The sequence below is a fragment of the Brevundimonas sp. Root1423 genome (assembly GCF_001426805.1).
In genome coordinates, this window is record NZ_LMFL01000067.1 from 57,672 (window position 1) to 115,342 (window position 57,671).

A 57,671-nucleotide genomic window follows, 5' to 3' on the forward strand; every position below is an offset into this window, starting at 1 on the left:
CGAACAGGCCGGACCGCGCAAGGCGACGAAACTCAATGCCAAGACCCTGGCCCTGACCACCCGCCAGCTCTCCACCCTCGTCTCCGTCGCCCCGATCGAGGAGGCCCTGCGCACCATCGCGCTGCAGGCCGACCGTCCGGCCGTCCGCCGCGTGCTGGACGGCGTCCATGCGGGCGTGATGGAGGGCCGCCGCCTGTCGGACGCCATGGCCCTGCAGGGTCAGGCCTTCCCGCCGCTGTATCGGGCTATGGTCTCGGCCGGCGAGACCTCGGGCGCGCTCGAGCCGATCCTCGAACGCCTCGCCGATGGGCTGGAGCGCGATCAGGTGGTGCGCGGCAAGGTGATCACCGCCCTGGTCTATCCGATCGTGCTGGCGGTCGTGGCCCTGGGCGTCATCACCGCCATGATGACCTTCGTCGTGCCCAGGGTGGTCGACCAGTTCGACAGCATGAACCAGACCCTGCCGCTGCTGACGCGGTTGGTCATCGGCGTCTCCCAACTGATGCGCGACTGGGGCTGGTTGCTGGCGCTGGTCCTCGTCGCCGGCGGCCTGATCGGCGCGGTCCTGCTGCGCAATCCGGCGATCCGCCTGAGGGCCGATACGTCCGTGCTGCGGCTACCCCTGATCGGCCGTCTGACGCGTGACCTGCACGGGGCGAAGATGGCCCGCACCCTGTCCACCATGATCGCGGCCGGCCTGCCGGTGCTGGAGGGTCTGACCATCACCGCCCGCACCGTCTCCAACCGCCGCCTGCGCCTCGCCACCGAGACCATGGCCGAGGCGGTGCGCGAGGGCGGGGGGCTGTCCGCCGCCATGCGCCGCGCCGACGTCTTCCCGCCGATCCTCGTCTACATGACCGCCTCGGGCGAGAGCAGCGGCCGGCTGGAGCCCATGCTGGAGCGCGCCGCCGACTATCTGGAGCGCGAATTCTCCACCTTCACCGCCGTGATGCTCAGCCTGCTGGAGCCGGCGATCATCGTCGTCATGGGCGGCGTGGTCGCCCTGATCGTGCTGTCGATCCTTCTTCCCATTCTGCAGATCAACACCCTGGCGATGGGGTGAGGAGCGTGGCCATGACGACTGAAATCGAACGTAAAATCTCAAAGCGTCGCCGGCGAGCCGGCTTTACGCTCGTCGAGCTGATGGTGGTCATCGTCATCATCGGCCTTCTGGCCACGGTGGTGGCGATCAACGTCCTGCCCAGCCAGGACCGGGCCATGGTCGGCAAGGCCAGGGCCGACATTTCCACCCTGGAGCAGGCCATCGAGACCTACCGCCTCGACAACCTCGACTTCCCGGCGGACCTGCAGGCGCTGGTCGCGGCCCCGGCCGGTCTGGTCAATCCGGACCGCTACCGTCCCGGCGGCTATGTGCGCCGCCTGCCCGAGGATCCGTGGGGCAATCCGTACGGCTACCGCCGCCCCAGCGCGCACGGCGGCCAGTTCGACGTCTTCTCCCTGGGCGCGGACGGCAAGGAGGGGGGTGAGGGCAATGACGCCGATCTGGGCAACTGGCAGGGTTAAATCCCGTGCTGGCCGAGCGGGCTTTACATTGGTCGAGCTGCTGATGGTCGTGGCCATCCTCGGCCTTGCCGCCGGCGCGGTCGTGTTGGCGGTTCCCGATCCGCGCCCGGCCGTCGGCGCCGAGGCCGTGCGGTTCGCGGCCCGGCTGTCGAGGGCGCGCGACGAGGCCGTGCTGTCCAACCGCCCGGTCGCTGTCGAGGTCACCCCGGCGGGCTACGCCTTCACCGTCTTCGACGGCCGGGAATGGTCGGCGCTGTCCGATGGTCCGTTCGGGCCCGAGACCTGGCGGGCGGGGACGGCCGTCAGCCCCGCCGAAAGCGCGCGCTTCGTCTTCGATCCCACCGGCGTCGCCGAGCCGGCGACCCTGACGCTGGCCCGCGACGGCAAGGGCAAGACCGTGACGGTGGACGGGGCGGGGGAGGTCACCCTCCGATGATTTTCCCGACTTTCCGATCATCCCGGCGAAAGCCGGGACCCGGTCCTTTCGTGGGGCGGACTTTTCGGGATCGCTTTCGGTGCGCACCCTGTGCGGCCGATCGCTCAAGGAACCGGGTCCCGGCTTTCGGGGGCGGGGGAGGTCCCCCTCCGATGATTTTCCCGACTTTCCGATCATCCCGGCGAAAGCCGGGACCCGGTCCTTTCGTGGGGCGGACTTTTCGGGATCGCTTTCGGTGCGCACCCTGTGCGGCCGATCGCTCAAGGAACCGGGTCCCGGCTTTCGCCGGGATGATCGGGAATTCTGAGACCAGACAGGGTTTCACCCTGATCGAAATGCTGGTCGCCCTGTCCGTGTTCAGCCTCGCCGCCATGGCCTTGCTCAACCTCTCGGGCGAGAACACCCGCTCCGCGGCGCGCGTCGAGACCCGCACCCTCGGCGGCGTCGTGGCCGAGAACCTGGCGGTCGAGGCGGCGACGATGCCGGTTATCGGAGAGGGGACGTCCGCGGGTCAGGTCGAACTGGCGGGCCGTCGCTGGAACTGGACCCGGGTCGTCGCCGCCACTGACGTCGCCGGCATGCTGCGCATCGACGTCCGCGTCAGCGACGCCGAGGGTCAGGCCGCCGAACGCACCCTGTTCCGGTCGCGCGCGTCATGACCCGGCGGGCGGGCTTCACCCTGGTCGAGGTTCTGGTCTCGCTGATGATCTTCGCCATGATCGCGGCGGCGGGCGCGGCCGTGCTGGGCGTGACCATCGACAACCGGTTCGCGGTCAAGGCCGCCAGCGACCGCGTCGGCGACCTGCAGCGCATGCGCGGCCTGCTGCGCACCGACCTCGGCCAGGCCACCGGCCGGCGCTCGCGCGGCCCCACCGGCCGGCCCGTGCCCCAGCCCATGGTCGGGGCGACGGCGCCCGGCGACCCCATCCTCGTCCTCACCCGCGCGGGCTGGAGCAACCCCGGAGAACAGGCGCGGCCGTCGCTGCAGCGGGTCGAATACCGGCTGGTCGGGGACCGGCTGGAACGCCGCGTCTCCAGCCATCTCGACGGCGCCCGCCCCGGGCCGCCGCAGGTGCTGTACCGCGGCGTGCGCGACGTCACAGTCGGCTTCGTCCGCGACGGCGAGGCGGCGCCGGCCTTCATCTCCAGTATCGACCGTCCGCTGCCCGACGCGGTGCGCATTGGAATGACGGTCCAGGGCTATGGCCGCATCGACCAGTTGTTCCTCGTCGGGAGCGGCCGATGAGCCGGTCGCGGCGCGAGCGCGAGGGCATGGCCCTGCTGACGGTCCTGCTGCTGGTCGCCGTCATGTCGGTGGTGGCGGTGGCCATCCTCGACGACGTCCGCTTCTCGGTGCGCCGCGCGACCAATGTCGAGACGCAGAGCCAGGCCCAGTGGTACGCCGCCGGCGCCGAAACCCTCGCCCGCGGCCAGATCACGCGCCTGCTCGCCGCCGGTCCGTCGCGCACGCCGCTAGATCCGCAATGGAACGGCCGGACCCTCAGCTTCCCCATCGACGGCGGAACCATCGCCGCGACCGTCACCGACGGTCAGGCCTGCTTCAACCTGAACAGCCTCGTGCTCGGCGTCGGCGAGGACCTGACCGCCCGTCCGCTCGGCGCGGCCCAGTTCCGCGCGCTCGGCCGCGCCGTCGGGGCCCCCGACAGCCGCCTCAAGGCCATCGCCGACGCCCTGACCGACTGGCTCGACGCCGACACCACGCCCCTGCCGCTGGGCGCGGAAGACGGCGCCTACGCCGGCCTCGCCAGGCCTTATCGCACCGGCGGCGTCCTGCTCGCCGAGGTCAGCGAGTTGCGCGCGGTCAAGGGCGTCGATGCCGATACGTACCGCCGTCTGCGCCCTTACGTCTGCGCCCTGCCGACCTCGCGCCTGTCGCCGCTGAACGTGAACACCCTGACGCCGGAGCAGGCGCCGCTGCTGACCATGCTGACCGGCGGCGCCCTTCCGCCGCAGCGGGCTCGGGCGGTGATCGCGGCCCGGCCCCGCGACGGCTGGCCCGATTCCGCCGCCTTCTGGGCCCAGCCGGCCCTGGCGACGCTGCCGCTCGACGCCGAGGCGCGCGACCAGATCACCGTCCTGACCCGCTTCTTCGACCTGCGTGTCGATGTCGAACTGGGCGGCTCCCACGCCGTCCGCACCGCCCTGCTGGAGGCCGGCTCCGACGGCCGCGTCCGCACCGTGATCCAACGCTGGACCCCCGAAGAATGAAACCGACCCGTCTGATCCTGATTCCGAGCCTAGGCAGCGAACCCGCGCCCTATCTGTTCATCGCCGATGGCATGGTGCGCGAGCGCGGCCTGCTGGAGCTCGACGCCGTCGAGCGCCCCGAGCCCATGCGCACCGTGGCCGTCGCGCCCGGCGCCGACGTCATCCTCCGCTGGCTCGACCTGCCCGCTGGCGGCCCGGTCCAGCAACGCGCCGCCGCCCTGTGGATGCTGAAGGATTCGCTGGCGGCGCCCGCCGACCGGCTGGCCGTGGCGCTGGGACCCGTGCCCGCGGCGGGCCGGCCCCGTCTCGTCGCCGTCGTCGGCCTGTCCCTGCTTCAGGCCTGGACCGACTATCTCGAGGCTCTCGGCGTACGCGCCGACGCCATCGTCCCCGACGCACTGACCGTGCCCGAGCCCGACGAGGACGGCCGCCTCAACGCCGTCGCCTTCGGACCGTCCACGGCGTTGCGGGGGCGGGGTTTCGCCGCGAGCGTCCAGCCCGATCTGGTCGAGCTGGTCGCCGGCGCGCGTCGGGTCGAGCCGATCGCGGACGCCGGCGCGGTCGAGCGCGCCCTGATCGACGCCGCCCTGTCGCCGCTCGTCAACCTCCTGTCCTCGCAGGACCGGGCCCGCGGAACGGCCCGGCGCGGTTGGGCCCTGGCTTCGGCTCTCGCCGGCCTGCTGGCCGTCTCCCCCCTCGTGCTGGTCGGCGCCGCGGCCGCCCGGGATGACATCGACGCTCGCAAGGCCGCTGAGCAGGCCCGCGCCGGGATCGCCAGCGTCGCCCCCGATCTCGCAGCCCGTCCCGATCCGGTCGAGGCCCTGCGCCAGCGGGTCCGCGCCGCCCCTCCGCCCGGCGGGGTCGTCGGCGCGGCCGCGGCCCTGTTCGCGGCCGTCGAGGGCGTCGAGGGCGCCGAATTGGACCTTCTGATCGTCGATCCCGCCGCCGGCATGAAGGCCAGCGTCACCCATGCCGACTATCAGGACATGCAGGCCATCGGCCGGGCCATGCGCGCCCATGGCCTGGAGATCACCGAAACCGGCACCCTCGATGACCGCGGCCGCATCGTCAGCGACATCACGATCGGAAGCGCCCGATGACCCGGTTCACAGGGCCCCTCGCGTTCTGGTTCAGCGGCCGCACCCTGCGCGAGCGCCGAATGCTGATGGTCATGGCCGGGTTGCTGACCGCCACGATCATCTGGCTCGGGGTGGTGCAGCCGGTCCTGGCCTGGAGACGCGCCGCCGCCGACCGCGCCGCCGCCTCGTCCGAAACGCTCGCCGAGGTGCGCGCCGCGGTCGCGGCCCTTGGTCCGCTCCGCGCCCCGGCCCGGCCCCCGGTCGAGGGTCTGGATCCCCTGATCCGTCGCACCGCCGCAGCCGCGGGGCTGGAGGTGGTCACCGTCATGAGCCCGTCCGGCCAGTTGGGCTTCCAACTGGCCCGCGTCCGCTCCGGACCTCTGTTCGCATGGCTGGCGGCGCTCGAAACCGACCACCGCCTGACCGTGTGCAGCCTCGGCGTGGTCAAGAACGCCGACGCCACCCTGAACGTCGAGGGCGCCTTGTCCGCGGGAGCCTGCATGGCCTGACAGGCGGCGCTGTAACGTCCGCAGGCGGGGAAACTGTCAAACTTCATACTTCTAACCGTCGCATAATCTTTACAATGCGAAGAAAGAGCGCATTATTCCTCCGGGTCCTGACTGTTTCAGGCCATCGGGAGAGACTGGAATGCGCGCTTTCGCCCCCCTTGTCGGCCTTGCCGCCTTCGCCGCGGCGGCGATTCTTCCCGCCGGACTGGTCAGCGCGTCCGACCTCGATCAGCCGGCCGCCAGGGCCCCGGCGCGCGCCGTTGTGATCTGCGGCACGGACGCCGCGACCCGCCGCGCCTTCACCCGCGAACACGGCGCTCCTCCGGTTTTCGTCACGGCCCGTGAGGCGCTGTCGGTCCGGGGCTCCGATCCGGCGTGGAGCACGCCGCGCTGCATGACGGCCCGGGAGCACGCCCGCTATCGCGACGCCGCCACCAGCTACGCCGCCGTTCGCTAGTCCGGTCGCCGCGGCGTCCCGTCTACTCGCCGGCCAGCAGGGCCAGCAGGGCGAAGCTGGCCAGCCAGTGCTCGCCCATATAGTCGCCGGTCACATGGGGCAGGGCGGCGCCCAGATGCATGCGTGCGGCTTCAGTCGCCAGGGCGCGCCGGGGATCGCCGGCGTCCAGCGCGGAGGCGATCTCGCGCCAGCACCAGGCCCGGCTCAGATTGAGGCCGTCCAGATGGGCGATCTTGCCGTCGGACCGGTCGCTGACGCCGGCGGGCTGGAACAGGGTCGCGGGCTCGCGCCGCTCAAGCCGGGGCAGGAAGGCGTCGAACCACGCGGCGAAGGCGTCCCCCGTCATCACCCGTCGCATCAGCACGGCTTCCATCAGGGCCGGCGACAGGAACTCGTCCTGCGACGGCTCCCACGCCTGACAGTCGCGGTCGCCGGAATGCCAGCGCACGGCCCGCTCGCGGCACAGCGCGGCCAGGACGGCGTCGCCGACGGCCTCGGCGTAGTCGAGCGTCAGTCTCAGGGCGAAGGCGGTGTTGTAATGGGTTCCGACCCGGACCGGATAGTCGGCCAGCGGCAGGAACTCGGTGAACCGCCCGGCGAGGGCCAGCGTCAGCGGGCGCAGGGCATCGGCCCGCCTGTCCCCGTGCCGCTCCAGCTCCGCCGCCAGCATCAGCAGCCACGCCCAGCCATAGGGCCGCTCGAACCCGCGGCTTTCCGGGCGCTGCAGGTAGGCGGTTTCGGCCGCCACGTTTTCCGGCGTGAACAGCTCGTCGGCCAGCGCCCGGATCCGCGCCGCTTCCGGCATGTCGGGGTGCAGCCGCAGCAGCGTGAACAACGTCCACCAGCCGTGGACGCAGGAATGCCAGTCGAAGCTGCCGAAGAAGATCGGGTGCAGCGCCCTCGGTCCCTCGACGTCGCCGGGTCCGGCGAGGACGTGGTCCATCTTGTTCGGATATTCGCGGGCGACATGACCCAGCGCCGCCGAGGCGAAGCGGGAGGCGGTGGCGGCGTCGAGGCTGTGGGTCATGTTCAGAACCTGAAGGCGAAGGCGTACATCAGCGCCATGTTGATCCCCAGCAGGATCAGGGCGGTGGGGATCTGCGCCCGGATCACCCCGTTCAGGGCCGAGTCGCGGTCGGGCAGCTCCAGCAGGTTGGCCGGCACGACGTTGAAATTGGCCGCCATGGGCGTCATCAGCGTGCCGCAGAAGCCGGCCAGCATGCCGATGGCGCAGACGATGGCGGGATTGCCGCCGAACTGGACGACCACGAACGGCAGGCCGATGGCGGCGGTCATCACCGGGAAGGCGGCGAAGGCGTTGCCCATGATGACGGTGAACAGCGCCATGCCGAGGCAGTAGACGACGACCGCCAGCAGCGGCGAGGTCAGGGGCACGGCCTGGCTGACCATCTGGCCCACCACGCCGCCCACGTCGGAGGCGAGGAACACGGCCCCCAGCGAGGCCAGCATCTGCGGCAGCAGGGCGGCCCAGCCGATGGAGTCCATCAGTCGCCGCCCTTCCTGCACCGGCGCCATCACCGGCGGCCGCAGCCAGGCCATGGCGGCGAACAGGGCGATGATGCAGCCCAGGCCCAGCGCGATCAGCGTCGTCTGGGTCGACGAAAGCAGCCACGCGCCCGCGCCCGTATGCTTGGCCGCCAGGGTGCCTCCGACCGCGACCAGCGGCACGATCAGGGCGGGAATAAACAGGGCGTTGCCGCGAAGCAGGGCGCCCTCGCGCCGCTCTTCCAGCGTGGTGGTCGGCGGATGTCCGACGCCCAGCTTCTTCAGCCCCCCGACGGCCACGAGGGCCAGCACCAGCACGCCGTTCCCCAGCCCGCCCAGCCACGAACCGAACAGCATCGACCCCGCGACCAGACCCCAGAAGACGGCGCTGCGGATGCGCGTGGGATGCGCCCGGTCGCCGAGCGTCAGCACGGCGAAGGCGCCGAACATCAACCCCACCAGCACATAGGCGTGGTCCAGGGTGATCATTGCGCCGCTCCGGTCTCGGCGGCCGTCGCGATGTCACGCTTCACCGAGCGGTCGAACAGCAGCAGCCGGGCGCCGTGGACGGCGAAGGCGGCGATGGCCGTCGGGATGGCCCAGACCGACATCTGCAGGGGCTCGACGATGATCCCGGCCTGTTCGAGGAAGCCGACCATCAGGACGATGGAGCCGATGGCGATGAAGATGTCCTCGCCGAAGAACAGGCCGATGTTGTCGGTCGCGGCGGACATGGCGCGGATGCGGAAGCGCAGCGCGTCCGGCAGCGTTCCGCCCGCCTGGACCTCGGCCGCGCCCTCGGCCATCGGCGCCACCAGAGGCCGGACCATCTGCGGGTGGCCGCCCAGCGAGGTCAGGCCGAGGGCCGACGTCGCCTGGCGCACCACGAGATAGCTGATCAGCAGCCGCCCCGCCGTCGCGGCCCTGACTTGCGCGATCAGCAGCCGGGCCCGCTCCTGCAGCCCGGCGCGCTCCAGCAGGCCGATGACGGGCAGGACCAGCCAGGTGATGTGGAAATAGCGGTTGTCGTTGAAGGCGTCGCCGAACGCCGCGAGCGTGTCGATCGCCGCCCGCCCCAGCGCGCGGGCGTCGACGCCCGGCGCGACCGCCGCCGCCACCCCCGTAACGATGGCGGCGAGCAATATGACCAGCAGCGGATTGATGCGGGCGATGAAGCCCAGCACGACGACCGCGATCCCCAGAAGCACAAGCATTCGGATTCTCCCCCTCCGTGGATGGTTGCGCCGATTGCGCCGTTCAGGAAGCTTTTTTCGGCCCGTACCCGCCGCCGCCCGGGGTCTCGATGACGAAGACGTCCCCGACACCCATGCGAACCTCGGCGGTCGAGCCCAGGGCCTCGCGCCCGCCGTCGGCCCGTTCGATGCGGTTGACGCCCATCGCCCCGTTCTCGCCCCCGGCCGCGCCGAAGGGCGCCGTGCGGCGATGGTTGGACAGGATCGCCGCCGTCAGGGGCTCGAGGAACCGCACCCGTCGCACCGCCCCGTCGCCGCCCCGGTTCGCGCCGTCTCCGCCCGAGCCGCGGCGGATCGAGAACTCTTCGAGCAGGACCGGGAAGCGGGTCTCCAGCACCTCCGGATCGGTCAGGCGGCTGTTGGTCATATGCGTCTGCACCGCCGAGGCGCCGTCGAAGCCGGGGCCGGCGCCGGAGCCCCCGGCGATGGTCTCGTAATACTGCCGGGCGTCGTCGCCGAAGGTGAAATTGTTCATCGTCCCCTGGCTGGCGGCCAGTACGCCCAGCGCGCCGTACAGGCAGTCGACCACGGCCTGGCTGGTCTCGACGTTTCCGGCGACGACGGCGGCGGGATAGCGGGGGTTCAGCATCGACCCTTCCGGCACGATCAGCCGGATCGGCTTCAGACAGCCCTCGTTCAGCGGGATGGCGTCGTCCACCAGGGTGCGGAACACATAGAGGGTGGCGGCCCGGGTGATCGACAGGGGCGCGTTGAAATTGTTCGGCCGCTGGTCGCTGGTCCCGGTGAAGTCGACGACGGCGCTGCGGGCCGCCGGGTCCACATCGATGCGCACCCGGATGACCGCCCCGTCGTCCATTTCCAGTTCGAAGACGCCCGGCTTCAGGGCGGCGATGGCGCGTCGGACCGCTTCCTCGGCGTTATCCTGGATGTGGCCCATATAGGCGGCGACCACCTCGCGCCCGAACTCGGCGACCATGCGCGTCAGCTCGTCGGCGCCCCGCGCGCAGGATGCGACCTGGGCCTTCAGGTCGGCCATGTTCTGCCCGACGTTGCGCGACGGATGGCGGCCCGAGGCGAACAGGGCCCGCGTTTCGGCGTCCCTCAACCGGCCGGCGTCGATCAGCAGGAAGTCGTCGATCAGCACGCCCTCGTCCTCGACCGTCCTCGACGAGGGCGGCATCGATCCGGGGGTGGTTCCTCCCACGTCGGCGTGATGGCCCCGGGCGGCGACGAAGAAGGCGGGTGCGTCGTCGGCCCCCAGGAAGACCGGCATGATGACGGTGATGTCGGGCAGGTGGGTGCCGCCGTTGTAGGGGGCGTTCAGCATGTAGACGTCGCCGCGCAGCAGGCCCCGGCCGTCGGCCGCATCGCCTCGCGAACGGATCACGGTGCGGATGCTCTCGCCCATCGAGCCCAGATGGACCGGGATGTGCGGCGCATTGGCGATCAGGGCGCCGGTCGCGTCGAACACGGCGCAGGAGAAGTCGAGCCGTTCCTTGATGTTGACCGAATAGGCCGTGGCCCGCAGCGCCTCGCCCATCTGTTCGGCCGCCGCCATGAAGCGGCTGTTGAACACCTCGAGCATGATCGGATCGGCGTCCGTGCCCAGCGCCGTGCGGGCGGGCAGGGCGGTCACGCGGGCGAGGATCAGGTTCAGCGCCTCGTCCGCCGTGGCGCGCCAGCCGGGCTCCAGCACCGTCGTGCCGGTGTCCTCGAGGATGACGGCCGGACCATCGACCGAGGCCCCCGGTCCGAAGGCGTCGCGGCGGTAGACGGGCGTGTCGCGGTCGACTCCCGCCATCCGCACGGGCACGCGGGCGACGGCGGATGGCGCCCCGTCCGATCCTCCTGCGAAGGGCGTCGACGCGGCCTGATCCGATGCCGCGACGGCCTCGGCTTCCAGCGTCTCGACCACCAGCGCCTTGTCCTCGGCGAAGAAGCCGAAGCGCTGGCGATGCAGGGCCTCGAACGCCGCCCACATCCCGTCGGCAGGCCCGAACGGCACGGACAGCGGCGTGTCCGACCCGGCGAATTTGATCTCGGCGCGCACGACGGTGGTGGTCAAGCCGTCGGCGAAGCCCTGCGCGGTCAGCAGGCCGCGCGCGTCGGCGCTCAGGGCCTCGGCCCGCTCGCTCAGGGCCGCATCGCCGGCCGGCTCCAGCGGGGCCGCCACGGTGGCCTGGCGTATAGCCCGCACGTCGGCCAGGCCCATGCCGTAGGCCGACAGCACCCCGGCGAAGGGATGCAGCATGACCCGCGTCATCCCCAGCGCGTCCGCCACGAGGCAGGCGTGCTGGCCCCCGGCGCCGCCGAAACAGTTCAGCACATAGCGGGTCACGTCATAGCCGCGCTGGATCGAAACCGACTTGATCGCCTCGGCCATGTTCTGCACGGCGATGGTGACGAACCCCTCTGCCAGGGTTTCCGGCGTCGTATCGCGGCCCGTGGCGCGCGCGACCTCGGCGGCCAGCGTCTCGAATTTTTCCCGCACCGCATCGGCGTCCAGTGGCTGGTCCCCGTCCGGTCCGAACACGGCGGGGAACTGATCGGGCCGCAGCTTTCCCAGCATGACGTTGCAGTCGGTCACCGTCAGCGGGCCGCCGCGGCGGTAGGCAGCCGGACCGGGCACGGCGCCGGCAGACTCGGGACCGACCCGCAAGCGCGACCCGTCGAAGCGGCAGATCGACCCGCCGCCCGCGGCCACGGTATGGATGCTCAGCATGGGCGCGCGCAGCCGGACCCCGGCCACGACGGCGTCCGAGGTCCGCTCATAGTCGCCGGCGAAATGCGACACGTCGGTCGAGGTGCCGCCCATGTCGAAGCCGATGACCCGGTCGAAGCCCGCGGCGGCGGCCGTCTCGGCCATGCCGACCACGCCGCCCGCGGGTCCGGACAGGATGGCGTCCTTGCCCCGGAAGGCGCCGGCGGCCGTCAGCCCGCCGCTGGACTGCATGAACAACAACGGCGTCGCCTCGCCCAGATTGGCGCCGACGCGGTCGACATAGGCGCGCAGGATCGGCGACAGATAGGCGTCCGCCACGGTGGTGTCGCCGCGCCCGATCAGCTTGATCAGGGCCCCGACCTCATGGCTGACCGAGACCTGTTCGAACCCGACCTCGCGCGCGATCTCCGCCAGCCGGGTCTCGTGATCGGTGAAGCGCCAGCCGTGCATCAGCACAATGGCGACGGCCCGCAGGCCGGCCGCATGAGCCGCCGTCAGGTCGGCGCGGGCCCGGTCCTCGTCCAGCGCCTGTTCGACCGTTCCGTCGGCGCGGACGCGTTCGCCGATCTCGACGACCCGGTCGTAGAGCTGTTCGTTGAGCACGATATGGCGGGCGAAGATGTCGGGCCGGCTCTGCCAGCCGATGCGCAGGGCGTCGCCGAAGCCTTGCGTGATGGCCAGCAGCGTCGGCTCGCCCTTGCGTTCCAGCAGGGCGTTGGTCGCCACCGTTGTGCCCATGCGGATGGCGTCGACGCGGCCCTCGGGCAGCGGCCCCGGCGCGGCGTCCAGGATGCGGCGCACGCCCTCGACCGCGGCGTCGGCATACTGCTCCGGATTGTCGGACAGCAGTTTGCGGGTCTCGAGTCGTCCGCCCGGCGCGCGGGCGACGATGTCGGTGAAGGTTCCGCCGCGATCGATCCAGAAGCGCCAGCCGTCGCGAGCGGAGATCGAGGACGCGCTCATGAGGTCGCTCCGGCGGTTGGCCCGGCATGGGTTGATGCATGCAGATAGCCGGTGTGGCCGCCGTCCGTCCAACGGCAACTTCCGATCGACCGACGGCTGGCCGGACCGGGCGGCTCCCGGCCTATTTCATCATGGCCGGAAGCCAGAGCGACAGGGCCGGGACGAAGGTGACGAGCATCAACACAGTCGCGCAGGCCAGCCAGAACGGCCAGATCGTTTTCAGCGCCCGGGTCATCGGTATGCCCCCGATGGCGCTGCCGACGAACAGCACGGACCCCACGGGCGGGGTGATCAGGCCGATGCCGCAGTTCAGCAGCAGGCGTTCCACACGGTGGACATCCCCCTGGCGTTCGACAACGTCGCCGCGGCCGGATCGCGGGTCGCGGGCGTCGACGCGCAGACGGTCGCCGACCGCCTCAGCGACGCCTTCATCGCCTTCGCCCGCTCTGGCGATCCGAACCATCCCGGACTCCCCGCCTGGCGCCCCTACGGGCTTACGGATCGCGAAACCATGGTGCTCGATGTCGAGGCCCGTCTCGAGAACGATCCCCGCGGAGCCGAACGCCGCTTCTTCGCCCTGACCCCCTACGTCCAGCCGGGGACCTGAGACTCCGCCATGGAAACCCGCCCCGTCATGCGGCGTTGAGCGCCCATGGCGGAGACAACCGGACTGACCCAAGGAGCCATACCGAGTTCGGCGGTTCACCTGTGCGTGGACATGCAGCGCCTGTTTGCCGAGGAGACAGCATGGCGGACTCCGTGGATCCGCCGTGTCCTGCCCGAGGTCGTGCGGTTGTGCGAGCATGGACCGGAACGGACCTGCTTCACCCGCTTCATCCCGGCGGCGCGGCCGGGGGAGGGCGTCGGAACCTGGCGCGGGTATTACGAGCGCTGGTCGTCGATGACGCTGGAGGCCCTGGAGCCGGGCCTGGTCGATCTGGTCCCCGAGCTGGCGCTTTTCACGCCGCCCGCCCTCGTCTTCGACAAGCGTGTGTATTCGCCATGGCTCAGCGGCGACCTGCAAGGACTGCTGCGCGAGCGCGGCGCGGACACCCTGGTCGTCAGCGGGGGTGAAACGGATGTTTGCGTGCTGGCGACGGTCCTGGGCGCGGTGGACCTGGGCTATCGGGTCGTCATCGCCGTGGACGCCCTGTGCAGTTCCTCGAACGAAACCCACGACGCGACGGTCAGCCTCTATCACGACCGGTATGGCCAGCAGATCGAAACGGCCACCTGCGATGAGATCCTTGACGGGTGGTGAAATCCGTCGTGACCGAAAGCGGGTCGCGGCGCGAAGTCAGCGTCGGGAACGGCGTCAGAAGGCGCCGGCGGAGGTCAATATGCGCGCCGACCGCCTCCCGCCGGCGGCGGCCAACGGGGTCCGCTATCTGATGATCCTGTTGAAGGACCGTCGGACCGTCTGAGGGCGGCCCCGCTGCGTTATCGCTCCCGTCGCCGGGACGGGTCGATCAGAACGAACGCCCGCGAACGCCGGGGGCCGCCGACAGTTCAGCGGCCACGCTCTTGGGATCGGGCTCGACGCCCGCCCTGGAAAGCAGGCGCGAGACGGCTTCACTGAAGGCCTCGCTGCGCAGGGGCTTGGCCATGGTTTCGTCGGCCCCGAACACCAGCGCCATGCGCAACAGTTGGCTCGCGTCCATGCGTCCGCCTGACGAGATCGCCAGGATTCGTATCTGCGGCCGGGCGCGCCGCAGCTCGACGATCGTTTCCAGCCCGTCCTTGTTGGGCATGAGCATGTCCAGAACGACGAGGTCAAAGGCGTTCGCGGCGACCAGCGTGAGGGCTTCGTCGCCGTCTGCCGCCTCGATTACCTGGTGCCCCGCAGTCGTCAGAATTTCGGCCGCGATCATGCGGACGGTCGGGTCGTCGTCAACGACGAGGATCATGGACATTGCGAGACTCCTTTACTGACAGGTCGGGGGGCGGGAACGCACATCAGGCGGCAGCCCTGACTTCGGAAACGGGAAGGTCCTGGAAGTCGCAGGGACGGCGGTAGTAGTAGCCCTGAATATAGTGGACGCCGGCGGTCCGCAGGAACCGGAACTGCTCTTCGGTCTCCACGCCCTCGCAGACGATTTTCATGCCCAGGGCCCGACCAACGCCGATCACGGCATGGATGATGGCGGCCGACGCGGTGTCCTCGCAACACCGTGTGATAAAGCTTCTGTCGATCTTCAGCGTGGCGAACTGGAGACGTCTCAGCGCGTGAAGGCTGGTGTACCCGGAACCGAAGTCATCCAGCGCGACCCCCACCCCCATGGTTTCGAGCCGCTCGAGGGTCGGTCGCGCCCGTTCAATGTCGAGGATCGCGGTTTCGGTGACCTCGATCTCGATTTGCTCGAGCGGGTAGTCTGTCCGCGCGGCGGCCCTGGCGACCCGGTCCGCAAAATCATCGCACTGAAACTCGTCCGCGGACGCGTTGACCGAAATTCGGAGGTCCCGTCGCGCCACGCCCTCCTGCATCGCCCTTTCCATGACGAAATCCGTCAGCCGCCTGATCGCGCCGGCGGCTTCAAGGGCGGGTATGAACTCATCCGGACTCCGCACGCCTCGCTCGGGGCAGGTCCAGCGGACGAGGGCCTCGACCTTGCCGGCGAAGGCCCCGTCCCGATCCATCATGGGTTGATAAACGAGCCTCAGATGCCCGCCCTCCAGGGCGGCCGCCAGATCCTCCTCCACGGTCGCGGACTTCGAATCCGACGCCGGGGGCTCCGAGGAGCGCGCGGCGATACTGGACAATGTTTGATCCAGCACCAGGGCAAGGGCGTCGACGTCCAGGCGGGCGCCGTTCCCCCCACGCGCCGCATTCTCCACCGAGGCCGCCGCCTTTGCCACCGCTGCCGCGCCCAGGCTCAGGCTCATCGATTTGAGGGCGTGCGCGGCGCGCGCGGCTTCGTCGGTGTTCCCGGTCTCGACCGCTTGCCGGAGGTCGGACAGACGCAGGGGTGCATTGGTCGCATAGAGGCCCTCGACCTTGGCGACGAAATCGGGCCGGCCGTTGAGGGCCATGGCCTGCAGCTCAGCCTGAACGACGGGGTCGAAAAGGCCTGTGTCCACAGCCGCTATGGTCTCCACCGCCGGGGCGGTTTCCCCGCGTTGCGCGAATTCGGGGCAATGAGCGCCAAGAGCGTCGGCGAGGTCGCCCATGGTGAACGGCTTGTAGATCACCCCGTCCATGCCCGCGGCCTCCCAGGCGCCGGCCGCGGTTCCGACCACGTGAGCGGTCAGGGCCAGGATCGTCGATCTCGGACGGTTCCGGGCCGCCTCTTCGGCCCGAATGATCATCGTCGCCTCGAACCCGTCGAGATTGGGCATCGAGCCATCCATCAGGACCAGATCGTAGCTTTCGGTCCTGAGGCGCTCCACCGCCTGAAGCCCGTCTTCAGCGAGCGTTACGGAGGCTCCCAGCCGGTCCAGCGCCTCGCCGGCGACCTCACGGTTCACCTCGGAATCGTCGACCACCAGAACCCGGACGCCGGGGAACTGGACCGACTGGAAATCGCCGCCTCTGCCTTGCGGCACGGCCAGCGGCTGACCTGCGCGCAGCTGGCGCGCGATCGCCTCGATTTCGCTCCGGCGGATCGGGGTCTGCAGGACACACGTTCCCGGGGGAGCCTGAACGTCGCCCCCGGCGACCACGACGGTCGGGACGCCCAGGACCGGTTGATCCGGTCCGTGGAACGCCGCCTCTGTCGCCTGTCCGGCCGGAGCCGCGCCGATGCCGAAATCCGCCAGGTAGCGGCGCAAGGCGCGTTCGGACATGGGCCCTACGCCCTCGACGGAGGCCGACATGGCGGTCGGTTCCGCCGCGAGACCGACGCTGCCCGGGGCCGTCCGCAGCGACACGGCGAAGGCGAACAGCGAGCCCTCGCCAAGGCGGCTGCGCAGACGCCATTCGCCGTCCATGGCCTGAACAAGGCGGTCGCAAATCGTCAGCCCGAGGCCGGTACCGCCGTGCTTTCGGGTCGTGCTCTGGTCGGCCTGCGAAAAGGCCTGGAAAAGGTCCGGCAGCTTGTCCTCCGGTATCCCGGGACCGGTGTCGAGGACCCCCAGGACGTACCCCTCCGGCCGTTCGCTGTCCGCCTCGATCGTGATCAGAACGCCTCCGCTCTCGGTGAACTTGATCGCATTGTTGGTGAGGTTGCCGAGGATCTGCCGGAGCCGGGTCGGATCGCCGCAGACACGGGGCAGGGCGGGATCGACATAGACAGCCAGATCGAGCCGCTTTTCACGGGCGCGCTCGGTGAACAGGCCGGCCACGTCCTCCGCGGCCTCCGTGAGATCAAACTCGACATCTTCAAGATCGAGTTTGCCCGCCTCCACCTTGGAGAAGTCGAGGATGTCATTGATGATCGCCAGCAGCGACTTGCCCGACTTGGCGATGACGTCCGCGTACCTGCGCTGGCGAGGCGCGAGGTCTGAGCCGGAGAGGAGTTCGCTCAGGGCGAGGATGCCATTCATGGGCGTCCGGATTTCGTGGCTCATGACCGCCAGGAAGTCGGACTTGGCCGCGGTCGCCGCCTCGGCCGTCTCCTTGGCCACCCGAAGCTCTGCGGTTCGGGCCGATACCTCCTGTTCGAGGCCGGCGACGTGAGCGGCAATGCGGTCGTCCCGGACCCGGATATCCTCCATCATCGCCCGCACGCCCGACACCAGTTCGCCCACCTCGCCGTCGGCCGCGATTTCCGGCGACCGCGCGAAATCGCCGGAGTGCCGGACGTCGCTGGTGAAGGCGGCCAGTTGTACGATCGGGGTGCTTATCCGGCGCGCCAGCCGGAGCGCGATCATCAGTCCCGCCAGAAGCGCAACCGCGGCGCCGGCGAGGCTGGTCAGGACCGCGGCGAGAATGCGGGACTTGAGTCCCGGCGCCTGGCTCAGAAGGGTGATCTCCCCCACCTGGGCGCCCTGGCTCATCACGGGCGCTGTCGCCTGAAGCGTGCCGCTTCTCAGGACGGACCAGAAGGACGCCGCGCCGCTCCGCCCGATCGTGGCGTCGGACGTCAGGCGGACGCCGCCTCCCGTCTCGGCCAGCAGGCGCCCCCCGGTTCCGGTGATGCGGGCATAGGTGATGTCCGGCATCTGGCCGATGGATCTGATGGCGGTGAAGGCCCCCGAGGAATCTCCCGAACGAACGGGGTCGGCCGCGAGCGAAGCGATGACGCGCGCCGTTTGCGTCAGCCTCTGGGTCTCGAGCGCGGACTGATCCCGGGCGTCAAGCCATACCGCAAACGTTGCCGTAACGATGCAAGTCGTCAGAAGCGAGGACAGCACCAGCCCGATCAGCTTTCGGCGGATGGATCCGCTTCGATATGGCTTCGAACTTAGCAACTTCGAGCACCCGGATTGCCGATTTGTCTCAGGATACGGACGCTTAATGACTCTTCCCTTAAGCTTCTGTCGTCGGGACTGTCCGGCGGGGCCCGTAAGGCCCGAAGGGTTGAGTAGTGGGCGACTTTTTCTACGTCCTTGATGAGTCCGCACGGATCCTGTTTGTGGATGACGACCCCATTCTGCGCGAGTTCGCCCAGGTAAATCTCGCGTCCCCGAAAGCCCGTATCGATGTCGCCGTTCACGGAGCGGACGCGTTGGAGCGGCTGAAGGAGGACTACGACGTCGTTCTTCTTGATCTCGAGATGCCGGTCATGGACGGGTTCGACACCCTCGCCGCCATCAGGGCCAATCCGCGAACCCGGGACATCGCCGTCATCGTTCAGACAGGGCGGGAAGACGTCGAGGCCATTGATAGGGCCTTCCGGCTGGGAGCGACGTCCTTCGTCACCAAACCCCTGAACTGGCGGCTGCTGACGTATCAGATACTCTATGTCCTCCGCGCTTCCCGGGCGGAGCGCAGCGGCGCCGTCCACGACTCCGGCAAGGACCGGGCCGCATGAGGGCCGTGGCGCGTCTTCTGATCAGGCTGGGGATTCACGTCCGCCTGCTTCGCTCGGACACACGAGGCAATATCGCCCTCGCCTTCGCCTTCATCGGGCCTGCGGTGATCCTGCTCGGAGTCGGCGCCGTCGACCTGTTCGCCGTTCACACGGCAAAAGTCCGCCTGCAGAGCATCGCCGACGCAGCCGCCCTGGCCGGGGCGCCCTCCCTCGCCCTGGCCACCGACGGCGCTGCGGCCAAGGAACGCGCCGCCTCCTTCGTCGCCGGGGCCATGAGCGACTGGTCTGAGGGGCCGAGCTTCGAGGGAACCTACGAGGTTGTCGACCAGGGCGGGCAGCGCGCGATCCGGGTCCTTCTTCGGGGCCACCGCCCGTCATTCTTCGCCAATCTGCTTCCTCCGGGGGGATGGAATTTCCAGGGCGACGCCACGGCCACATCGCTCGGCCTGGTTCCCCTGTGCGTGCTGGTCACGGCGGACACCAACGCCAGGGTTCTGAACATCACGGATACCGGCCGGATCGCGGCGCCGGCCTGCATGGTGCACTCCAACCGGGACATTCTGGTCGAGGGCGGCTCCATCACGGCGGCCGCCGTTCAGGCCGTCACCTCGGCCAGCGGGGCGATCAGTCCCACGCCCGGAACCGGCGCGGCCCGGATCGCCGATCCCTTCGCCGCGCTGGATCTCGATCGGAGCGGGCTGGCCGACTGTGTCGTCGGCGCGGTGCTCGAGCCGCTCAAGCTCGCGGTCGGCGTCACTCGTATCCGGCCCGGCATCCATTGCGGCGGTCTGGAAATCTCGGGAACCGCCGCCGTCGTTCTTGAACCCGGCGAGCACTGGTTCAGTCGTGGAAGTCTGATCGTCAAGGACGGGGCTCGCCTGCAGGGCGACGATGTCGTTCTGTTCTTCGACACGGCGTCCCGATTCCAGTTCATCGACAATGCGCTGGTGAGCCTGTCGGGACGAACGAGCGGCGCCTATGCGGGCATCGTGATGGGCGCCACGCGCGACAACAGGCAGGACTTCATCATCTCCAGCGACAACGTCGACAGCCTGCTGGGCGTGATCTACGTGCCGACCGCCCGACTGGTTGTCCAGGGCAGGGCTGACGTCGCGCGTGACAGCGCCTGGACCGTCATCGTGGCGCGCAGCCTGCAACTCACCGGCGCGCCGTCGCTGTTCGTCAACGCCGACTACGACGCGACGACCGTTCCCGTGCCGAAGGGTGTGGGTCCGCGCGCCGGCGGTGCGCGGCTGATCGAATAGGGAGGGAAGCCATGTCTGTTGAAGCCCAGGTGATCGCGGATCGAATCGACGACGAGCCGCCATCGGAGAAGCGTCAAAGGTCAGGCGACCGCCGGGCGCGGGACCGTCGCAAACCCGGCAGCCGGATCAACAAGGGCGCCCCGCGGAACTCGCTGCTCAAGGCCGTCGGTGCCTTTGGCGTCGTCTTCAGTACGGCCGCGTTCGTCCTGACGCTGCTGGGCGGGCAGATGCTGAACCTGCCGTCGACCATCGTCGCGGTCGGATTTGAAGCCGCCGCGCTGGTGACGTCGGTTCTCCTGCTGGCGCTCGGCTCGATCGAGCTCAGACTGGTGGAAATCCGCCTTGAGTTGATGATGTTGAACGGCGGGATGCGAGGCGAGGATCGACGCGAGGGCGACCGACGCGAGTAGATCGCGGCGGCTTCAGTCCGTCGACGGACTGTCTTCGCCTGACGCGGATTCGGCCACGGCGGGAGCCGGGAAGAACACCTCTGCAAGCGAGCGGTGCTCGGGCAGGATGTAGACGATCCCGGTCGTCCCGGTGAAGGCGGGCTGCACGATCTCTTCGTAGAATTTCACCGGCACGTTCACGCACCCGTACGAGATCCGGTTGTCCTGCGCGGTCGCCGTGCCGAGGCGCTCCAGCCGGCGGTCAGCCGCCCGGGTCGTAACGACCGGATGCAGGGAGAGGGCGGCGTCGTAGTCGATCCACAGAATGCCCTTGCCGCCGAGGTTCTCGCCCATCGAAGCGAGGAAGCGTCCCGCCGGCGTGATCCGGTCTTCGGGACCGATGGCGGACAGCGGACGGTCGCCGATTCCCGGCGGGGAGACGTCGCCGCGCGACAGGCCCAGCAGGACGGGGGCTGAGCCCAGCAACCGCCCGTCGCCGTCATAGGCGAGCACCCGGGCATTGACCTTGTCCACCATGAGGAACGGCAGCCCCTGATTGTCGGCGGTCTCGCTGATCCAGGCCGCAATCTCGCTCGCCGCCGGTGAGACGACGGCGTCGCGCCCGTCAGGCGACCAGGCTCGCTCGGACGCCTGGCCGGGATGCGGAAAGGCGAGGCCCAGGGCCAGGCCTCCGACCACGCACAGCCCTGGCCAACGGGGGGTGAACCCGCGGGACGTGGCATGCGCGGCGCATTTCGGAGGTGTGGACGCCATGGTCAGTTGCGGTCCTGCTTGGGAACATAGACCGGGACGGGCGGCGCGATCCGCGTGGGCGGGGCGGGGCGCGCAATCACCTCCTCGGCGGGCGGAGAGACAGGGGTCGCCTCATACGGCGGCATCCGGACGCCCCGATCGACGAGGTCCAGGGGCAACTCCGGCGTCGGCGTCACGACGGGATAGTTGATCGTCGGATAAGGCACGAACGGCGAAGGCGTCCCGGGCGGCGTCACCGGCGGCGGTGCGACAGGCGGAACGACCGGCGGCGTCACCGGCGGAGTCACGGGCGGCGGCGGCGGGGGAGGAGGCGGAGGCGGAGGCGGCGGCGGCGGAGGCGGAGGGGGAGCCGCGGTGATCGTCCCCCGTGTCCGGAAGGTCGCCACGCAGCAGGATCCGGCCAGGGCATACCGGCCAGCGTCAGGGCCTGCCAGTGTGTAGCCGCTGTAGGTGATGCCGACATCGGCGCCGACCGCCGCGGAATCGAACGTCGCGCTGGCGGCGGGCCCCGCCACGAGGGTCACCCCGGTCGGCAGGCCTGACGTCGCGGTGGTCCTGAACCCGGTGAGAACCGCCGCCGTCGTACCGTCAAACACCCGGCTGCCGTCCGGGAAGAGCAGCATCCGTTGAGTCAGCGCCGCGCCCTCGGTCAGGACGAAGCGGGTGCTGAAGTCCGTCGGGGCGGCGTAGGAGACCGGATTGTAGTTGATCGTCACCGGGGCGACCGTGACGGTGACCGGCGGCGCCAGGGGGCTGAAGATGATGGTGCCGCCGCCCACGCCCGGACCCGTTCCGTCCGCGCCGGCGATCAGGGTCAGGCCGACCGGAAGACCGAGGCTCTGGGCGGGAATGGTGCTGCCCCGGGTGAGAGTGACCGCGGCGTCGATGTGGACGTCGTGCCCCGCGCACAGCGCGATATTGCCATCGGTCGTGGTGATCGCGTGGAAGACATTCACATTCTGCCCCGCGTTCAGCAGGACGCTGCCGTTCACCGTGGTGATGGGCGCATTGACGTTCACGTCGCGCCCGCAACAGGCCACCAGGTTGCCATTGGTGGCCGTGATCGCGGCATTGATGTTGACGTCGCGGTTGGCGTTCAGCGTCAGCGTCGTCGGGGTGGAGGAGGCGGTCCAGGCGATCGCGTCATTGACGTGGATGTCGCCATTGCCCGGGAGGCTGGCGCCCGGCCCGGTCATCGTGCTGATGACGACATTGGTGGTCACCAACTGGGCGGACAGGGTGGCTCCGGAAATATTGCCGCCGGCGCCGATCGTGAAATCAGCCGGGTCGATCAGCCATGTCCCGGCGGCGCCCGAGGGCGCCTCGGTCGTGACGCGGGTCCCGGTCGCGACATTCACGGTCCGGGCGGATGTTTCGATGAAGCCGCCGTCGCCGCCGTCAGGCGCGCTGGCGTCGAGCACGCCCGAGACGCTTACCGTGCCGCTCTGCATGTCGCCCATCAGCAGGATGACGCCGTTGCGCTCGCCGATGGTGCGGGCCTGAATCACGCCGGTGTTGTTCACCACCGTCCTCAGCAGCTCGCCCGCCCCCTGGGCGGTCATCAGCACCCGGCCCCCGTCGGCCTGCAGGATGCCGCCGTTCTGGACCAGGGCGTTGGCCGCACCCCTGTCCACGGCGACGTTGAGCAGTCCGTCGCCCGCGACGTCGAGTGTGATGGCTTCGCCCGAGGCGAGGGTGATCGTGCCCAGATTGGCCTGGATCAGGCCCTCATTGCTGACGGTCCCCCCCAGCAGGGCGACGTAGCCGCCGTTGGCGATGATCGTGCCCTGGTTGAGCACTGACCCGCCGCTGCCCGAGAATCTGTAGTCGCCCGCCATGAAGTCCGCGTCCGTCATGCCCAGGGTGGACGCGACCAGCCCGCCGACATTGACCTGGGACCCCTGTCCGAACAGCACGCCGTTCGGATTGATCAGGAACACCTGGCCATTGGAGGTCAGGCTGCCGAAGATCGAAGATGCGTCCGCGCCCAGCACCCGGTTCAGCGCGATCGAGCTGCTGTTCGGCTGCACGAAGACGACGCTGCCGCCCTGACCGATCGAGAAGCTCTGCCAGTTGATGGCCGTGTTCTGGGTGGACTGGTTGATCGTCATCGTGCCGGGGCCGGTGGTGATGGTCGCGCCGCCGGCGACGACCGTTCCGCCGGTGGGCAGGGTCTGGGCCCGGGCCGTCGTTCCCACGGAAAGCGACACAGTCAGTCCGATCACGGCGTAGGCGGCGATGCCCGCCAGAGCGGTTGACGCGGACAGCACGCCCTTGCGACGGCGCAGGCTCCGGGCCCCGGCCCGTACGGCGCCGCTGGCGGTCATGTGCTGGAGTCTGGTCATCAGAACGTCCTTGTCAGGAGGAGCGCGGGAGGAGGGCAGGTCGGGACGGTCATCAGAACAACTTGACGATCTGGAACCAGGCCCGGCCCGTCTCGTCGGGTCCGGAGGTCGATATCTGGTCGTTGAACCTGCGGGCGTAGGACGCCCGGACGATCAGGTTCTGCGGGCCGAACCAGTTCAGTCCGATGCCGCCGCCGCTGCGTCGGGCGTGATTGGGTCCGGCGAACCAGGGGTCATGGGCGAAGTCCACCTCGCCCGCATCGACGAAGCCGATCAGCTGGAACCGGCCCGGCAGGGCGCCGGTCCATCGGTCCAGTTCAAGGCGCGCCTCGATCGTCGCGACATAGCCTTCGTCGCCATAGGCCTCGCCCTCCGGATAGGCGCGCACCGCATAGGCGCCGCCCAGCTCCATCTTCTCGGAACTGTCCAGATTGTCGGTGGCGATCTGGCCGCGAACGGCGCCGTAGACCGACAGCGGTCCGCTGACCGCCTGAAGGCGCGACACGGCGTACTGGAGCTTGTTGAACCCGCCCTGCGAGCGCGCGCTCATCGCATCGGCGGCCCGCTCCAGCGGGCTTTCGATGTTCAGATCGCCCGACGTCCACGACAGCGATCCGGCGTTCCAGCCGCCGCCCCCGAAGGCGTCGCGGGAGTCGCCGCGCAGGCCGAGGGTCACGGCCTGTATCTCCTTGTCGGACACCTGTGAAACCAGGCCGATTTCGTCCGTCAGATATTTGGCGTCCAGACTGGCCAGGGCGTAGAGGTTCGCGGTCCGGGAGCGGATCAGCGGATAGCTGGCGAAGACGCTGAAGATGTCCGCCGTGCCGCCGGCGTCGAGCGCCCGAAACTCGCGGCCGAGCTCATACTGCATGTGCGTATAGGCGACGCCCACCGTCGCATCGCCCAACGGCGCCTGCCAGGCCGCGCGCCCATAGGCCAGACCCTTCGTCGAAGCGAGCAGGCGCAGGCTCAGCAAGTCGCCGAACCCCGTCGCATTGGCGTAGTTGACCGAGCCGCCGAACCGGTAGGCGCCGGTGTATCGGTTGCCGGCGTTGTCAGCCTCGAGGCTGCCCGAGAGTCGGGGCGCCCGGGCCAGGTCCACGGTCAGGTCCGCGGCCCCGACCTCGGCGCCCGGAGACAGCGTCGAATGAACGAGCACGCCCGGAATGTCGGAGAGAAGCAGCAGCCTGCGTTCAAGCGGGGCGATCGCGACAGGATCGCCGGTGTTCAGGCCGGCCGTTATGCGCCGGGCCACATCGTCGGACACGCCGGACTGGTTGCGTACGTTGATCGCGCCGTATCGGCCCTCGATCACGGCGATGGTCACGGCCCCCTCGAGGACGTCCTGCGCCGGCAGATAGGCCTGGGCCAGCACATAGCCGCGGCTGTTGTAGAAGCGCGTAATACCGGCCGCCAGATTGCGAAGTTCGGGCAGGGTCAGATCGCTCCCCGGGGTGAAACCCGCGGCCGCGATCAATTCGTCTTCCGGGAACAGCGTCGCGCCCTTGACGCGCAGGGAATTCACGCGGATGCGCGCACCTTCCGCCACCGCGTCGGTCGGCGCGTCGGGGTGTTCAATTCGGATGTCGGGACCCGGTCGCTGCGGGAGAGCGGACGGCGGAATTTGCTGCAGCTGCCCGCCCCCGGCGGGTTGCTGGGCGTACGCAGTTTGGCTCGACGCCAATAGCGCAGCCGCTATCAAGCCGGATTTCAACATAGCTACCTCGAAGCGCCGCCGCGAATTTAGGGCGTACCGGCCCTCACGCAGCGGAGGGCACGCACGTAGGAAGCCTGGCTACCGTCGGTTCAACGCGGACCGGGAAAGCATACTACCCGGGAAGGGTAAAATGCCGAGCCAGCAAGTTGAGCGTAAAGTTAACAATGCATAAAAAGGTCGTCGACTGTGACGCCTGTACTTATAAATGACATGATAGAAACTTGGTTCCAGATCCGAAGATAAATATTCACGCAGTGCTGATGTCGGTCGCGTACTTGGAATGCTGGATCAATGCGCGGCGGCGGGAGCATGTCTGACCGATAGTGGGCGTTCCCTGTCTTCGCCTTTCCCTGCCGTCGACCTCGGCCGGGTGGCGAAACGGGCCGCAGCCCTGTCTCTGCTTAGCGCCCGTCCGCAGAACGGAGCCGCCTGGCCCTGTAGGAGCATCGATCAGATGCCGGTGAGGCGCTGAAGGAGGCGACAGGCCTCGGCCGCCTCCCTTCCGATTCGCTGGCGCGATTACCGCCCGGGCAACAGGCTCACGCTCGCGCGCACCGGACGGACCAACAGGCTCTCAGGAGGCCTGTGCGACTCCGACGACTTCGACGCGGTGAAGGACCGGATGGCCACCCTCATGGCCGCCGGCTTCCTGAGCATCTGCAAGCCGACGCCGACGCTTCGCGTGGGGGCGCGGGCCGGTCCGGTCAGACAACACACGGAAATTGGAGGCGGGCGGCGGAGGCTGGAACGCTCGCCGGTTCGTCGGCGCGGACATCCTCCAGACCCTCCTCGCCCCTCGCAGGAACTGAACCCCCTCCAACGGCCTGCTCTGGTGGTCGAACGTCCGACCAGGAGCTGACGCGTTCGGGCGGGGGCGCGCTCTCAGGTTTCCTTCCGCGCCTCCCGACACCGTCGCCGCGTTGGGAGCCGGCGGTCCGATGCTGCTGATCGTCCCGTCGCGCAACCTGGTCGTGGTGCGGCAGGGCGACGCCCCCGGGTGCGCAACCCTGGGGGGCGATCTGCTCGCCGGGACCCTCGGCGAGTCGGCCCGCCGGTAAGTTCGTCTCTGTACGGAGGGTGCGAGGCGCTGCTGTCAGTCGGACGACAAATCGTCTTCGATAGCCAAGGCATTCTCGGCCCGCCCCCGCGGGCCGTCGCTTCCGCTCATCCACCCCAGCACCAGATCGTAGCGGATGCCGGCCTGATCGGAGGCCGGCCGCGCAGATGGCCCCGGCGATTGAACTGCGCCGGGCGCCTGACCATAATGATCCCGGAACGACCGGCTGAAGTGGGACTCGCTGACGAAGCCGTGAGCGTGCGCGATCTCGCCGATGGTGGGCCGTCGGCCGACCCGCGCCAGCAAGGCCTCACGCGCGAACTCGAGCCGCCGATGCTTGATGTAGAGCTGGACGCCCCCGGACAGGGCGAAGGCCCGGAACAGGGTGGCTCTGGAGACACCCAGTGCGTGGGTGAGGGACCCGATCGTGAAATGAGGATCGTGGACCGCCCGATCGATCAGGGCGACGGCCGAGGATCGCAAGCCCCGGTAGACCGCCGCAGTCTGATCGGTGCTGAGGCGGCCTGTGTCCGTGAAGGCCCGTCCTGCCAGCACGAGGGCGGCCTCGATGCTCGCCAAGCCATCCTCGACGGTGAGAGACGGTGCTGACTCGAGAAGTGCGATCAGCTGTCCGGTCAGCAACCGGCTGAGCCGGGACGTGCCGTCGATGGTCAGGCCGTGAAAGTTCCGGTCGACCAGCCAGCGCGGCGCCACGTCTCGCGGCATGGCCAGGACCACGGCGTCTACCGCGCCGACCTTGAGCGCGGAAGGGCGCGCCAGGTCGCGCAGATGGAAAGACCCCGCGGGCGTGTTGATGTCGACGCCGTCGGCGTCTCCCTTCATGCCGGCGAGGTCCAGCATGAGCGCCACGCTGTCCAGGCCCGAACGCCGTATCTCGCCCGGCCCGCGAACGAGCACCTGCCCGACGGATCGTCCCCGACCGAGCACATACGGGCCGAACTGATAGACGATGTTGTCGGTGAAGAAGGCCTGGCCGTGGTCGATCTCCGACACCCCGTACCAGTCGCTGATCCCGTTGAGGTAGAAATCAAGAGCGGACGGAACGTCCTTGGCCGAAATGCTCCAGCCCGCTGCGGGAGGCGGGCCGGACGACTTGTTACCCAACGCCATGAACGCCACAGATTCCCGTTATGTCGACTTCTGACTCAGACCTGTATCGATAAGCGGGCGCAATTCAACGTCGATGGAACGCTGTCCGACGAAGAAATTATGTTGACTATGTTTCTCGCTCGTGACGCGAAATCGTCAGCTTTTGCAATAGATGACCACTGAAATTGAGACGCTCAGGCATATCGCAATGCTAACGAGCCGTTAACTTCCTGTCGGCTGGTGACGACTCCGCTGAACGCGGGTCTCTCACCGGTGCGTGATCGCAATGAATGCGGCGCGCGAAATCGGGGTGGGGAATTTCAAGTCAGACGCGGATCGGTTTCGACGAAACCGACCTGTTCGGCCTCTTGCGGTCGGGCGGCTGTCCTGTCGTTGCGCCCGGATGCAGATCAATCACGGGGCGAACAATGGCGACGCAATCGAATTCCGGCTCGAACACCATCACCGGCACGTCCGGCAGCGAGCACCTGAACGGGGGCTCCGGGGCCGACACCATCTACGGGATGGGCGGAAACGATCGCATCAACGCCGGTTCGGGCGACGACATCATTGACGGCGGATCCGGCAACGACATCGTGAGCGGCGACGCAGGCGACGATACCGCCATCTATGTGCTGGGCGAGAACGTTGGTTCGACCGATGTCTACGACGGCGGCTCCGGCATAGACACCATCAGGCTGGTGATGACCCGGGCGGAATGGCAGACCCCGATGGTCCAGGCTGACCTTGCCCGCTACCTGACCTTCCTCGCCCAGGTCACGAACCCGGTGAACGGTCAGGCCACCAATGCCAATTTCACCTTCTCCTTCGGCCTGACAGTTTCCAAATTCGAGAAGCTTCAGGTCACCGTTGACGGTGTCGCGATGGACCCGCGCGACCAGGATGTGACGCTGGTCAATGACGTGATGTCCGCCGGCGAAGAGAGCGTCAGCGTCTCGGTGAACGTCCTGGCCAACGACAGCGTGCCGGACCTGATCGCGAACCTGACGAACACCCAGCCCGCTCATGGTTCAGTCACCCTGACCCGCACCAGCGGCGCGCCCGGCACGCCGGACACGGCCAGCTTCGTCTACACGCCCAGCCCGACCTACTGGCAGTTCCTGGCCGCGGGCCAGACGGCGACTGACACCTTCACCTATACGGTCACGGACTCGGACGGCGATGTCCGCACGGCGACGGTCACCGTCACGATCACGGGCACGAACGACGCGCCGACCATCACCTCGGCCGTGTCGAGCGGCGCCGTGGTCGAGAACGGCGTTGTCGCCGCCTCGGGCGCCATCGGCTTCGCCGATATCGACCTGCGCGACGCCCACACCGCCACCAGCACGGCGGCGGCTCCCGGCTATTTCGGAACCTTCTCCACGACAGTGACCGACAGCGGAGAAAACGACGGCGCCGGCTCGGTGACCTGGAATTTCGCAGTCGACAATGCAGCGATCCAGTATCTGGCCGCTGGAGAGACCCTGACCCAGAGCTACACGGTCACCGTCGATGACGGGCAGGGCGGCTCGGTCAGCCAGCCGGTCACCGTCACCATCACGGGCACGAACGACGTCCCGACAATCACGGCCGCCGTCGCTTCTGGCGCCGTGGTCGAGGATGGCGTGGTCGCCGCCTCGGGCGCCATCGCGTTCGCCGACATCGACTTGCGCGACAGCCATGCGGTGTCCAGCGCGGCCAATGGCCCGGGTTACCTCGGAACGTTCAACGCCCATGTCACGGACAACGGCGCCGGCGACGGCGTGGGCGGAGTTGCATGGGACTTCGCCGTCGACAATGCGGCGATCCAGTACCTGGCCGCGGGCCAGGTCGTCACCCAGACCTACACCGTCACCGTCGACGATGGTCAGGGCGGAACGGTCAACCAGACCGTCACAGTGACCATCACGGGCACGAACGACGCGCCGGTCATCACCACGGCGGACGTGCAGGGGGGCGTCAGCGAGGCCGAGCCCGTCACGGGCGTCCAGGCCCCGACCACGCCTGTCATGGCGGACATTGAGTCCAACAACGCCTTCGCCACGGCCCAGGTCATCAACCGCGCCGACATGCGCATCAACGCCGGCAACACCAATCTGGCCGACCCGACCGATCCGTCGGTCCGGATCCAGGGCGCGATCTCCACCAGCGCCGACCAGGACGTGTTCCGCATCGACCTGCAGGCGGGCGAGACCCTGACTCTGGACGTCGACTTCGCCGGCATCATCCCGGGCGTCGGCGGTCTGGACAGCTTCGTCTTCCTGTACGATGCCGCCGGCAATCTGCTGAACTTCAACGATGACTCGTCGACCACGCTGGGCGGCGGCGGCTCCACCTCGACCCAGGATTCCTTCCTGCAGTTCGTCGCCGCTTCGGGCGGAACCTACTACATCGTCGTCAAGGACTTCGATCAGTTCGGTCAGTCCTCGGCCGGCACCTATGCGCTGAACGTCAGCGTGGATAGCCAGAACCTTCAGCTGACCGACACCGGCACAATGACGTTCGCCGACGTCGATCTGCGCGACGGCCACACGGTCAGCGTCGTCGCCGAGGGCGGCGGCTATCTGGGCGGTCTGACCGCCATCGTGTCGAACGCAAGCACCAATGACGGCGCCGGCTCGATCCAGTGGACCTTCTCGGTCGCCAACGCCGCCGTCCAGTTCCTGGCCGCGGGCGAAACCCGGACGCAGTCCTATGTCGTGACCGTCAACGACGGTCAGGGCGGCACGGCCAGCGACACGGTGACGATCACCATCACGGGCGAAAACGACCGTCCCACCATTTCCACGGCCTTCTCGTCGGGCCAGGTGATCGAGAACGTCGTCCACGCGGCGACCGGCGTCATCGCGTTCGACGACGTCGACCTGATCGACAGCCACAGCGTCAGCAGCGCTGCGGATGGAACCGACTATGTCGGAAGCTTCAGCGCCTCGGTCAGCGAACCCGCGACCGCCGCTGGCGGCGGCGAGGTCTCCTGGACCTTCAACGCCAGCGAGGCCGAACTGCAGTTCCTGGCCGCTGGCCAGAGCCGGCTCCAGCGCTACATCGTCACGATCGACGACGGCAATGGCGGCACGACCCAGCAGCTGGTGAATATTACCATCGTGGGCACGAACGACGCTCCGACCATCACCTCGGCCGTTTCGAGCGGCGCCGTGGTCGAGGACGGCGTGGTCGCCGCCTCGGGCGCGATCGCCTTCGCCGATGTGGATCTGCGCGACGCCCATACGGTGTCGAGCGCCGCGGATAGTCCCGGCTATCTCGGAACCTTCAGCGCCACCGTGACTGACAACGGCGCCAATGATGGCGCGGGCTCCGTGAGCTGGAACTTCGCGGTCGACAACGCCGCGATCCAGTATCTCGCCGCCGGTGAAACGGTGACCCAGACGTATACCGTCACCGTTTCCGACGGGCAGGGCGCAACGGTCAACCAGCCCGTCACCGTGACCATCACGGGTACGAACGACGCGCCGACGATCACGGCGGCGGTCGCTTCGGGCGGCGTGACCGAAACGGCTGACCTGTCGGCGGGCGAGAATGCCGTGCTGCTCGGCGCCACCGGCTCCATCTCGTTCGCGGATGTCGATGTGATCGACACCCACAACGCGAGCGTCACACCGCAGGGTGTTGACTATCTTGGTTCTCTGACCCTCGGGGGCGTGGACCAGGACGGCAACTCGGTGGGCTGGTCGTTCGCGGTCAACGACGCGGACATCGACTTCCTCGGCGCCGGGGAGACCCGCACCCAGAACTACACCGTCGCGATCAGCGACGGGCAAGGCGGCACGGTCGAGCAGGTGGTCACCATCACCGTCACCGGCTCCAACGATGCGCCGACCGTCACCAGCAGCGCCAGCCAGGTATTCAGCTTCAGCGACTCCCAGGACTCGAGCGTTTACGACGGCACGAACTGGTCGTTCCAGGAGAACGGCTTCGATTTCGACGGCTTCTACGACTACCCGTACGGCTATGGCGCCAATGGCGGCGGCATGGCCTACACCTACGGCAACAACAACTGGTCGGTCAGCGGTTCGGACGGCACGATCAGTCGTCAGGATGGCGCCAACTTCGGCATCCGCAGCTTCTCGGTCGCCAACTTCGCGTCCAACTCGACCGCGACCATCTACGGCTATGTGGACGGCGTTCTGGTCGCGACCCAGACCTTCAACGTCAACAGCCAACATCAGGTCGTCACGCTGGATTCTGCGTTCGGCAACGTCGACGAAGTCCGCTTCGACGCCCCGCAGAACGACTACATCTTCCTGGACGAGATCGTCATCGGTTCGACGGGCGCGACGGTCCAGCTGGCGGAACTGGCCGACGGGGACGCCAACGAAGGCTCGGCGAGCCTGACCGCCAGCAGTTCGACGGCCTTCTTCGACGTCGACCTCAGTGACACGCACACCGCCACGGCCGCGGCCCAGGGATCCGGCTATGTCGGCGGCCTGACCATCGATGGCGTCGACCAAGCGACCAACACGGTCAACTGGACCTTCGCGGCGGCTGACGGCGAACTGGACTACCTGGCCGCCGGTCAGACGATCACCCAGCGCTACGTCATCACCATCGACGACGGCCACGGCGGCACGGTCGATCAGACCGTCTCGGTAGTCCTGACCGGCTCCAACGACGCCCCGACCATCGTCGCGGACGGTTCGGACACCTCGGGCGGCGTCACCGCCGAACCGATCGATCCGGCCACCGCCACGCCTCCGGCGCCGATCAGCTTCCTGGTCGAGCAGTTCACCGGCTTCCAGTCGAACGATCTGAATACGCTGCGCAACTACGCCGCCAGCAACCCGGCCAACTACACGGCGACGACCAGCGTCATCGACTACACCGATGATCCCGGCGGCTTCTCGGGCGAACTGCCCGGCAGCTCGCCCTGGCCGGCGGCTGTCGCCGCGGGTCAGTCGGGTACGGGCGGCGTCAATGACGTCTTCTTCGCCCGCATCACCTCGCAGTTCTCGGTGACGACGGCAGACACCTACACCTTCCGGACGTTCAACGACGACGGCGTCTTCCTGCTGGTCGACGGCGTGCTGGTCATCGCGGACGCCGGATACCACCCCGAGTCGCCGTTCGAGGGCAGCATCGCGCTGTCGCCGGGCAATCACACGATCGAACTGTTCTTCTTCGAGAACGGCGGAGAGGCCTCGCTGGAGCTCTCGGTCCGCAACTCGACGGGCCAGTACGGCCTGCTGGGCGGCTCCGGCGGCGGTCTGGGCGGCGTGACCACCCTGATCTCCGACACGGGCGTCATCAACTTCGCCGACGTGGACCTGGCTGACGGGCACACGGTCTCGGTCGCGGCCCAAGGCTCAGACTACCTCGGCAGCCTTTCGGCCCATGTCAATGACGACGGCTCCGGCGATGGCGAAGGCGATGTGACCTGGACCTTCAACGTGTCCAATGACGCGGTCCAGTTCCTCGGCGCAGGCGAAACCCGCACACAGGTCTATGCCGTCACCGTCAACGACGCCCACGGCGGCACGGCGACCCAGAATGTCACCGTCACCCTCACCGGCAGCAACCTGGCGCCGATCGTGTCCGGCGGCGTGTTCGCCGGCGCGACGGTCGAGGACGCCCAGGTCACGGCGGCGGGTGTGGTCGCCTTCACTGACGTCAACCTGATCGACGGCCATTCGGTCAGTTCTACGGCTGCGGGAACCGGCTATCTGGGAACCTTCACAACGACGGTCGCCGACAACGGCGCAGGCGACGGCGCCGGCTCGGTCAACTGGAATTTCGCGGTCGACAACGCAGCCGTCCAGTTCCTGGCCGCGGGTCAGGTTCTGACCCAGACCTACAACGTCGTGATCTCGGACGGTCAGGGCGGCTCGGCCACCCAGCCGGTCACGGTCACTGTCACCGGGACGAATGACGCGCCGGTGGCCAACGCTGACACAGCCACGACCAACGAGGACACGCCCGTCACCTTCGACGTGCGCGCCAACGACACGGACGTGGACGGTTCGAGCCGCACGGTCACCCACATCAACGGTTCGGCGATCGCCGCCGGCGGTTCGGTGACCCTGGCGGACGGCGGACTGGTGGCGATGAACGCCAACGGCACGCTGACCTACACGCCGGCGGGCAACGCCAACGGCGCCAAGAGCTTCAACTACACGATCAACGATGGCCAGGGCGGCTCGGCCGCCAGCACGGTCAATGTCACCGTCAACCCGGTGAACGACGCGCCGGTCGCGAACCCCGACTCGATCACGACGAACGAGGACACTTCGGTGAACTTCGACGTGCGCGCCAATGACACGGACGTGGACGGTTCGAGCCGCACGGTCACCCACATCAATGGTTCGGCGATCGCCGCCGGCGGTTCGGTGACCCTGGCGGACGGCGGTCGCGTGGTCCTGAACGGCAACGGCACGCTGACCTATACGCCCGCCGCCAACGCCAACGGCGCCCGGACGTTCGACTACATCATCAGCGACGGCCAGGGCGGTTCGGCCAGCAGTACGGTCAATCTGACCGTCAACCCGGTCAACGACCGTCCGGTCGCCGTCAACGACACAGGCTCGGCTATCGAGGCTGGCGGCGTCCAGAACGGAACCCCGGGCTCCGCAGCCACGGGCAATGTGCTGGCCAACGACACCGACATCGACGATGCGGTGCTGGTCATCTCGGCCGAACGCACCGGCCCCGAAGCCGGCGGCGGCACGGCGGGAACAGTGGGTTCGCCGCTCAACGGCGCCTATGGCACGCTCGTGCTCAACGCCAACGGCAGCTACAGCTACGCCGTCAACGAGACCCACGCCGCGGTTCAGGCCCTGGCGACCGGCCAGGCCCTGACCGACACCTTCACCTATACGGTGCGGGACGCGGCCGGTCTGACCGACACGGCCCAACTGACGATCACGATCAACGGCGCCAATGACGCGCCGGTGGCCCAGAACGTCACCCTGCAAGCCAACCAGCTCGGCAACGGCGGCTTTGAGGCCACGCCGAACTTCCAGGGCTGGACGGTCAGCACCGCGACCAGCGGCCTGACGTCGACCAACAGCTCGACCGCCGTCGTCGACCGGTCGGGAACACCCATCGCCGGCGACGCGGCCGTAGCGGTCCTGCAGTTCACCGGCACGGTGCCGAACGGCTACGGCACCGGCTTTGGTCCGTCGATCACCAGTGCGGCGTTCGCGGGTCAGGCGGGCGATACCGTCCGCTTCGTCTACAAGCTGTCCTCGGGCAGCGACCAGGCGATCGGCACGGGCTACATCCGCGATGCCGTCACCGGTGCGATCGTGCAGACGGTGTTCAACTACCAGACGCCGTTCTCGGGCTCGACAGGCGTGGTCACCCAGGATGTCGTCCTGGCGGGCAGCGGCAACTATGTGATCGAGTTCCGCGTCGGTTCGTATGACGCGACCGGCGGCCGTGCGGTCGGCGCGCGCCTGGATCTCGGCTTCGCCGGCATCCTGCGCAACGGCGTCGGCGAGGATGAGAACTTCACCTTCCCGGCCTCGAATTTCACCTCCAGTGCGGTCGATCCGGATGGCGGCGCCCTGACCGTGATCTCGGTGGGCGCCAGCGCCAACGGCGCCGTCGTCACACTCAACGCCAATGGCACCGTGACCTACAACCCCGCCGGCCACCTGGACTTCCTGGCCGCCGGCCAGCAACTGGTCGACACCTTCGAATACACCATCAGCGACGGCCGCGGCGGCGTCAGCACCGCCACCGCCAGCGTCACCGTGATCGGCAAGGACGATGCGACCGTGGTCAGCCACGCCGCGGAAGACCAGTCGTCCGACATGCTCAGCGCGTTCAGCTACACGTTGGCCGCGGACACCTTCACGGATCCGGACTCGACCCTCACGCTGACGGCGACCCTGGCCAACGGCAATCCGCTGCCCTCGTGGCTGAGCTTCGACGCCGCGACCCGCACCTTCTCCGGCACCCCGCAAGGCGCCGACGTGGGTCACCTGGATATCAAGGTCACGGCATCGGGCGGCGCCCAGGCGGCGTCCGACGTGTTCAGCCTGGACGTCAACATCGTCAACCAGACCCTGACGGGCTCGGCGGGCAACCAGACCCTCACCGGGGACGTCGGAGCCGACACGATCGTCGGCGGCGACGGCAGTGACAGGCTGACCGGCGGCGCGGGCAATGATGTGATCTCGGGCGACGCCCTGAACGCCGCCGGCGTTCAGGGGCCGGTCCAGGCTCCACTGACGGCGACGGCCGCCTCCTACTACACGGCCAGCCACAACCTGGTCACCGGACTGGGCGGTGAGCGTGGGTTCGGCGAGCAGCTGTTCGCCCGGAACGACGACTCCTCGCTGGGTCCGATCGACATCACCTCGGTGTTCGGCGCCGCGGGTCTGGACTTCTTCGGCACCACCTACTCGTCGCTGTTCCTGAACAACAACGGCAACATCACCTTCAACAGCGCGTTCGGCGGCTACACCCCGTCGAGCATCAGCGCCGGCATCGGCAACCCGCTGATCGCGGCGTTCTGGACGGATATCGACACCCGCAACGCCGCGGGCCAGACCAGTCCCGGTGGAACGTCGCAGGGCACCAACCAAGTCTATTATGATCTGGACGCCGTCAACGGCGTGCTGACCTTCACCTGGGATGATGTGGGCCAGTATTCGAACGGCACGGCGCCGAACGCCTTCCAGATCCAGTTGATTAGCCGGGGGAATGGCGATTTCGACATCATCTACCGCTACGAGGACATCACCTGGGGCGACAACGCACGGGCCGGCTACAACTCCGGCACCGGCACCTCGTTCGAGTTCGCCTCGTCGGGTACGTCGGCCATGCTGGATCTCGAGAACACGGTCGGAAACACCGGCATCGCAGGGGTCTATGTATTCAACGTCCGCGACGGCGTGGTCACGCCGGACAACAACGACATTATCGACGGCGGCGCGGGCATGGACCGGCTGATCGGCGGTCTCGGCGATGACGACTTCGTCTTCCACGCAGGTCAGGCCGACGGCGATGTCATCGTCGACTTCATCGGCAATGGCGACGGCGCAGGCGACGAACTGGTCTTCCGGGGTTACGGCACGGCGGCGCAGGGCGCGACCTTCGTCCAGCTGGACGCGACCCACTGGCAGATCAACTCTGCTGACGGCTCGATCCACGACGTGATCACGATCGAGAATGGCGGATCCATTCATTCCACCGACTGGGAGTTCGTGTGATGAACCGCTTGCTCACCCCCGACTGGCGTGGCCCGATCGACTGGAATGCTGAACGGGAACCGGGAGCGCCGGTTCTGCGGTTTATACCGGCTGCGCGCCCGATCGATCTGCTGGACGAGGCGGAGGTCGTCGTTCAACGGCCAACACCGACCGTCCATTCGGTCGAGTCCTTCGATGCAGGCGAAGAAGTCGGACGTTACCTTCCGCTGGGCGAGGGGAGTGTTGCGGTCCGGGAGACGGGGTCATACGTGCCCTCCGTGGCGGCCTTCGAGCCGCTGACTGGATCGGCGGCCGGAACGGGGCTGTATGACGCGGCCGTGGATGAGTTCTTCATCGGGGGGCGGATCGGAAATCTGCAATCGCATGATCCGTCGGGAACGGATTCCTGGGAGCTCCCCCCGCTTGAAAGTGTGTCCGACGACGTCATCGCCGATCCGGCGACCGTCGCGGGGGACCTGGACGTCTTCATCCCGCTGCCGCATGGCGAGGTGTTCGCCCTGTCGCTGGATGAAGGCGCGGACGCCTTCAGCGTCCAGGACGGCGGGCTGACGTTCGGAGGGGGGGACGACCCCCTCTGGATGTTCACCCTGCTTCCGACGCCGGACGACCACGTACACGACACCGGGTTCGGTCATCCCGGCCTGGGCAGCGATCCCTGGGGCTGAGGCCCCGAGGGAAGTCGGCATTTACCGTTGCTGGGGTGACGTCCGGGCATGGTATGAGCCGCAAGGTGCGATACCTGTACCCTATGAGTAGCAGACGCGTGGCCCAGACTTGTTGAAGAACCTGCTGCCCAGCAAGCCGGGGACCGAGCCTCTGGCCGAAGCGTTGAGGGCCTGCCGTCCGCACTTCGTGTGGGCGGCGGTGTTTTCGGCCCTCGTGAACCTGCTCTATCTGACGCCGACCCTGTACATGATGCAGGTCTATGACCGCGTCGTACCGACGGGCGGTCTGCTGACGCTGGTGCTGGTCACCGCCGTCGCCGTCTTCGCCCTGGCGGCGCTGGCCGCTCTCGACTGGCTGCGCGGGCGGTTGATGCTGCGGGCCGGGCTGCGGCTCGACCGGCTGCTGTCGGGCAAGGTCCTGGCGCGGGTTGTCGACCTGCAGGCGAAGTCCCCGAACACCCAGGCGCTTCGCGAATTCGATCACGTGCGCGGGGCCATCGGCGGCCAGGGCATGCTGGCGCTGTTCGACGCGCCCTGGACTCCCATCTATCTGCTGTGTTGCTTTCTGCTGCATCCGGCCATCGGGCTTCTTACGCTGGTCGGCGGCGGCGTGCTGTTCGCCCTGGCCTGGCTGAACGAGCGCGACACCCGTCCGCGGCTGAAGAAGGCCATGCAGTCCCAGAACTCGGCCTACGCCGCGCAGGAAGGCGTGGCGGGCCAGTCCGAGGTTGTGCGCGCCCTTGGCATGAGGCAGGCGTCGATATCGCGGCAGGTCGAGCAGCGCCGTCTCGCGACCGCGGCCCAGGCAGACGCCCAGCTGGCGGGCGGGCGCTATTCCGGCGCGATCAAATTCCTTCGTCTCGTCCTGCAGTCAGCCGCGTTGGGCCTGGCCGCCTATCTTGCGGTCAAGAGCGAGATCTCGCCCGGGGCCATCATCGCCTCGTCCGTCCTGCTCAGCCGCGCCGTGGCGCCGATCGAACTGCTGGTCGGCGTCTGGCCCAGCCTGGTTCAGGCGGTGAGCAGCTGGAAAGTCCTGACCGACCTGTTCGCCAGCACCGCCTCGGTGGAGCGGGAACGCACCCTGTTGCCCGACCCGCGCGGACGGCTTCAGGTCGAGGGCGTGTCGGTGAAATTCCCCGATACCGACCAGCCGCAATTGCGCGGTGTCTCCTTCGCGTTGAAGCCGGGGCAGACGCTGGGCATCGTCGGGTCGAGCGGCTCGGGCAAGACCACGCTCGCCCGCGTCATAGCCGGCGCCCTGCAGCCCCAGGCCGGAGCGGTCCGTCTCGACGGCGCCGAGTACGAGGCGCGGGAGGGCGACGAACTGGCGCGCTGGATCGGCTATCTGCCGCAGGTCCCCAGCCTGTTCGCTGGCTCGATCAAGGAAAACATCTCGCGGTTCGCCACCTCCGCCGGGCTGGATCAGGAAACCGCGGATCGCGGCGCCGTGCAGGCCGCGATGGCGGCGGGCGCGCACGAGCTGATCCAGCGCCTGCCGCAAGGCTATGACACCATCCTGGGACCGTTCGGCCAAGGCCTTTCGGCGGGTCAGGCCCAGCGCATTGCACTGGCGCGCGCCCTCTACAACGATCCGGTCCTCCTTGTGCTGGATGAGCCCAACTCCAACCTCGACCAGGAAGGCGAGGCGGCGCTGATGCAGGCGATCCTGGGCGCGGCGGCGCGCGGAGCGGCTGTGGTTGTCATCGCGCACCGTGCGGGGGTGCTCGCGCGCGTCGATCGTCTGTTGATGATGCGGGACGGGGTGGTCCAGCTCGCGGGCCCTCGCGAAGAGGTGCTGGAAAAGATGCGCGCCACCGCCGGCCGACCGGGCGCGCCGCCCACGCCCGCGGCTGAACGGCCGATGTCCACGCCCCCCGGAGTGATGCAGCCAGCGGGTACGGAACAAATCTCGCCGCAGGCGACGAGCGCGCGGACGTCCGGGCGCTCCCAATGACCAACGCCGATACGCCATCCCTTCCAGCGCCGGGCATCGTCGCGCCGCCCCCGGAGCCACCGGTTCTGGTGCCGGACACCCCGCGCCGCGAGCTCGCGGTCGGCGGGCTTATCATCGTGGTCTTCTTCGTCATCTTCCTGGGCTGGGCCGCCCTTGCGCCGCTTGACGCCGGCGCCTACGCCCAGGGCCAGATCGCCGTCTCGGGCAACCGGCAGGCTGTGCAGCACCGCGAAGGCGGCGTGGTCAGCGCCCTGCACGTGGCCGAGGGCGACACGGTTCGCCGCGGCCAGATTCTGCTGCAGTTGGCGTCCGGCGAGTTGCGGGCGACCGAGCGCGGCGTGGCCGGCCAGGTCTTCGCCCTGATCGCCCAACGGGCGCGCCTGACCGCGGAGCGCGACCGGCTCGGCGGCATACCGACCCCCCCCGAGTTCGCCGACCTCTCCGGGGACGACCTGGTCCTCGCCCGGGAGTCGCTGCGTATCCAGCAGCTCCAGTTCGGCGCCCGGCGCAGCGGCCGCTCGACCGAGACCGGCGTGCTGGGCCAGCGCGTCGCACAGCTGAACGAACAGATCGCCGGCTATGAAGGGCAGATCGCCGCCAACCTCGAACAACAGCGGCTGATCCAGGAAGAACTGACCGGGATGCGCAGTCTGGCGGAGCAGGGCTACGCGCCGCTGACGCGCGTGCGCGCGCTGGAACGCACGGCGGCCCAACTGGACGGCGAACTGGGGTCGCTGCGATCGCAGATCGCGCGCTCGCGGGAAGCGATTGGCGAGACCCGTCTGCAGATGTCCGGCGTGTCCACCCGGATGAACGAAGATGTGGCCGACCAGCTCCGCCAGATCGACGTCCAGCTGAACGAGCTACGACCCAGGATGGCCGAATTGAGAGCCCAGATCGCGCGGACCGAGGTGCGGGCGCCGGCGTCGGGCGAGGTCGTGGGGCTAACCATCTTCACCCCGGGCGGCGTCATCCAGCCGGGGCAGACGCTGATGGAGGTGGTGCCCCGCGACGCGTCCCAGGTGATCATCGCCCAGGTCAATCCCAACGATATCGACAACCTGCGCGTCGGGCAGACCACCGAGGTGCAGTTCCCCGGGCTGCGCGAACGCAGCCCGCCCACGATTCACGGCCGCGTGACCCGGATTTCAGCCGACAGCTTCACCGTCGAACAGACCGGCGCCACCTATTACCGGGCGGAGATCGTGGTCCCGGCGTCAGAGTTGAAGACCCTGGGACGGGCGGCGAGCTCGTTGCGGCCTGGCGCCCCGGTCCAGGTGATCATCCTGCTGAGAAAACGAACCGCGCTGGCCTATCTTCTCGAGCCTCTCACAGACAACTTGTGGCGCTCCGGAAGCGAGCAATAAGCAGCCGGAAGCCCGTCGCCGCCCGTTGGCCGGCAAGCCCATCCGGCACACAAACCAACAGGCCCGGCATCTTGCAGTTGCAGGGCCCGATTCATGCTCGAACAGACCTGTTACCACCCTGTTCCTGTCGCGGGCAGATCATACGGATCGACGGGGCCCGCGAACAGACGGTTTGCAGGCAGAAGCGCCTTCATTACCCCGAAGATCCAGACCTAAATTACATCGGAACAGGCGGAGCAAGGTCAACCCAAGGGAGGGCGGCCCTCGATCGGCAGAGACGACGGCGGGAACACGCTGGTGAACGGCCCGGTTCAGCGGACCTATGGCGTGGCATCTCCCCGGATGCAGGCCGTTTTGACGGGACCAGTCGGTGCTTGGAATGCTGGATAAGGTTGGCCGGCTCGGCGAAGTGCGTGGCGGACAGAGAGGTTGTCCGCTCCCTCCGCAAAATCAGACCCTTAGGCTGTCTAACCGCCCGCTTCGCCTACATTGTTCTTCAAGGTGTTTCCGGCTCTCTGCCTAACCCGGATGCTGCCCCTCGGGGTGGCGCATGAGCCGCCTTCTCGACGTCCATAACTTCGTTGGCGACAAGCTGCGCTGGCAGACGCAGGTGCTGCTCGACGTGGCGCTGAGCGCCAGCGCCAGAACCGTCGGCTGTCTGATCGCTCACGACCTCAACGTTGAGCGCGGCGCCGCCTGGCGGGCTCAGGAAAACATGGCGGTCGCCTTGGGCCTGTCGTTGTCCACCATTCGACGTGGGATCGGCGAACTGCGGCGCGCCGGCCACCTGTCCGTTCGGCGGTCGCGGGGCCGCGGGCGAACCCAAAACTATGTCGCCATGATCCTCGATGCTGCCGAGGCTCACGACAGCATCGATCAGGCCATCCTCGCGCGCAAAGCTGCCGTCGCAGGCGAGCCTGAAAAGGTGTCACCAGTGACTTTGGACGCTGCCGAAAAGGTAGCACCCGTGACTTTAGACGCTGCCGAAAAGGTAGCACCGGTGACCGGTCAGGCCTCGGAAAGGGTGTCACCAGTGAACGGTGACGTCGCCGAAAGGGTGTCACCTGTGACGCAAAAGGGTGGCGCCAGTGACCGCCAATCCCTTGAAGACTCCATTACTCCCCCCTTCCCCCCGTCGAGGGCAAACCGGGTTCGTTCGAACTGGGGTGAGCCGCTCCAGTCGTCTGCTCCTTTCCCGGCCCGGGAAGTGCGCGAGGCGATCATCGGTAGGCTCGGCGAGGCAGGAGCGCGGTCATGGCTGGACCCTCACGGCTGGGACCGGGAGAGCCGCACCATCGTGACGAACCTCGCGATTGCGGCTGACAAGCTCCGGTCGGACTGCGGTCGAGAGCTTCGAGGGCTCGACGTGAAGGTCGTCTGCGACAAGGCCCGACATGACGCGCTGCGCCGCGAGCCCCGCCCGGTGTTCGCCAGCGAGGGCAAAGGGCTCGCCGCGTGAGGTCCGCTTCCATGATCTCGACCGCGACCAGGGGGGGCTTCGAAAATCCCGGGCGTCCGTTCGTTGCGGACCGGTGGGGGTGCCATTCGGAGATTTTTTTCGGCGCAGCGGGAAATCCGACGGCGACCCGCAAAGGGCTGCTCAGCCAGTTGGGTCTGACCGGCGACCGCGTCCGGCGCCGGATCGAACGGAGTGCGCCGCCAGCGGATGCGCAGGCTGCCCCTCACAGCATTCCCGGCGCGGAGCTCCCGCCCGGCGACGGACGGCGCTCGCGCCTCATTTTTTTCGATCTGGAGAACACCCGTGACTGACTTCGATGCGACCGCCCAAGTCGTCGATCTGGCGAAGGATATCCAAACCGTCATCGCCGCATCCGACCTCGAGGGGGAGGCGGCAGTGATCTGCGACGCTCTCCAGCTCGTCGCCGTTCAAGCGGCAGAGCGAGCGTTTTCGAACGAGCAGATCGGGCGAAACCTCCTGCTGCTGGCCGAACGCTACCTGTCGGCACCGGGCCCGGGCGCGGACGCCCCGAAGTCGGAGGTCGAGACCGCTCACGAGGTCCTCTGTGGAACGACGCTGTTCCTGGAACGGCTGGGGATCAGCCGCCCGAAGGTGCGCGAGTTCATGCTCGGCTTTGTCGTCTCGTGGATCGGGATGGCCGAGGGACCTCAAGGAGCGGGGGTCATCTACCGGCACGCCGACGCTCTGGCTGGACGTCCTATGGGAACGGTTCAGTGAGACTTGTCACGCAACGCGGGAGTGGCTATAGAGGTCGGGTCGCTACCGGAATCCGGGGCGGCACCATGCGTCACCAAGCCCCTGAGCGGGACGCAAGGCTGAACCGAGGCGCTCCGCGCCTCATGGCTTCGCTTTGCCCTTTGGTGACCCCGTGACCGCTCATTCCGACCTCCGCACTGGCCCCATGCTGGCCATCAAGATCGCGCCTCAGGATGCTGAGCGCGGTTTGATCGAAGGCTATGGCGCGACCTTCGAGTCGACGCCTGACCTCCAAGGCGACATCGTCCGCCCTGGAGCGTTCGCCCGAAGCCTGACCCGGTATCTACCGGCGATGGTCTGGGCACACGATCTAGGCCGTCCGGTCGGACGCTGGATGGAAGCTCGCGAAGACAGCAAGGGCCTCTGGCTGAGGGGTCGGTTGAACCTCGAAACCGAGTCAGGGCGCGAGGCCCATTCCCACGTCATGGCCGGCGACGTTACCGGCCTGTCCATCGGCTACAGCGTCCCGCCTGGCGGGGCCAGTCGAGGGAAGGGCGTCGACGAGCGAATCCTGACGGCGGTCGATCTGCACGAGGTCAGTCCCGTGGCAGTTCCAGCCATGCCGAACGCGCGGATCACGGCGATCAAATCCCTGACGTCGCAACGCGAACTGCAAGCCCTTCTCCACGAAAGCGGCCTCTCACGCGGGGCCGCCGCCAAGATCGCCGCCGCAGGGTGGACGGCGCTTAACGGCGAACAAGACCACCCGGACCTCAACAACTTGGGCGCGCGGATCAAAGCCGCGACCGCCGAAATCCTCAGCATGAAAGGCTGAACGACATGACCACCACCACCTCGCTTCCCTTCGGCGTCCTCGGCGCCATGTCTGCCGCCGAGCGCCGCGCCGGGCGGTTTCTGCGCGGCCCGGATGGCCACCGCGAGATCAAGTCCTTCGAGGACCTGGCCTCCGCTTTCGGCACCCACAACGACGCGGTGAAAGAGGCCTTCGCCGACCTCAAGACCAAAGCCGCCGAAACTTCCGCACGCCTGGACGACGTCGAACAGAAGGTCACGCGCCGCGGCGGCGGGGGCGGCATTGGCAGCGGCGACGAACTGGAGTGTCGCTCCCTGGGGGCCAAGTTCGTCGCCCAAGACGGGGTGAAGGAGTTCGCCGAGCGAAACGCCCGCAATGACCGCTACGCCTTCGAGACCAAGGCGACGATCACCACGGCCACGACGGACGCCGCGGGGTCGGTCGGCGCGGCAATCGAGGCGTTCCGCGACCCCACCATCACGCCGCTCCTCCAGCGGAGGCCGGTCGTTCGGTCGCTGCTTCCCGTCATTCAGATGTCGGGTGGCGCAGTCGAGGTTCCGCGCATCAAGGGCCGCAACAATGGGGCCGCGCCCGTCGCTGAAGGCGCGGCGAAGCCCGGATCGGACATGCAGCTCGAGCTTGAGACGATCCCGGCACGCGTGATCGCGCACTGGATGAAGGCCAGCCGGCAGGTGCTGGAAGACCTGCCGCAGTTGGAGGGCCTGATTAACACCGAGCTCCTCGACGGCCTTGCCTTGGTCGAAGAGGCCCAGTTGCTCTATGGCGACGGCACCGGCCAGAACCTTCAAGGGATGGTGCCCAAGGCGACTGGTTTCGCGGCGCCGTTCGTGATCGCCGATCCGACCATGCTGGACACGCTGGGCCTCGGCCTCCTGCAAAGCGCCCTTGCGGAACATCCGGCGACGGGCATCATCATGCATCCGTCGGACTGGACCCGCATCACGCTGCTGAAGGACGCTGACGGAAACTACATCATGGGTTCGCCGGGGTCCGCGATCTCGCAACGGCTCTGGGGTCTGCCGGTCATCACCACGCAGGCGATGAATGTCGACAAGTTCCTGATCGGCGACTTCCCCCGCGCGGCGACCCTGTACGACCGCTGGTCGGCGCGGGTGGAGCTCGGCACCGTCAACGACGACTTCACCCGGAACCTGGTGACGATCCTCGCCGAAGAGCGGCTCGCCCAAGCTGTCAAACAGCCGAAGGCGCTGACCTACGGGGACTTCGGCAACGTCGCCTAAGCCACCGAGGCAAACCGGGTTCGTCGCATCACAGACGAACTCGGTTTGTCCGCCTCGGTACCGCCGCCGAACAGGCGCCCAATCCAGAAAGATCAGCCATGTCCACCGCCGTCATCGGGTCGCTCAGGGTCGTTCTCGGCCTCGATTCCGCTCAGTTCGAGACCAACCTCACCGCAGCCCAAAAGCATCTTCAGGGCGTGGGTCGCGACCTTCAGAACATGGGCCGGGGCTTCGCCATGGTCGGGGCTGGCCTGACCGCGACGGTCACCGCGCCGCTGATCGCCGCGGGCTTCGCGGCCTCGAAAGCGGCGACAGAGGCCGCCGACGCCATGGGTCAGGTCTCAGCGGCGCTGGCGTCGATGGGCGCGGCCTCGGGCAAGACCAAGGAGGAGCTCGCGGGTCTGGCCGACGGCCTGATGCGCAACTCGCTGTACGACGACGACGACATCCTGCGTTCGGTCACCGCCAACCTTCTGACGTTCGGCAAGGTGTCGGGCGTGGTGTTCGACCGGGCTCAGACCGCCGTGGTGGACTTGGCGACTCGCATGAGAATGGACCTCCAGTCAGCCACGGTGCTGATCGGAAAGGCGCTCAACGACCCGATCAATAGCCTGTCCGCGCTCGGACGGACGGGGGCGGTCACCAAGGACTGGATCGCGGGCAACAAGGATCGCATCGCGGCTATGGTCGAGTCGGGCAATGTCGCGGGCGCGCAGGCCCTCATTCTTGGCGAGCTAGAACGCCAGTACCGCGGCTCGGCGGCGGCGGCCCAGCGCACCGATCCATACGACAGGTTGCGCGACAGCCTGAACAGCCTGTCCGAAAGCGTGGGCGCCATCGTCAACCGCTACCTCGTCCCGCTGACGGACGGGATCGCGGGCATCGCCGACAAGTTCAACGGCCTCAGCCCCGCCGCACAGAACATGGTGGTCGCAGGTGCGGCCATCGCCGCCGCGCTCGGGCCGGTTCTGATCGCCGTGGGAGCGGTTGTCGGCGCGGTCGGGACCTTGGTCACCACCCTGGGCACGGGCGGCGCTCTGGCGGGCGTCGGCGTGGCCATTGGAGCCATCGTCCCCTTCATCCTTCCGGTCGCCGCCGCCGTCGGCGCCGTAGTCGGGGCCTTCCTCCTATTCCGAGACGACGTCGAGCCGGTCCTGAAACGCCTCTGGGCGACGACGCAGGAGACGCTCGGGCCCGCGCTGGGCGAACTGTTCTCGACGGTCGGCGACCTCGTCAGGGGCATGGCCGGCGCTTGGATGACGTTCTTCGACGGCCCCATCGGCTCGCTGATCAGCAAGTTCGCGGCGCTCGTGGTCGATCTCCTGGGCAACTCCATCGTGCGAACGCTGACGGCGCTGGTCTCCATCGTCGAGGGTACGCTCTCCAACATCGGATCCCTGTTCTCGATCCTTGGCGATCTCCTGACCGGAGACTTCTCCGGTGCGTGGGCCACGCTGAAGGACGCGGTCGGCAACACCGTTGGCGCGCTGGCCGGCGTGATCGAGGCCTTCTGGCCGGGAGCCATCGAGTCGCTCAAGAAGGTCTACGAGGGCGCGAAACATTGGCTTCAGGACAAGCTCGGCGAGGTGCTGGGCTGGGTCGGGCGGAAGCTGAAGGAGACAGGCGACTTCTTCTTCAACCTGTACGACCGTGTTGTCGGCCACAGCTACGTCCCTGACCTTGTCGAGGAGACGGGCCAGTGGTTCGCGAAGCTCCAAACCCTGATGGTCGACCCGGTAGGCCGCGCGACCCGCGCGACCGCCGACCGGTTCAAGGAGATGCGCGAGGAGCTCCGTGGTGTCCTGCAAGACCTCATGACCGATCAGGAGCGCGCCGCGCTCGCGCTGGAGCGTCGAATGCAGGTTCTCCGCAGGAGTCTGGGGACGGGTGATCTGACCCAGGGGCAGTTCAACGAGCAGGCGGGCCGGGCCCGCGGCATCTACGACGCCGCGGTGACCGAGCGGCTCGACCCCATGGCGCGCATCGACCTTCAGCCGCTGACTGCCGCCGCCGATCTGAAGGAGGCCCTCGGCCTCGACCGGGTCAAGGAACGGATCGCGGCGATGAAAGAAGACTTCGCCGACGCCTTCGCCAACGGTCTGGACGCGGCGCTGCATGGCGACTGGGCGTCGGTATTCCAGATCATGTTCGGCGACGCGATGCGGAACTCGATGCGGAACGTCGGGTCGCAAATCTTCGATCTGCTCGGCCTCGGCCAGAGTGGGATGAAGCAGGGCGGCGGCCTCGGCAACATCGGCTCGGTCCTGTCGTCGATGTTCTCGAAGCTGCCCAAGTTCGCGACGGGCGGCTCGATCATGCCGGGCGGCAGCGGCGGGACCGACAGTCAGTTGGTCGCCTTCTGGAAGTCGCCTCACGAGCGGGTGGACATCGGCGCGCCCGGTTTCAGCCCAGCGGGAGGAGGGGCGCCGTTGCACTTCGACATGCGCGGCGCGGTCATGACGCAGGACCTTCTCGCGCAGGCACAGCGGATGGCGAACGAGAGTGGCGGTTTGGCCGTCACTGGGGCCCGTCAAGCGGTCCCTGTCGATCGTGCGAAGTCTGTCCGCTACCGCCTCGGCATGAGGGCTGGGTGATGACCTCCGTCGAACTTCAGGCCCTCTCCGGCCGGCTAGCTGCCCAAGATTTTCTCATTGGTCAGTTACAGGCCATCGTGCTGGCCGCAGGCCTGGTCACAACCGATGAACTGGCGACGATGATCGATCAGCAAGGGAAGGCCGCCAAGGCCAGTGGGAGCGCGCACCTCGCGATGATTCTCTCTGCTCGCGCCGCGGCGGTTCGGGCGTCCGGGATGCTTCAACCCTGACGTGGCGCCGGTCATTGGGTTTCAGCCGAACTGCACCCATAGTCGGCCCATGGAACCGCCGGCCCACATCACTGAAATGATCAAGGCCCGGGCCAAGGCGCTCGGGCCTATCTCGCTGCGCGATCAGATGTGGCGCGAGGCCGTGCAGTTCCATGAGAGCGCGCAACGAAACTTCGAGCAGCGGGTCGGTCCAGATGGCCGCTACGCCTTTCCGTTCACCGCGGGTGTGGTCGGCCTGGCGTTCGCCAGCGAGCTCTATCTGAAGACGTTGCTTCTAATCGCGCACGGGAAGGCCCCGTCGGGTCACCGACTCAACGTCCTGTTTGCGAAGCTGCCGGACACTGTGCGCGATCTCGTGAAGGTGCGTTACGAGCAGCGCCGGAAGGGGACAGGCTCGGTCCTCGAGCGCGACCTCGTCACTTACTCCAACGCCTTCGTGGAGTTCAGATACGTTTACGAGGGCGGGAACCGGGCGATGGACGTCGTCGGTCTCGGCCAGATCGCGGCTTCGCTCTACGAGGCAAGTCTGCGGCTCAACCCTGATCTTCAGATGTACGAATACACCCACATTCGGGTCACCTCGGCCCTGCAGGGCGTCCCGATCTTTTCGCAGGGCGCGCACCCTTACCCGCCCGGGCCGCCTTGGCCGGACGAAGAAGGGGCCTCCACGGTCGACGCTTAACCGAGCAGTTGGGTTAACGCCGGTAGGAAGGGGGCCAGGACGGTCATGTGGTTGGCCGCGCTCGACACCAGCCGCTGGTACGCGTTCGCCTTCGAAGCCGGGTCCTGCGCTGCCTTCAGGTCCGCAAGGGCGATCAGAAGCCGGTCCCGGTCGGCGGCGTCGTCCACCTGCGCCGAGATGGCTTCGCTGGCTTGCTGGATCACGTCCCCTTGGTGCGAGATGTTGACCGAGGAATCGTGCCCGATGGTGACCCGCGAGTTCGGGCCCGAGACCGAAATCGACTGTGGCACGCGATGAGGGAGAGCGCCCTTGCGCCTGACCTTGAGGGTGTAAACTGGCGGGATCGGGCCCAAGCCGTCAGAGAACACGACGTCGTAGACTTCGAACACCTCATCTCGACCGTTCGGCAGAAGGCGCCTGACCTCGTCACCGGGCTCCACATGGATGGAGACGTCTTCGGTGATGATCTCCTTGTCGCTGATGACGACCAGCGGCTCCGCACGAACGCTGCCGTCGGGCGCAAACACAGTCACCTTGATCGGGTCGAAGTGCGAGAGGATCGACATTGTTACGGCCCTTTGCGGCTGCCTGACGTTTCGTCAGCGCGCCAAACTATTGTCCAACAGGCGACGGATCGCCTCAGGGCGTGACGGCGGGTTCGGGCCCTGTACCGAAATCCAGCTATCGAGGCGCCGCAGCATATCAGGTGCCAGCCGTACCATCACAGGAGTCGCATCTGTCGGCGGACGCCCGCGCCTTTTTCCAATATCATCTATTGCCTTGGACATGGTTAAGCAATATTGGAAAAGGCGGGTCGGAGCAAGGCTGGAACCTCGCTCTCGACCCTAACCGCAACCTCGACCACTGGAGGATCGAGATCATGGCTAGCCACGCCAATAGCACACCCGCGCCCACGTCGCGCCGGGTCACTACCCGCCACGCCGAATCGGAAGTCGATGCATTTCGCCGCTGGGAGGCCGAGGCTCACGCCTGTGAAGTGGCCGCTCAAGCGATGGATGAGGATGATGCGGAGTTTTCCGGCCTTTGGGCCAAGCAGGCCGACCTCGAAACCTTGATCTTGGTGACGCCCGCCGCCACCCGACCGGCGATGCTGGTGAAGGCACGCCTTGGGCGGCTGGATCGGCACCGTGATGTTGATGGGGCAGGGGTGGCCCTGTTCGAGCAGATCATCGAGTACCTGGCGGAAGGCGACGACCGAGAGAAACAAACGCGGTTTGCCGGTGAGCGTGGGAGTTGACACGGCAATGATACCGTGTCATTTCACACGCAACGAGGAGAGACGCCATGGGCTGGACCCGCCAATACACGCAGTTCTCGGCCAGCGAGGCCGAACGGATCACTGGCCTTGACGCTGCCCGTCAGCGCGACTTTCGCCGGCACGGCTATCTGCCGCCGTTGGAGGCGGGGCGGGCAAAGTTCGACGCCAAGACTCTCGCCCGGATGCTGGCTCTCAAGGCCCTCGCCGACGTCGGCGTGTCGCCGTCCTTCGGCGCAGAGGTGGCGGGTTCTTGCGAAGCCCTAATCTCGGCGCGAGTGCTGGCCGACGACCGCGCAGTGAGCGACCCGCTGGACCTTCGGATGGGCGAACCGCTGATCCGGGGCGCGGAGGGCTTGCCGGAGCGTCACCGGTGGCTGGTCGTTCGGCCCGTGTCCGAAAAATACTCTTGGGCGGCGACGCCGGAAGACTTGGCCTCCGCGGTCGGCGCCGCCTCGGTCGTGGTCGATCTGTTCGCACTGGGCGATCTGCTGCTCGAGCGGGCTGGCGTCTTGGTCACCATCGAGAGGGAGGCGGCCTGATATGGCTCGCGCCAACCTTCTCCCGCCCAGCCTAGCGCCCCTGGGCGTAGGCCGAGAGGTGGCGTCGCAGTTTATCGGCATCAGCGCCGTGAAGTTCGACGAGATGGTTCGCGACGGGCGAATGCCGAAGCCCAAGCGGATCGACGGACGCAAGGTCTGGGACCGCCGCGACCTGGAAGCTCATTTCGCCGCCCTGCCCGAGGATCGCGGGCCCAACGAGTGGGACAATGCCACGATCTAAGCCTGCTCACGTCAGTTGCTATCGAGATCGCCATGGCGTGTTGCGCTGGCGCTTTCGCGAGCCCGGCAAGCCTCAGTCACAGACGCGCGAGGCGTTCCAGAGTGCCGCTTGGTGGGCTTGGTATGACGCGGCGGTCCAGTCCAGCGCGCTCCCTATCGGGGCGGGGAGGGTGAAGCCCGGCAGCGTCAATGCTCTGGCCGTCGCCTTCTACGGCTCAGCCGAGTGGGCCCAACTGCGCGACACCACCAAAACCACCTACCGCGGGATCATTGAGCGCTTCCGGGTCAAGCACGGCGACAAGTCCGTCGCGACCATCGAGGCGCACCATATCCGGGGGATGCTGGACGCGAAGGCGGCCACGCCGGCGGCGGCGAACAACCTCCTGAAGGTGCTGCGCGCGCTGATGAGGTTCGCCGTTGAGCGGAACTGGCGCAGCGATGATCCTAGCCGGGCCGTGAAGCCGCTCCGCAATCAAACGGACGGATTCCACACTTGGTCCGAGGAGGACATCGCAGCGTTCCACGCGCGCTGGCCCTTGGGAACGCGCGAGAGGCTCGCCGTCGACCTGTTGCTCTACACAGCCCAACGAAGCGGCGATGTCCGCGTGATGGGCCGTCAGAACGTCAAGGGTGGGGTAATCCGGGTCCGGCAGGAGAAGACCCGCGAACAGATCGAGATACCCGTCCACCCCGCGCTTCAGCGGTCGCTGGACGCCGCAACCTTGGGGCAACTCACGTTCGTCGTGACCGGAGGCGGCGAGCCCTTCACTGCCAAGGGGTTCGGGAACTGGATATCAGCTGCGGCCAAGACCGCGGGCCTTCCGGCTGGTGCGTCGGCTCACGGTCTGAGGAAAGCAGCCGCTCGCCGCCTCGCCGAAGCAGGCTGCACGGCTCACGAGATCATGGCGGTGACGGGTCACCGGACCTTGAAAGAGGTCGAGCGATACACCCAAGCCGCCGCCCGGAAGGGCCTCGCCGAGAGCGCAATGGCGCGCATCGACGGCACGGAACCAGAACAAAAACTGTCTAACCCTGAGGACGGGTTAGACAAATCGAGGGCCAAGTAGTTGAACGTGCACGATAAAAAAGAGGCCGTGGCGGACAGAGAGGGATTCGAACCCTCGGTACGCTTTCACGTACACACGCTTTCCAAGCGTGCGCGATCGACCACTCCGCCTGTCCGTTTCCACGACGTCGCNCGGCGGGAAAAGTCTAGTTATTTCGGGGCTTAAAGCGTGAATTTTGGACGCGTCTGGACCGCATAAGAAAGGGGCCTGGCGGACAGAGAGGGATTCGAACCCTCGGTACGCTTTCACGTACACACGCTTTCCAAGCGTGCGCGATCGACCACTCCGCCACCTGTCCGTTTCCACGACGCGCGTGAAACCCGCCGGAGGTCGATCCGGCGCGAGGCGAGGCTGATAGAACACCCGGMCCCCCTCGGCAAGCGCCTCGACGCATCCCATATAGGCGTTCGCCCCTTCGACCGGAGTCGCCGCCATGCTGTCCAGGAAATCCCACGAACTGCCGACCGCCGCCGAGGCCCTGCCGGGCCGTTCGGCGCCCCTGCACACTGACGAGGTCCATTACGTGACGGGCCGCCCGCTGAAGGGGCCCCATCCGGAGGGGTTCCAGACAGCCATCTTCGGCATGGGCTGTTTCTGGGGCGTCGAGCGCATCTTCTGGCAGCTGCCGGGAGTGTGGGTGACCTCGGTCGGATATTCGGGCGGCATCACGCCCAACCCGACCTACGAAGAGACCTGCACCGGCAGGACCGGTCACGCCGAGGTCGTCCAGGTGGTCTTCAACCCGCATGAGGTCAGCTACGGAGAGCTGCTCAAGACCTTCTGGGAAAACCACGATCCCACCCAGGGCATGCGTCAGGGCAATGACGTCGGCACGACCTACCGCTCGGTCATCTATTATCTCAACGACGAACAGAGGGCCGAAGCCGAGGCCTCGCGCGACGCCTATCAGGCCGCGCTGGACAAGGCCGGACGAGGGACGATCACCACGGAGATCGCGCCGGCGGGCCCCTACTATTTCGCCGAGGACTATCACCAGGGCTATCTGGCCAAGAACCCGGCCGGTTATTGCGGCATCGGGGGCACGGGCGTGGTCTGTCCGATCGGCGTCGGCGTCGAGGCCTGATCATGGACCGCGAGGGGGTCGGGACGGTCTGCCTGGCCCTGCCGGCGGCGACGCTGGACCACCCCTTCGGGGCGCATCACGACGCTTATCGCGTCGGCGGCAAGATGTTCGCCATGGTCGGCGAGCAGGGCGGCATCTCCTTCAAGGTCTCGGACATCGCCTATGAGGTGCTGACCGAATCCGGCCACGCCCGTCCGGCGCCCTATATGGCGCGCAACAAATGGGTGAACCTGCCGCGCATCGACGACTGGCCCGACGACGAACTGGCCGAACATCTGACCATCGCGCACGGCATCGTGGCGGCCAGGCTGACCAGGAAGGCCCGGACGGCGCTGGGGCTGCGCTAGTCCGCCGGCCGCGCCTTCTCCCCGGCGATCCAGCGGTTCATCCGCTCGTCCAGCAGGGCCATCGGCAAGGGGCCGTCGACCAACAGGGCGTCGTGGAAGCGACGCACGTCGAACCGGTCGCCCAGTTCGCGCTCGGCGCGCGACCGCACCTCGCGCAGGCGGATCTCGCCGATCTTGTAGGCCGTGGCCTGGCCGGGCCAGCCGATATAGCGCTGCAGTTCCGTCTCGATGTTCAGCGGGGCCAGGGCCGAGTTGTCGCGGAAACAGGCGCGGGCCTGTTCGATGTTCCAGCCCAGCCAGTGGATGCCGGTGTCGGACACCAGCCGGCAGGCCCGCCACATCTCATAGCTCAGCCGCCCGAACCGCTCGTAGGGCGTGCGGTAGAAGCCCATCTCCTCGCCGAGGAACTCCGAATACAGGCCCCAGCCTTCGATGAAGGCGGTGACGTCGACGCTGCGGCGGAAATAGGGGCCGTCCTCGGCCTCCTGCTGCAGGGCGATCTGCAGGTGGTGGCCGGGCACCGCCTCATGCAGCGTCAGGGCCGGCAGTTCATACAGCGGGCGCTGGTCCAGGGCCGAGGTGTTGACCATATAGCCGCCGGCGACGCCGTTCTTCATCGAGCCCTGGAAGTAGCGGCCCGTGGTGTAGTTGGCCTCGATCTCGGCGGGGACAGGTCGCACGCCATAGGGGGTGCGAGGCAGGGTTCCGAACAGGGCCGGCAGGCCATCGTCGGATCGCTTGGCCATTTCCGACGCCTTCTCCAGCAGGTCCTCGCGCGTCGTCGCGTAGAACTGCGGATCGGTGCGCAGGAAGTTGAGGAAACCGGCGAAGTCGCCGGTCCAGCCGGCGGCGCGCATCTCGACATCCATGCGGCCGCGGATGCGGGCGACCTCGTCCAGTCCGATCCGGTGGACCTGGTCCGGGGTCAGGTCGGTCGTCGTGAAGCCGCGCACCAGATAGGCGTAGAGCTCGCGCCCGCCGGGCCGGTTGACCAGACCCAGGGTTTCCGGCGCGCGGGGCAGATAGTCTTCGCGCAGGAAGCGCGCCCATTCGCGGCGCCGGGGCGCGATCCCGTCGGCCACGGCCCGGGCGGCGCGCTCCCGCAGGGCGGTCTGTCGGGCTGCCGGGATAGAGGCAGGGAGGGTGGCGAACGGCTTCAGCAGAGGGTCGGTTTCGGGCGTCAGGGCGGCCTCGGGCTCGATCAGGCTCAGGGCGTTTTCAACGATCGACCGGGGCTGAAGCATGCCGGTCTCCAGTCCGCGCCGGGCGTTGGCCAACTGGTCCTCGTACACCTTCGGCATGGCCTCCAGCCGCGCGATCCATGCGTCGGCATCTGCGGCGGTGGCGATGCGGGTCACGCTGGCGACATAGCCCATGCCCTGGCCGGGCCCGCCCTCGGACGAGAAGGCGTCAATGCGGCCCGTGTCCAGCGGGATGCGGTCGCGCGACCGCTTGATGACATAGGTCATGAAGGCGTGGTTCAGCCGTTCCTCGTCGGTCAGGCTGGCCGGATCGATCTGGGCCAGCCGGTCCGCGAAACCCATCAGCGCCGGTTCCTGGGCGACCTCGAAGGCGCGGGAGACGTCGGACAGCCGCGACAGGGCCGCCCGGTCGCCCTCCATGCCCGCGCCCACCGGATCCACCGAGCGCAGATAGGCCTCGTAGTCCGCGAGGATCGATGCAAGCGCCCCGTTCGCAACGGGGCGCGCGACAACGGTCGGGGTCGGGGCCGGGGACCGGGCCGCCGCCGGCTGGGCGAAGCCGGCGAGCAGGGCGACGGCGCTGGCGGCGATGACGGTTTTCATGAGGTCCCTCCCGAAGAGGGGGGACTGCACCGGAGCCGGCGTCCTCCGTCAACCGCAGAAGGCGAAGAACCGCTCGATATTGGGCGCCGACGCGGGATGGGGCGCATAGGCCTCGCGTTTGCCGTCCTGCCACAGGGCCAGCCAGCCGACCCGCCGGAACCGCTGGAACACCGGGGCGTCTGCGGCGGCTTCGCCGCTGAGGAAGACGCCGTCATGCAACTGGGATGGCTCTGCCCGGGCGGGAAACCGCGCCGTCTCGCCGCCGGCCTCGACGTGGAATTCCGGCCTCGCTCCCGTCGAGGCGGTTCCGCTGAGCGTCAGCCGGCCCGAGCCGCGGTCGCAATCCAGGCCCAGGCGCAGATCGTCGCTCTCGGCCAGGCCGTAGGCCAGCCGGGCGGCGGCGGCATCCGCATGGAAGAACCAGTCATAGCCCTCGACCGGCGCGGGCGATCCGCTGGACGTCACCCCGGTCGGCGCCTCCGGTGCGGCGGTCGCGCAGGCCGAGGCCGTCACCGCCAGGACGGTCAGGGCGAAGATCGTGCGGCTCCGCATTTCGGCTCCAGGGTTTCAGCCGGAACATAGTTCCGAGAAACGGCGCAGCTTGGCAAGGTGGGCCGCCGGAACTTCGACCGGCCGCCTGTGGTCGCCGACCAGCACGTTCATCCGGCCGTCCGCGGCGAAGGCTGCGAAGGCGGGATGATCGGTCCGCAGCGCCAGCCTTGTCGACTCGCCTCGCGCGACGGCGGCCTCGGCTACGGCGACGGCGTCCCCGGAGGAGACGCGGGCCATGCCGGAAAGGGCGATTCCATAAAGGGTGACCCGCGCGACACTGGACCCCGGGTCGCACTCAAGGGTGACGCGCAGGTTGGCGGTGTCGGGAATTTCATTGGCCAGCACCACGGGCGTGGCGTCGGCGTACAGCGTCCAGGTCCAGGCGGGAGCCGGGGGCGCGGTCTGCGCGGCCAGGACCGCTGCGGCAAGAAAGGCGATCATGGTTCAGCCCCCGCTGAAAGTTCGATCAGATGTGATCAGGCCTGCCGGTTTCCGCAATAGGCGAAGAAATTCTCGATCAGCTTGCGTTCCTCGCGGGAGGCGGTGATTTCGAACGCGCCTGCATCGCCCTCGACCGCCATCCTGCCGCGCCGGGCAAGCTGTTTCAGGGACGGATCATCGACCGACAGCCGGAGCTCGTCCTCAAGCCCTCCGTCCAGGGGATCAATCGCGACGCTGGTCATGGACGCCTTGTGGATCCGCGGGCCCGCCGGCCGCACGTCCCCGTAAACAACGGCCTGCGCCTGACCAGGCTCGCAGGTCATCATCAGCGCCAGCTGGTCGGAGTTGGCTACGCCATAGGCCAGCTTGGCCAGATCGCCCTCATGGCTGAGGTGCCATCCCATCGGCGCGACGCCGGTCTGGACGTCCGAGCTCGTCGCCTGGGACTGGGCGGCGAACGCGATCAGTCCGAGGGCGGCGACAGCAGGGAGGGCGAACTTCAGCATGAAAAACACTCGCGTCTGAGGGTCAAACGCTGCTTTTCATTAACGGTTCACGGCGCCGCTTGGGCGCGGCCGGCAGTTTTCGCCCTGTGGCGAAATTATCGCGCGCTCTGGCCCGACCCGGATCGCTTCGGATCGGGGGGTGAGAAGGGCCAAGACCGCAGTCGCTAGAACGGGCTGAAGCGCTCCACGAGGCTCTGGGCCGCAGGCGTGGCCTGGACCCGGCTGATGTCGCCGCGACCGCCGTAGCTGATGCGGGCCTCGGCGATCTGGGTGTGGGCGATGGTGTTGGCCGAGCTGACGTCCTCGGGCCGCACGATGCCGGCGATGGTCAGTTCGCGCACCTCACGGTTGGTGCGCACCTCCTGCCGGCCCTGGATGACCAAGTTGCCGTTGGCCATGACCCCGGTCACCACGGCGGCGATGGTCAGGCTGACCTTCTCCGACCGGTTCACCGAGCCCGAGCCGTTGGCGTTGGACTCGCCTTCAAGCCCGACCAGATTCTGCGGATCGAACCCGCCCGGGAAGGCGCGGCCCAGGCTGTTCTCCAGCCCGAAGAAGTTGGAGATGCCGCCAGAAATGTCGTTGGAGCGCGACCGCTGCGTCGAGTTCTGCGTCTGGGCGCGGTCGTCGATGTCGATGTTGACCGTCAGGATGTCGCCGACGCTGCGCGCGCGCTGGTCGCCGAAGAAGGTGCGGGCCCCGGTGCGCCACAGGCTGTTGGCGCTGGCGGCGCGGTCGGCCTGCTGCTGGGCGGCCGAGGCCATGATCACCTGATCGGTGGGAACCAGGGCCGACGGATAGCCGATCGGAGCCAGTTGGGGACCCATGACCGTCTCGACGGCGGTCGAGCAGGCCCCGAGGGCCAGAAGCGAAACGGCGGCGGCGAGGATCGAGGCGGTACGCATCAGGACTGTTCCCTTTACCGGGCGGAGAGTTGTTGGGTGGAGGCGCGGGCGGCGGGACCGGCGGCGGCCTGACCGGGAGCGACGGCGACGGCGTCGATGACCCGGTTTGACTGCAGATTGCGGACGGCCAGGCGCTGGCCGACAGCGGCGGCGCCCTCGGCCCGGCCGCTGATGGTCAGGCGGACGCCGGCGAGCTCATAGGCCACCTCGACGATGTCGTTGCGGCTGATGACCCGGTCGCCGTAGGCGCCGCGGGCGGAGGCGGAGGCGGAGGCGGGGGCAGGGCGCGGGACGCCGGGTGCGACGGCGGCGGTGACCGCAGCGGCTGAGGTCGCGGCGGGCGCGGCGGCGGCGTTGCGGACCACCACGCGGCGCAACCCGGCCGGATTTGCCCAGTCCAGTCCCGCCTGACGGGCCAGACTCTGCAGCTGCCCGGCCTCGAACACGATGGATGGACCGGCCCGCTGGCCGACGACGACATTCGACGCCCCGCCGGCGTCGTCGAACAGATCGCCCAGCGTCACACGCCCGTCGGAATCCACGGGATTGGCCTTCAGCGTCACCGGGCCGGCCAGGGCCGGGCCCGCGAACAGCAGGGCGGCGGCGAGGATCAGCGTCCTCATGATTTCACCTGGGCGCTGACCGACAGCATCTGATCGGCCGTGGTGATGACCTTGGAATTCATCTCATAGGCGCGCTGGGCGATGATCAGGGCGCTGATCTCGGCCACGGCGTCCACGTTCGAGGCCTCGGTATAGCCCTGAAGGATCTGGCCAAG

51 protein-coding genes and 2 tRNA genes (2 of these 53 cut by a window edge) are annotated in these 57,671 nt (G+C 68.1%); 32 read left to right on the forward strand and 21 right to left on the reverse strand.

The window, feature by feature from the left end:
* The 9 genes from gspF to ASD25_RS26960 form a co-directional block, all read left to right on the forward strand.
* A protein-coding gene (gene gspF / locus ASD25_RS26920) for a type II secretion system inner membrane protein GspF (protein WP_055831412.1) crosses the window boundary here: on the forward strand, positions 1-1,063 show its 3' portion. 155 nt of this gene lie to the left of the window's left edge; the window shows 1,063 of its 1,218 coding nt (coding positions 156-1,218); its start codon lies beyond the left edge, outside the window; it ends in the stop codon at positions 1,061-1,063.
* Positions 1,064-1,074: 11 nt separating this feature from the next.
* On the forward strand, positions 1,075-1,524 hold the full coding sequence (gene gspG, locus ASD25_RS26925; RefSeq protein WP_055831409.1) for a type II secretion system major pseudopilin GspG: 450 nt from the start codon (positions 1,075-1,077) through the stop codon (positions 1,522-1,524).
* Entirely contained in the window at positions 1,493-1,960 is a 468-nt protein-coding gene (locus ASD25_RS26930; RefSeq protein WP_082560152.1) for a GspH/FimT family pseudopilin, read from the forward strand. The genes gspG and ASD25_RS26930 overlap by 32 nt, the downstream gene beginning before the upstream one ends.
* A gap of 290 nt (positions 1,961-2,250) precedes the next feature.
* The gene (gene gspI / locus ASD25_RS26935) at positions 2,251-2,619 is read left to right on the forward strand and encodes a type II secretion system minor pseudopilin GspI (protein ID WP_055831408.1); all 369 of its coding nucleotides are present in this window, start codon (positions 2,251-2,253) and stop codon (positions 2,617-2,619) included.
* Positions 2,616-3,206, forward strand: a complete 591-nt coding sequence (gene gspJ, locus ASD25_RS26940) for a type II secretion system minor pseudopilin GspJ (RefSeq protein WP_082560151.1) — start codon at positions 2,616-2,618, stop codon at positions 3,204-3,206. Before gspI ends, gspJ begins: the two co-directional genes overlap by 4 nt.
* The gene (gene gspK / locus ASD25_RS26945; RefSeq protein ID WP_055831406.1) at positions 3,203-4,189 is read left to right on the forward strand and encodes a type II secretion system minor pseudopilin GspK; all 987 of its coding nucleotides are present in this window, start codon (positions 3,203-3,205) and stop codon (positions 4,187-4,189) included. The genes gspJ and gspK overlap by 4 nt, the downstream gene beginning before the upstream one ends.
* On the forward strand, positions 4,186-5,289 hold the full coding sequence (gene gspL, locus ASD25_RS26950; protein ID WP_055831404.1) for a type II secretion system protein GspL: 1,104 nt from the start codon (positions 4,186-4,188) through the stop codon (positions 5,287-5,289). Before gspK ends, gspL begins: the two co-directional genes overlap by 4 nt.
* Positions 5,286-5,777 (forward strand): type II secretion system protein GspM, encoded by a 492-nt coding sequence (gene gspM, locus ASD25_RS26955; RefSeq protein ID WP_055831402.1) that lies wholly within the window; start codon positions 5,286-5,288, stop codon positions 5,775-5,777. Before gspL ends, gspM begins: the two co-directional genes overlap by 4 nt.
* 139 nt (positions 5,778-5,916) lie before the next feature.
* Positions 5,917-6,234: a hypothetical protein gene (locus tag ASD25_RS26960; RefSeq protein ID WP_055831399.1), complete on the forward strand. Its 318-nt coding sequence runs from the start codon at positions 5,917-5,919 to the stop codon at positions 6,232-6,234.
* A 22-nt stretch (positions 6,235-6,256) separates the two neighbouring features.
* Here the strand turns inward: ASD25_RS26960 and ASD25_RS26965 are convergent, their stop codons facing one another.
* The 5 genes from ASD25_RS26965 to ASD25_RS31435 form a co-directional block, all read right to left on the reverse strand.
* Entirely contained in the window at positions 6,257-7,261 is a 1,005-nt protein-coding gene (locus ASD25_RS26965) for a DUF2891 domain-containing protein (RefSeq protein WP_055831397.1), read from the reverse strand.
* 2 nt (positions 7,262-7,263) lie between these two features.
* Entirely contained in the window at positions 7,264-8,229 is a 966-nt protein-coding gene (locus tag ASD25_RS26970) for a DUF979 domain-containing protein (RefSeq protein WP_055831395.1), read from the reverse strand.
* Complete coding sequence (locus tag ASD25_RS26975; protein WP_055831392.1) at positions 8,226-8,954, reverse strand: DUF969 domain-containing protein; 729 nt, start codon at positions 8,952-8,954, stop codon at positions 8,226-8,228. Before ASD25_RS26975 ends, ASD25_RS26970 begins: the two co-directional genes overlap by 4 nt.
* A gap of 43 nt (positions 8,955-8,997) precedes the next feature.
* Positions 8,998-12,639: a hydantoinase B/oxoprolinase family protein gene (locus tag ASD25_RS26980; RefSeq protein WP_055831390.1), complete on the reverse strand. Its 3,642-nt coding sequence runs from the start codon at positions 12,637-12,639 to the stop codon at positions 8,998-9,000.
* Between the two features lie 121 nt (positions 12,640-12,760).
* Positions 12,761-12,967 carry a TRAP transporter large permease subunit gene (locus ASD25_RS31435; RefSeq protein WP_055831388.1) on the reverse strand — a complete coding sequence of 69 codons (207 nt, stop codon included), beginning with the start codon at positions 12,965-12,967 and terminating at the stop codon, positions 12,761-12,763.
* 3 nt (positions 12,968-12,970) lie between these two features.
* On the opposite strand from ASD25_RS31435, the gene ASD25_RS31440 reads away from it, so the two are divergent.
* Entirely contained in the window at positions 12,971-13,246 is a 276-nt protein-coding gene (locus ASD25_RS31440) for a carboxylesterase family protein (protein ID WP_055831385.1), read from the forward strand.
* A gap of 45 nt (positions 13,247-13,291) precedes the next feature.
* Complete coding sequence (locus ASD25_RS26995) at positions 13,292-13,900, forward strand: cysteine hydrolase family protein (protein ID WP_082560149.1); 609 nt, start codon at positions 13,292-13,294, stop codon at positions 13,898-13,900.
* A gap of 208 nt (positions 13,901-14,108) precedes the next feature.
* Here ASD25_RS26995 and ASD25_RS27000 read toward each other — a convergent pair whose 3' ends face one another.
* Both ASD25_RS27000 and ASD25_RS27005 read right to left on the reverse strand, forming a co-directional pair.
* Positions 14,109-14,552: a response regulator gene (locus ASD25_RS27000; RefSeq protein WP_055831381.1), complete on the reverse strand. Its 444-nt coding sequence runs from the start codon at positions 14,550-14,552 to the stop codon at positions 14,109-14,111.
* Between the two features lie 43 nt (positions 14,553-14,595).
* Positions 14,596-17,739, reverse strand: a complete 3,144-nt coding sequence (locus ASD25_RS27005; RefSeq protein WP_055831379.1) for an EAL domain-containing protein — start codon at positions 17,737-17,739, stop codon at positions 14,596-14,598.
* Between the two features lie 365 nt (positions 17,740-18,104).
* Here ASD25_RS27005 and ASD25_RS27010 point away from each other — a divergent pair, with 365 nt between their 5' ends.
* From ASD25_RS27010 to ASD25_RS27020, 3 genes are read left to right on the forward strand one after another with little or no spacing between them, the layout of a single operon-like run.
* Positions 18,105-18,551 (forward strand): PleD family two-component system response regulator, encoded by a 447-nt coding sequence (locus tag ASD25_RS27010; RefSeq protein WP_055831377.1) that lies wholly within the window; start codon positions 18,105-18,107, stop codon positions 18,549-18,551.
* A gap of 5 nt (positions 18,552-18,556) precedes the next feature.
* Positions 18,557-19,816, forward strand: a complete 1,260-nt coding sequence (locus ASD25_RS27015) for a pilus assembly protein TadG-related protein (RefSeq protein WP_162246632.1) — start codon at positions 18,557-18,559, stop codon at positions 19,814-19,816.
* 11 nt (positions 19,817-19,827) lie between these two features.
* Positions 19,828-20,226, forward strand: a complete 399-nt coding sequence (locus tag ASD25_RS27020; protein ID WP_055831373.1) for a hypothetical protein — start codon at positions 19,828-19,830, stop codon at positions 20,224-20,226.
* Positions 20,227-20,238: 12 nt separating this feature from the next.
* On the opposite strand, the gene ASD25_RS27025 is transcribed toward ASD25_RS27020, so the two are convergent.
* From ASD25_RS27025 to ASD25_RS27040, 4 genes are all read right to left on the reverse strand, one after another.
* Positions 20,239-20,904 (reverse strand): L,D-transpeptidase, encoded by a 666-nt coding sequence (locus tag ASD25_RS27025; RefSeq protein WP_235561792.1) that lies wholly within the window; start codon positions 20,902-20,904, stop codon positions 20,239-20,241.
* A gap of 77 nt (positions 20,905-20,981) precedes the next feature.
* Complete coding sequence (locus ASD25_RS27030; RefSeq protein ID WP_055831371.1) at positions 20,982-23,324, reverse strand: filamentous hemagglutinin N-terminal domain-containing protein; 2,343 nt, start codon at positions 23,322-23,324, stop codon at positions 20,982-20,984.
* Positions 23,325-23,376: 52 nt separating this feature from the next.
* Positions 23,377-24,849 (reverse strand): ShlB/FhaC/HecB family hemolysin secretion/activation protein, encoded by a 1,473-nt coding sequence (locus ASD25_RS27035; RefSeq protein ID WP_235561791.1) that lies wholly within the window; start codon positions 24,847-24,849, stop codon positions 23,377-23,379.
* A 1,285-nt stretch (positions 24,850-26,134) separates the two neighbouring features.
* Positions 26,135-27,229, reverse strand: coding sequence for a helix-turn-helix domain-containing protein (locus ASD25_RS27040; RefSeq protein ID WP_055831365.1), 1,095 nt, complete (start codon positions 27,227-27,229; stop codon positions 26,135-26,137).
* Between the two features lie 407 nt (positions 27,230-27,636).
* On the opposite strand from ASD25_RS27040, the gene ASD25_RS30860 reads away from it, so the two are divergent.
* From ASD25_RS30860 to ASD25_RS27100, 12 genes are all read left to right on the forward strand, one after another.
* On the forward strand, positions 27,637-36,384 hold the full coding sequence (locus tag ASD25_RS30860) for a VCBS domain-containing protein (protein ID WP_055831363.1): 8,748 nt from the start codon (positions 27,637-27,639) through the stop codon (positions 36,382-36,384).
* An 8-nt stretch (positions 36,385-36,392) separates the two neighbouring features.
* Positions 36,393-37,049: a hypothetical protein gene (locus ASD25_RS27050; protein ID WP_156377002.1), complete on the forward strand. Its 657-nt coding sequence runs from the start codon at positions 36,393-36,395 to the stop codon at positions 37,047-37,049.
* Positions 37,050-37,161: 112 nt separating this feature from the next.
* A complete protein-coding gene (locus ASD25_RS27055) occupies positions 37,162-39,003 on the forward strand; it encodes a type I secretion system permease/ATPase (RefSeq protein ID WP_235561790.1) in 1,842 nt (613 codons plus the stop codon).
* Positions 39,000-40,370 carry an HlyD family type I secretion periplasmic adaptor subunit gene (locus tag ASD25_RS27060; protein ID WP_055831360.1) on the forward strand — a complete coding sequence of 457 codons (1,371 nt, stop codon included), beginning with the start codon at positions 39,000-39,002 and terminating at the stop codon, positions 40,368-40,370. The genes ASD25_RS27055 and ASD25_RS27060 overlap by 4 nt, the downstream gene beginning before the upstream one ends.
* 550 nt (positions 40,371-40,920) lie before the next feature.
* Entirely contained in the window at positions 40,921-41,829 is a 909-nt protein-coding gene (locus tag ASD25_RS27065) for a helix-turn-helix domain-containing protein (protein WP_055831358.1), read from the forward strand.
* Between the two features lie 11 nt (positions 41,830-41,840).
* Positions 41,841-42,140, forward strand: a complete 300-nt coding sequence (locus ASD25_RS27070; RefSeq protein ID WP_056621502.1) for a hypothetical protein — start codon at positions 41,841-41,843, stop codon at positions 42,138-42,140.
* Positions 42,133-42,567: a hypothetical protein gene (locus ASD25_RS27075; protein WP_055831356.1), complete on the forward strand. Its 435-nt coding sequence runs from the start codon at positions 42,133-42,135 to the stop codon at positions 42,565-42,567. Before ASD25_RS27070 ends, ASD25_RS27075 begins: the two co-directional genes overlap by 8 nt.
* Positions 42,568-42,751: 184 nt before the next feature.
* Complete coding sequence (locus tag ASD25_RS27080) at positions 42,752-43,381, forward strand: HK97 family phage prohead protease (protein WP_055831355.1); 630 nt, start codon at positions 42,752-42,754, stop codon at positions 43,379-43,381.
* A 5-nt stretch (positions 43,382-43,386) separates the two neighbouring features.
* Positions 43,387-44,622 carry a phage major capsid protein gene (locus tag ASD25_RS27085; RefSeq protein ID WP_055831353.1) on the forward strand — a complete coding sequence of 412 codons (1,236 nt, stop codon included), beginning with the start codon at positions 43,387-43,389 and terminating at the stop codon, positions 44,620-44,622.
* A gap of 98 nt (positions 44,623-44,720) precedes the next feature.
* Positions 44,721-47,216, forward strand: a complete 2,496-nt coding sequence (locus ASD25_RS27090; RefSeq protein WP_055831351.1) for a hypothetical protein — start codon at positions 44,721-44,723, stop codon at positions 47,214-47,216.
* On the forward strand, positions 47,216-47,446 hold the full coding sequence (locus ASD25_RS27095; RefSeq protein ID WP_055831349.1) for a hypothetical protein: 231 nt from the start codon (positions 47,216-47,218) through the stop codon (positions 47,444-47,446). Before ASD25_RS27090 ends, ASD25_RS27095 begins: the two co-directional genes overlap by 1 nt.
* A 49-nt stretch (positions 47,447-47,495) precedes the next feature.
* Positions 47,496-48,128, forward strand: a complete 633-nt coding sequence (locus ASD25_RS27100) for a hypothetical protein (protein ID WP_056621504.1) — start codon at positions 47,496-47,498, stop codon at positions 48,126-48,128.
* On the opposite strand, the gene ASD25_RS27105 is transcribed toward ASD25_RS27100, so the two are convergent.
* Entirely contained in the window at positions 48,125-48,694 is a 570-nt protein-coding gene (locus ASD25_RS27105; RefSeq protein ID WP_055831345.1) for a hypothetical protein, read from the reverse strand. The two genes, ASD25_RS27100 and ASD25_RS27105, sit on opposite strands and share 4 nt — an antisense overlap.
* A 314-nt stretch (positions 48,695-49,008) precedes the next feature.
* On the opposite strand from ASD25_RS27105, the gene ASD25_RS27110 reads away from it, so the two are divergent.
* From ASD25_RS27110 to ASD25_RS27125, 4 genes are all read left to right on the forward strand, one after another.
* Positions 49,009-49,386, forward strand: coding sequence for a hypothetical protein (locus tag ASD25_RS27110; protein WP_156377000.1), 378 nt, complete (start codon positions 49,009-49,011; stop codon positions 49,384-49,386).
* Positions 49,387-49,433: 47 nt separating this feature from the next.
* A complete protein-coding gene (locus ASD25_RS27115) occupies positions 49,434-49,946 on the forward strand; it encodes a helix-turn-helix domain-containing protein (protein WP_055831341.1) in 513 nt (170 codons plus the stop codon).
* Between the two features lies 1 nt (position 49,947).
* Positions 49,948-50,187, forward strand: a complete 240-nt coding sequence (locus ASD25_RS27120; RefSeq protein ID WP_055831339.1) for an AlpA family transcriptional regulator — start codon at positions 49,948-49,950, stop codon at positions 50,185-50,187.
* Positions 50,188-50,356: 169 nt separating this feature from the next.
* Complete coding sequence (locus ASD25_RS27125; protein WP_162246631.1) at positions 50,357-51,253, forward strand: tyrosine-type recombinase/integrase; 897 nt, start codon at positions 50,357-50,359, stop codon at positions 51,251-51,253.
* Positions 51,254-51,281: 28 nt separating this feature from the next.
* Here ASD25_RS27125 and ASD25_RS27130 read toward each other — a convergent pair.
* Both ASD25_RS27130 and ASD25_RS27135 read right to left on the reverse strand, forming a co-directional pair.
* A tRNA-Ser gene (locus ASD25_RS27130) sits at positions 51,282-51,368 on the reverse strand.
* 93 nt (positions 51,369-51,461) lie between these two features.
* A tRNA-Ser gene (locus ASD25_RS27135) sits at positions 51,462-51,551 on the reverse strand.
* 135 nt (positions 51,552-51,686) lie between these two features.
* Here ASD25_RS27135 and msrA point away from each other — a divergent pair.
* Complete coding sequence (gene msrA / locus ASD25_RS27140) at positions 51,687-52,337, forward strand: peptide-methionine (S)-S-oxide reductase MsrA (protein WP_055831335.1); 651 nt, start codon at positions 51,687-51,689, stop codon at positions 52,335-52,337.
* A gap of 2 nt (positions 52,338-52,339) precedes the next feature.
* Positions 52,340-52,684 (forward strand): MmcQ/YjbR family DNA-binding protein, encoded by a 345-nt coding sequence (locus tag ASD25_RS27145; RefSeq protein WP_055831333.1) that lies wholly within the window; start codon positions 52,340-52,342, stop codon positions 52,682-52,684.
* Here ASD25_RS27145 and ASD25_RS27150 read toward each other — a convergent pair.
* From ASD25_RS27150 to flgG, 7 genes are all read right to left on the reverse strand, one after another.
* Complete coding sequence (locus ASD25_RS27150) at positions 52,681-54,489, reverse strand: DUF885 family protein (protein WP_055831330.1); 1,809 nt, start codon at positions 54,487-54,489, stop codon at positions 52,681-52,683. The two genes, ASD25_RS27145 and ASD25_RS27150, sit on opposite strands and share 4 nt — an antisense overlap.
* A gap of 48 nt (positions 54,490-54,537) precedes the next feature.
* Positions 54,538-55,041 (reverse strand): hypothetical protein, encoded by a 504-nt coding sequence (locus ASD25_RS27155; protein WP_055831328.1) that lies wholly within the window; start codon positions 55,039-55,041, stop codon positions 54,538-54,540.
* 15 nt (positions 55,042-55,056) lie between these two features.
* A complete protein-coding gene (locus ASD25_RS27160) occupies positions 55,057-55,482 on the reverse strand; it encodes a hypothetical protein (protein ID WP_055831326.1) in 426 nt (141 codons plus the stop codon).
* A 35-nt stretch (positions 55,483-55,517) separates the two neighbouring features.
* Complete coding sequence (locus tag ASD25_RS27165; RefSeq protein WP_055831600.1) at positions 55,518-55,988, reverse strand: hypothetical protein; 471 nt, start codon at positions 55,986-55,988, stop codon at positions 55,518-55,520.
* A 164-nt stretch (positions 55,989-56,152) separates the two neighbouring features.
* Positions 56,153-56,893, reverse strand: coding sequence for a flagellar basal body L-ring protein FlgH (gene flgH / locus ASD25_RS27170; protein ID WP_055831325.1), 741 nt, complete (start codon positions 56,891-56,893; stop codon positions 56,153-56,155).
* Between the two features lie 14 nt (positions 56,894-56,907).
* Complete coding sequence (locus ASD25_RS27175; RefSeq protein WP_055831323.1) at positions 56,908-57,516, reverse strand: flagella basal body P-ring formation protein FlgA; 609 nt, start codon at positions 57,514-57,516, stop codon at positions 56,908-56,910.
* Positions 57,513-57,671 carry part of the coding region annotated (gene flgG / locus ASD25_RS27180; RefSeq protein WP_235562898.1) for a flagellar basal-body rod protein FlgG on the reverse strand (this coding region is incomplete at its 5' end). The annotated region continues 592 nt past the right edge of the window, so 159 of the 751 annotated nt are shown. The genes flgG and ASD25_RS27175, both read right to left, overlap by 4 nt.

Excerpts from the sequence above, each read along its gene's own strand:
- gspG (WP_055831409.1), top strand. The coding sequence starts at position 1,075 with ATGACGACTGAAATCGAACGTAAAATCTCAAAGCGTCGCCGGCGAGCC.
- ASD25_RS26930 (WP_082560152.1), top strand. The coding sequence starts at position 1,493 with ATGACGCCGATCTGGGCAACTGGCAGGGTTAAATCCCGTGCTGGCCGA.
- gspI (WP_055831408.1), top strand. The coding sequence starts at position 2,251 with ATGATCGGGAATTCTGAGACCAGACAGGGTTTCACCCTGATCGAAATG.
- gspJ (WP_082560151.1), top strand. The coding sequence starts at position 2,616 with ATGACCCGGCGGGCGGGCTTCACCCTGGTCGAGGTTCTGGTCTCGCTG.
- gspK (WP_055831406.1), top strand. The coding sequence starts at position 3,203 with ATGAGCCGGTCGCGGCGCGAGCGCGAGGGCATGGCCCTGCTGACGGTC.
- gspL (WP_055831404.1), top strand. The coding sequence starts at position 4,186 with ATGAAACCGACCCGTCTGATCCTGATTCCGAGCCTAGGCAGCGAACCC.
- gspM (WP_055831402.1), top strand. The coding sequence starts at position 5,286 with ATGACCCGGTTCACAGGGCCCCTCGCGTTCTGGTTCAGCGGCCGCACC.
- ASD25_RS26960 (WP_055831399.1), top strand. The coding sequence starts at position 5,917 with ATGCGCGCTTTCGCCCCCCTTGTCGGCCTTGCCGCCTTCGCCGCGGCG.
- ASD25_RS26965 (WP_055831397.1), bottom strand. The coding sequence starts at position 7,261 with ATGACCCACAGCCTCGACGCCGCCACCGCCTCCCGCTTCGCCTCGGCG.
- ASD25_RS26970 (WP_055831395.1), bottom strand. The coding sequence starts at position 8,229 with ATGATCACCCTGGACCACGCCTATGTGCTGGTGGGGTTGATGTTCGGC.
- ASD25_RS26975 (WP_055831392.1), bottom strand. The coding sequence starts at position 8,954 with ATGCTTGTGCTTCTGGGGATCGCGGTCGTCGTGCTGGGCTTCATCGCC.
- ASD25_RS26980 (WP_055831390.1), bottom strand. The coding sequence starts at position 12,639 with ATGAGCGCGTCCTCGATCTCCGCTCGCGACGGCTGGCGCTTCTGGATC.
- ASD25_RS26995 (WP_082560149.1), top strand. The coding sequence starts at position 13,292 with ATGGCGGAGACAACCGGACTGACCCAAGGAGCCATACCGAGTTCGGCG.
- ASD25_RS27000 (WP_055831381.1), bottom strand. The coding sequence starts at position 14,552 with ATGTCCATGATCCTCGTCGTTGACGACGACCCGACCGTCCGCATGATC.
- ASD25_RS27005 (WP_055831379.1), bottom strand. The coding sequence starts at position 17,739 with ATGCCGGACATCACCTATGCCCGCATCACCGGAACCGGGGGGCGCCTG.
- ASD25_RS27020 (WP_055831373.1), top strand. The coding sequence starts at position 19,828 with ATGTCTGTTGAAGCCCAGGTGATCGCGGATCGAATCGACGACGAGCCG.
- ASD25_RS27030 (WP_055831371.1), bottom strand. The coding sequence starts at position 23,324 with ATGACCAGACTCCAGCACATGACCGCCAGCGGCGCCGTACGGGCCGGG.
- ASD25_RS27040 (WP_055831365.1), bottom strand. The coding sequence starts at position 27,229 with ATGGCGTTGGGTAACAAGTCGTCCGGCCCGCCTCCCGCAGCGGGCTGG.
- ASD25_RS30860 (WP_055831363.1), top strand. The coding sequence starts at position 27,637 with ATGGCGACGCAATCGAATTCCGGCTCGAACACCATCACCGGCACGTCC.
- ASD25_RS27060 (WP_055831360.1), top strand. The coding sequence starts at position 39,000 with ATGACCAACGCCGATACGCCATCCCTTCCAGCGCCGGGCATCGTCGCG.
- ASD25_RS27065 (WP_055831358.1), top strand. The coding sequence starts at position 40,921 with ATGAGCCGCCTTCTCGACGTCCATAACTTCGTTGGCGACAAGCTGCGC.
- ASD25_RS27070 (WP_056621502.1), top strand. The coding sequence starts at position 41,841 with ATGATCTCGACCGCGACCAGGGGGGGCTTCGAAAATCCCGGGCGTCCG.
- ASD25_RS27080 (WP_055831355.1), top strand. The coding sequence starts at position 42,752 with ATGCTGGCCATCAAGATCGCGCCTCAGGATGCTGAGCGCGGTTTGATC.
- ASD25_RS27085 (WP_055831353.1), top strand. The coding sequence starts at position 43,387 with ATGACCACCACCACCTCGCTTCCCTTCGGCGTCCTCGGCGCCATGTCT.
- ASD25_RS27090 (WP_055831351.1), top strand. The coding sequence starts at position 44,721 with ATGTCCACCGCCGTCATCGGGTCGCTCAGGGTCGTTCTCGGCCTCGAT.
- ASD25_RS27095 (WP_055831349.1), top strand. The coding sequence starts at position 47,216 with ATGACCTCCGTCGAACTTCAGGCCCTCTCCGGCCGGCTAGCTGCCCAA.
- ASD25_RS27100 (WP_056621504.1), top strand. The coding sequence starts at position 47,496 with ATGGAACCGCCGGCCCACATCACTGAAATGATCAAGGCCCGGGCCAAG.
- ASD25_RS27105 (WP_055831345.1), bottom strand. The coding sequence starts at position 48,694 with ATGTCGATCCTCTCGCACTTCGACCCGATCAAGGTGACTGTGTTTGCG.
- ASD25_RS27110 (WP_156377000.1), top strand. The coding sequence starts at position 49,009 with ATGGCTAGCCACGCCAATAGCACACCCGCGCCCACGTCGCGCCGGGTC.
- ASD25_RS27115 (WP_055831341.1), top strand. The coding sequence starts at position 49,434 with ATGGGCTGGACCCGCCAATACACGCAGTTCTCGGCCAGCGAGGCCGAA.
- ASD25_RS27120 (WP_055831339.1), top strand. The coding sequence starts at position 49,948 with ATGGCTCGCGCCAACCTTCTCCCGCCCAGCCTAGCGCCCCTGGGCGTA.
- msrA (WP_055831335.1), top strand. The coding sequence starts at position 51,687 with ATGCTGTCCAGGAAATCCCACGAACTGCCGACCGCCGCCGAGGCCCTG.
- ASD25_RS27145 (WP_055831333.1), top strand. The coding sequence starts at position 52,340 with ATGGACCGCGAGGGGGTCGGGACGGTCTGCCTGGCCCTGCCGGCGGCG.
- ASD25_RS27150 (WP_055831330.1), bottom strand. The coding sequence starts at position 54,489 with ATGAAAACCGTCATCGCCGCCAGCGCCGTCGCCCTGCTCGCCGGCTTC.
- ASD25_RS27155 (WP_055831328.1), bottom strand. The coding sequence starts at position 55,041 with ATGCGGAGCCGCACGATCTTCGCCCTGACCGTCCTGGCGGTGACGGCC.
- ASD25_RS27160 (WP_055831326.1), bottom strand. The coding sequence starts at position 55,482 with ATGATCGCCTTTCTTGCCGCAGCGGTCCTGGCCGCGCAGACCGCGCCC.
- ASD25_RS27165 (WP_055831600.1), bottom strand. The coding sequence starts at position 55,988 with ATGCTGAAGTTCGCCCTCCCTGCTGTCGCCGCCCTCGGACTGATCGCG.
- flgH (WP_055831325.1), bottom strand. The coding sequence starts at position 56,893 with ATGCGTACCGCCTCGATCCTCGCCGCCGCCGTTTCGCTTCTGGCCCTC.
- ASD25_RS27175 (WP_055831323.1), bottom strand. The coding sequence starts at position 57,516 with ATGAGGACGCTGATCCTCGCCGCCGCCCTGCTGTTCGCGGGCCCGGCC.